Below are 48,322 nucleotides of genomic sequence, written 5' to 3'. Positions count from 1 at the left end.
GCGGCGGCCCAGCCCGCCCCCGACGGCGCCCGGCACGGCGTGCCCGCGCCCGGACGCTCCCCCGAACCCGCCGCCCCGGCACGGTCCCGGGCCGCCGCCGCAGCCGCGGCCCGGCACTCGCAGGCGGCCACCGCCCCGCTCCCCCGGCCCGAGGCCACACCGGTGACCCGCCCGCTGCGGGAGCGGCCGCACACCCCGCCCCCCGGCCGGCCCGGCACCCGCGACCGCGGGCACCCCCGGGACCGCCAGCACACCCCCGCCCCCGGCGGGCGGCCCGGCAACGCGCGGCAGCGGCTGTTGCGGCAACGGCTCGTGGTCTTCGTCACCGTGACGCTCGGCGTCGCACTGGCCATCGCGGCCGCCCAGGGGTGCGAGAACCGCAGCAAGCAGGGCCAGCGGCCGTCCGGCGGGTCCAGCGCCAGTGCGCCCGCCGCGGGCGGCGCGCAGGCCGTGCCGGGGACCTCGGTGGACGGGGCCGCCGCCGCAGCCCCCGGCACCCAACCTCCCGCCGCCCAGCCTCCGGCCACCCCGCCCGCCGCGGCTGCGGCCGCACACGGCGGCACGGGCGACAGCCCGTTGGCGCCCCCGTACGGATCGGGGCCGGTGGTGGACTGGCCCAACCGCAGCTACCCCGACGGGACCGGCGGGCCCGGCATCGCGCTCCGGGACGGCCGGTCGGTCGGGGCCGGCCCGCAGGTCGTGCTCAGCTCCGTGCTGCCCGCCCGGTACAAGGGCGCCCCGGCTGCGGTCGTCGTCCTTCGGCGGGCCGAGGGCTCGGTGCCGGTCGACCTCGTCCAGCTCTTCTCCTTCATCGGGGACACCCCGGTCGCCGCCACCTCCCGCACCTCGGCGGCCGACCCGCAGGCGACGGCCACCTGGCGGCTCGACGGCGGGACGGTCGTCCGCGAGGAGCGGGTCGCCGCGACCGGCGCGACCACCTCCACCCGCTACACCGTCCGTACCGACGGCACCCTGGACGAGTCCTGGCCCGGCGCCTCCGGCCCCGCCACCCAGCCCCCGGCCGCCGCCCCGGCTCCGCCCACCGCTGCGGCGGGCTGAGCACGGGAGGGCGCGGCACAGGAAGTCGGCCTGGCCGACTTCCTGCTTCCCGCTTTCTACGTGGGGGCTCCTCCGGCGTGAGAGGGGAGGCCGACGTCCCCGTCAGGCGGTGGGGGCGGTGACGGCGTAGAAGGAGACGGCGGCGGCGGCGCCGACGTTGAGGGAGTCGATGCCGTGGGCCATCGGGATGCGGACGGCGTGGTCGGCGGCGGCGAGGGCAGGTCCGGTCAGGCCGTCGCCTTCGGCCCCGAGCATCAGGGCCGCCTTGGGGAGGCGGTGCGGGGCGAGGCCGGCGAGGTCGACGGCGCCGTCGGCGGGGGTCAGGGCCAGCAGGGTGAACCCTGCGGTGCGGACGGTCTCCAGGGCGGCCGGCCAGGGGTCGAGCCGGGCATAGGGCACCGCGAAGACGGCGCCCATGGAGACCTTCACGGCGCGCCGGTACAGCGGGTCGGCGCAGTCGGGCGAGAGCAGGACGGCGTCCATGCCGAGGGCGGCGGCGCTGCGGAAGATCGCGCCGAGGTTGGTGTGGTCGACCAGGCCTTCCAGGACGGCGACCCGGCGGGCCCCGGCGAGCAGGTCCGCGGCCTGCGGCAGCGGCTTGCGTTCCATCGAGGCGAGCGCGCCGCGGTGGACGTGGTAGCCGGTGACGGCTTCGGCGAGCCCCGGCTCGACGACATGGACGGGGGCGTCCGCCTCGGTGATGACGTCGGCCATCACCTCCAGCCACTTGGAGGTCAGCAGCATCGACCGCATCCGGTAGCCGGCGGCGAGGGCGCGGCGGATGACCTTCTCCCCCTCCGCGATGAACAGGCCTTCGGCGGGTTCGCGCCGACGGCGCAGTTCGACGTCGGTGAGGCCGGTGTAGTCGCCGAGGCGGGGGTCGGCGGGGTCGGTGATGGTGCTGGGTTCGGACACCCTGCGATCTTGCCAAGGCGGGGCGGGGAAGGCCAAACGGCCCAAGCCGCGGGGCGGGCTGGCCTTGGCCCTGTGCCAGCCATGGTGCAAACATGGCCGTATGGCCCGTTTTCCGGGCCGATCCTGGGCTCCGTCGGCCTCTGGTGCTACTGGTTCCGCCGGCTCCTCCGGTGGGCGCCCAAACGGTCGGCTACAGCTGCCACGCGCGAAGCGGCCGTGGCCCGTACGGCACCGGTCGGTGGCCGGGCAGGTGTTCGCGCTGCAGGTCCTCGTCGTCCTGCTGCTGGTGGCGGCGGCCGCGGTGGCGCTGGTGGTGCAGTCGCGCACCGACGCCGACCACGAGGCCCGCAACCGGTCGGTGGCGGTCGCGCAGACCTTCGCCAACTCGCCGGGCATCGTCGACGCGCTGCGCTCCCCCGACCCGACCGCGGTCCTGCAGCCCAAGGCGGAGGCCGCGCGGATGTCGTCGGGCGTCGGCTTCATCGTCGTGCTGAACGACGACGGCATCCGCTACACCCACCCCGACCAGGCCCTGATCGGCCACAAGTTCGTCGGCACCTACCTGCCCGCGGTGCACGGGCAGGTGGTGACCGAGCGCGTCACCGACTCGCTCGGCCCGCTGGTCCAGGCGGTGGTCCCGGTGTACGCGCCGGACGGCTCGGTGGCCGGGCTGGTCTCGGCGGGCGTCACGGTGCGCAGCGTCAGCAGCGCGAGCGAGCGGCAGCTGCCGGTGGTGCTGGGCGCCGCCGCGGGCGCGGTCGGGCTGGCCACCCTCGGCACGGCGCTGATCAGCCGGCGGCTGCGGCGCCAGACCCACGGGCTGGGCCCGGCGGAGATGACCCGGATGTACGAGCACCACGCGGCCGTGCTGCACGCGGTGCGCGAGGGCGTCATGATCGTCGGCGCCGACGGTCGGCTGCTGCTCTGCAACGACGAGGCGCGGCGGCTGCTGGACCTGCCGCCGGACGCCGAGGGCCGGCCGGTGACCGAGCTGGGCCTGGAACCCGCGCCCGAGGAGCTGCTGACCGCCCAGCGCCCGGTGACGGACGAGGTGGTGCTGGCCGGGGAGCGGCTGCTGGCGGTGAACGTCCGGCTCACCGACCAGGTGGGCGGCCCGCCGGGCTGCGTCGCCACGCTGCGTGACTCCACCGAGCTGCTGGCGCTGTCCGGCCGGGCCGAGGGCGCGCAGCGGCGGCTGCGGCTGCTGTACGACGCCGGGGTGACGGTGGGCAGCTCGCTGGACGTGACGCGGACGGCGGAGGAGCTGGCGCAGGTCGCGGTGCCCCGGTTCGCGGACTTCGTCACGGTGGACCTGGCGGACCAGGTGCTGACGGGCGAGGAGCCGCCGCCGGGCACCTCGCTGGGGCGGATGCGCCGCGTCGCGCTCGCCGGGATCCGGGACGACGCCCCGTTCTACCCGGTGGACACGGTGCTGGACGTGGTGCCGGCCACCCCGCTGGCCGGGGCGCTGCACAGCGGGGAGTCGGGGCTGGAGCCCTGGCTGGCCCAGGCCCCGAGGTGGCGGGAGCAGGATCCGGAACGGTCGGCCCGGGTGCTGGCGTACGGGGTGCACTCGATGGTGCGGGTGCCGCTGCGGGCGCGCGGGGTGCTGCTGGGGGTGGCCCGGTTCTGGCGGGCGGACCGCTCGGAGGCGTTCGAGGCGGACGACCTGGTGCTGGCCGAGGAGCTGGTGGCGCACGCGGCAGTGTGCATCGACAACGCGCGCCGCTACACCCGGGAGCACGCGATGGCGGTGACGCTCCAGCACAGCCTGCTGCCACGCAACCTGCCGCCGCAGAGCGCGCTGGACGTCGCGCACCGCTACCTGCCGGCCCAGGCCGGGGTGGGCGGCGACTGGTTCGACGTGATCCCACTGCCGGGCGCGCGGGTGGCCCTGGTCGTCGGGGACGTGGTGGGGCACGGCCTGCACGCGGCGGCGACGATGGGCCGGCTGCGGACGGCGATCCACAACTTCTCGACGCTGGACCTGCCGCCGGACGAGCTGCTGGGGCACCTGGACGACCTGGTGAACCGGATCGACCAGGACGAGGCCGGGAGCGGCGAGGGCGCGGCCCTGACCGGGGCGACCTGCCTGTACGCGATCTACGACCCGGTGGCACGGCGGTGCACGCTGGCCAGCGCCGGGCATCCGCCGCCCGCCGTGGTGGGCCCGGACGGACGGGTGGTGTTCCCGGAGCTGGCGACCGGGCCGCCGCTGGGGCTGGCGGTGCTGCCGTTCGAGAACGTCGAGCTGGACCTCGCGGAGGGCAGCCGTCTGGTGCTGTACACCGACGGGCTGGTGGAGGACCGCGAGCGCGACATCGGTGAGGGGCTCGAACTGCTGCGGGCGGCGCTGACCGGGCCGCCGCGCACACCGGAGCAGACCTGCGCGGACGTGCTGGGGGCGATGCTGCCGGAGCGTCCGCTGGACGACATCGCGCTGCTGGTGGCACGGACCAGGGTGCTGGCGCCGGACCAGGTCGCGGAGTGGGAGGTGCCGCCCGAACCGGCGGCGGTGGGCGCCGTCCGGGCCGAGGTCGCGGAGCGGCTGGCGGCCTGGGGGCTGGACGAGGCGGCGTTCGTCACCGAGCTGATCCTGAGCGAACTGGTGACCAACGCCATCCGGTACGGCACCGGGCCGATCCGGGTGCGGCTGCTGCGGGACCGGGCGCTGATCTGCGAGGTGTCGGACGGCAGCAGCACCTCGCCGCACCTGCGGTACGCGGCGACCACCGACGAGGGCGGGCGCGGGCTGTTCCTGGTCGCGCAGTTCGCGGACCGCTGGGGGACGCGCTACACGGCGACGGGGAAGGTGATCTGGACGGAGCAGCCGTTGGAGTAGCCGCCCGGAGCGGCCGGCCGACGGGGGAAGTCGGGGAGGGAATCGGAGTGGGAAGTCGACGGGCCCGACTTCCCACTCCGGGCGCTCAGCGCTGGAAGGCGGCCGCCAGGACGTTGACCACGTCGCCGACCACGATCACGGTCGGCGGCTTGATCCCCTCGGCCTCGACGGTCGCGGCGACGGTGGCCAGGGTGGCGTCCACCCGGCGCTGGGCGGCGGTGGTGCCCTCCTGGACGATCGCGACCGGGGTGTCGCCCGGGCGGCCGTGCTCGACGAGCTTCGCGGCGATCGCGCCGATCTTGTCCACGGCCATCAGCAGCACCAGGGTGCCGCGCATCCTCGCGGCGGCCTCCCAGTTGGTGAGCGAGCGCTCGTCGTCCGGGCCGACGTGACCGGAGATCACGGTGAACTCGTGCGTCATGCCCCGGTGGGTGACCGGGACGCCGGCCGCCGCCGGGACGCTGATCGAGCTGGAGATGCCCGGGACGACAGTGACCGGCAGTCCGGCCTCGGCGCAGGCGAGCAGCTCCTCGCCGCCGCGCCCGAAGACGTACGGGTCGCCGCCCTTGAGCCGGACCACGAACTTGCCGGCCCTGGCGTGCTCGATCAGCGTCCGGTTGATCGCCTCCTGGGCCATGAACCGGCCGTAGGGGATCTTGGAAGCGTCGATCACCTCGACGTGCTCGGGCAGTTCGGCGAGCAGCTCGCGCGGGGCGAGGCGGTCGGCGACCACCACGTCGGCGTCGGCCAGCAGGCGGCGGCCGCGCACGGTGATCAGATCCGGGTCGCCCGGGCCGCCGCCGACCAGGGCGACACTCCCCTGGCCCGGCTGGCCCGAGGCGCCGCCGACGCCGTGCGCGCGGAACTGGCGGACGGCCAGCGAGCCGTCCCGCAGGCCGTCCACGATGGCGTCGCGCAGAGCCGCGGAGTGGCGCGGGTCACCGGTGAGGACCGCGACGGTGGCACCCGCGTCGCGGCCGCTGGCCGGGGTCCAGGCGGTGGCGGCGGCGGCGTCGTCGCTGCGGGCGCAGAACACCCGCTCGCGCTCGGCCTCGGCGCTGACGGCACCGTTGACCGCCGGGTCGTCGGTGGCGACCAGGGCGTACCAGGCGCCGGCCAGGTCGCCGTCCCGGTACGGGCGGGCGTGCCAGGTGAGCTCGCCCGCGTCGGCCATCGCCTGCACGGCCGGGGTGGTGGCCGGCGATATCAGGTGCAGCTCCGCACCGGTGGCGATCAGCGCGGGAAGCCGGCGCTGCGCGACCTGGCCGCCGCCGACCACGACCACGCGGCGGCCGGCGAGCAGCAGGCCGACCGGGTACGGGGTACGGCCTTCGGTGCTGGGGTGCGGGGTGGGCGCGGTCATCGGCGGTGCTCCTGATCGGGGGTGAGGGTCCGGGGTGCGGGTGCGGCGTGACGCCGCTCCGCGGACCGGCGCGCCCTCGGGCCGGTCCGCGGAGTGGTGACGGAGGACGTCAGCCCTTCTCGGTGACCCCGGCGGAGTCGAAGGTGGCTACATCGTGCATCGCCCGGGCCGCGCTCTGCACCAGCGGCAGGGCCAGCAGGGCACCGGTGCCCTCGCCGAGCCGCAGGTCCAGGTCGATCAGCGGACGCAGGCCCAGCTTCGCCAGCGCGGCCTGGTGGCCGGGCTCGGCGGAGCGGTGGCCGGCGATGCAGGCCGCCAGCACCTCGGGGGCGATCGCCTTGGCCGCCAGCGCGGCCGAACCCGCGATGACGCCGTCCAGGACCACCGGGGTGCGCAGCGAGGCCGCGCCCAGCAGGAAGCCGGCCAGGGCCGCGTGCTCCAGGCCGCCGACGGCGGCGAGGACGCCGATCGGGTCGGCCGGGTCGGGCCGGTGCAGGGCCAGCGCGGCCCGGATGACCTCGATCTTGCGGGCGTGCGTCTCGTCGTCGATGCCGGTGCCGCGGCCGGTGACCTCGGCCGGGTCGAGGCCGGTGAACACCGAGATCAGAGCGGCCGAGGCGGTGGTGTTGGCGATCCCCATGTCGCCGGTGACCAGCGCCTTGTTGCCGGCCGCGACGAGGTCGCGGGCGGTCTCGATGCCGACCTCGATGGCCTTGAGGGCCTCCTCGCGGGTCATCGCCGGACCCTGGGTCATGTCGGCGGTGCCGGGCTTGACCTTGCGCGGCAGCAGGCCGGTGGTGCGGCCCTGCTGGATGGCCTCCGGCAGTTCGGCGGCGACGCCGACGTCGACCACGCAGACCTCGGTGCCGATCTGCTTGGCGAAGGAGTTGATCACCGCTCCCCCGGCCAGGAAGTTGCCGACCATCTGGGCGGTCACCTCCTGCGGCCACGGGCTGACGCCCTGCGCGTGCACGCCGTGGTCACCCGCGAAGATCGCCACGCAGGCGGGCTCCGGGATCGGCGGCGGGCACTTGCGGGACAGGCCGCACAGCTGGGCGGAGATGATCTCCAGCATGCCGAGCGAGCCGGCCGGCTTCGTCATCCGCTTCTGCCGGTCCCAGGCCTCGCCGAGCGCCTTGGCGTCCAGCGGGCGGATGCCGCGCAGGGTCTCGGCGAGCAGGCTCTGCGGCTCCTCGCCGGGCAGCGCGCGGTTGCCGTACTGCTCCTCGTGGACCACCCAGGACAGCGGGCGCTTCTTGGCCCAGCCCTGCTGCTCCAGCTCGGGCTCGTCCGGGAAGGAGTCGACGAAGCCGACGCACAGGTAGGCGACGACCTCCAGGTGCTCGGGCAGGCCGAGCTCGCGGACCAGCTCCTCGTCGTCGAAGAAGCTCACCCAGCCGACGCCCAGGCCCTCGGCGCGGGCGGCCAGCCAGAGGTTCTCGACCGCCAGGGCGGCCGAGTACGGGGCCATCTGGGGCTGGGTGTGCCGGCCCAGCGTGTGCCGGCCGCCGCGGGTGCGGTCGGCGGTCACCACGATGTTGACCGGCGTCTCGAGGATGGCCTCGATCTTGATTTCCTTGAACTGCTTGGCCCGGCCCTTGGGCAGCGAGTCCGCGTACACCTCGCGCTGGCGCTCGGCCAGGGCGTGCATCCGCCGGCGGGTCTTGGCCGAGCGGATCACCACGAAGTCCCAGGGCTGGGAGTAGCCGACGCTGGGCGCGGTGTGGGCGGCCTCCAGGACGCGGATCAGCACCTCGTGCGGGATCGGGTCCGGGCGGAAGCCGTTGCGGATGTCGCGGCGCTCGCGGATCACCTGGTGGACGGCCTCGCGTTCGGCCTCGCCGAAGCCGGGCGCGGCCGGGCCGCGGGGCTCGGCCGGCTCTTCGGCCTGCTCCTCGGCCGGCGCTTCCTCGGCGGGCTGCTCCGCCAGGTCCTCCGTCGGCGCCTCCGCCGGCTCCTCCGTCGATGCCTCCGTCTGCGGCTCGACGGCCTGCTCGGCAGGCTCGGCCGGCTGCGGCTCGGCGGCGGGGGCCTCGGCTGCCACGGACGCGTCAGCGGCCTGGTCGGCGGCGGGGGCCTCCGGTGCGGCGGCCTCCTCGGCGACGGACTCGGCGGCCACGGGCTCGGCGGCCACGGGCTCGACGGTGGGGGCCTCGGCGGCGGGGGCCTGTTCGGCGGACTCTGCGGCCGGCTCGGTGACGGGCTGGGCCTGATCCTCCGGGGTGGCCGGGGCGGTCTCGGCGACCGGCTCGGCGGCGGTCTCGATGGTCTCCGCGGTTGCGGCAACGGGCTCGGTGGCGTCGGCAGCCTCGGTGACCGGGGTGGCGTCCGCGACCTGCTGCGGCGCGGTCTCCGCTGCGGCGGCCTCGGTCTCAGGCTCGACGACGGGCTCGACGACCGGCTCGACCGGGGCCTCGACGGCCTGGTCCACGACCGGCGCGGCCTCCTGCGGCTGCTCGCCCTCGGTGGGCTCGATAACGGGCTCGGCAGCGACCTCGACGGCAGCCTCGACGGGCTCGACGACGGCCTGGCCGGAGGGCATCTCGCCCGTGCCGGCGGCGGTCTCGGCGACCGCCTCGACGACCGTTTCGACGACGGGCTCGACGACCGCCTCCGGCGCGGGCGCCACGGCCTCGGCGGGCTCGCCGGTCTCGACCGCTCCAGCGGCCTCGACGGGCGGGGCGGCCTGGACCGGCTCCTCGGCCGCTATGGGAGCGGGCTGCTGCGGGGCGACCTCCTCGGCCACCGGGGCCTGCGCGGCCGCCGCGACCGGAGGCAGACCGGTGGGCGCGGCGAGGAATGCGGAGATGCGCCGCGGCGGGCCGGCCGGGGCGGGGGCCTCGGTCTGCTCCGCGGGCGCGGCCTGCGCGGCGGCCTCGACGCCAACCTCGGCGACGGGCTCGACGGCGATCTCGACCGGCGCCTCGGCGGGCGCCGTCACCACGGCCCCGGCGAGGGGCGTGCCGCTCGGGTCGACGACCGGCTGGCCGGACTCCGCCGGGACCGGCTCGGCCACGGCGGCCGGCGCCGCGTCCACCACGGCCTCGGCGACGACGACGGCCTCCGGCAGTTCGACGACCTCGATCACCTCGATCGCCCCGACCGTCTCGACGGCCAGCTGGGCCTCGACCGGGTACGAGGCCAGCGGCACCTGCTGGAACTCCTGGGCCTCCGTCGCGGGAACCACGGGCGCCACCGAAGGCGCGGGCGCTGCCGGAACGGCCTGGGGCGCGGCGGCCGGCGCCGGGGCGACGGCCTCGGCCATCGGCGGCCGGCCGACCACCGGGATGCCGTGCGCGGGCGTGCCGCCCTGCGACGGGCCGCGGTCGGCGAGCGAGCGCACCGGGACCTGGCCGGTCATCAGCGACGGGTCCGGGATCGGCGGGCCTGCGTGCAGCGGGCGGCGCGGCGGCTGAGCGGCCGTCATCGCCTCCGTGGCCTGCGGGTGCGCCGGGGCGGCGTGGAACGGCTGCTGCGCCTGCTCGGCGCCGAGCGCCGGCGGCTCCAGCGGCGGCCACGAAGGCTCGACCGGCGTGCCGTCCTGCTGCGGGGCGAGCGGCGTCTGCTCGGTCGGGAGGGGCGCCAGCGGCTCGCCCCAGGAGCCCTGCGGACCGGGCATCAGCAGGACGTCGTCCTCGTCGTCCTGGTCGAGGAAGTGGAAGGCCGGACGCGGGGCGCCCGGGTCGATTCCCCAGCCCTCACCGGGCACACCGGGAGCCGGTGCGCCGGAAGCCGACAGGCCGGGGGCCGGTACGGCGAAGCCGGACGCGCCCAGCGGCTGGCCCTGCGGCGGGATGACACCCGCGCCGGGGGGCATCGCACCACCGGCCGGGCCGTGGCCCGGCGCCGTCGGGTTCGGGATCACACCGCCGTCCGTCGCGACGCCCTGGAGGGGTGCAACGCCCGCGACGCCCTCCGGTCCGCCGAGCGTGTCCGGCCCGGCGTTCAGGTGCTCCGGCAGTCCCTCGCCCGGGACGTGGCCGCCATCGGTCATTGTCAAACGCTCCTTCCAGGCCGCTGCCGCGCCCTTGGCGACACGATCACCGACCGCAGCGCCCATCCGCACGGGCCGGGCCTGCACCGGCCCGTCCCTCAACCACACGCGGCCGCCGCGCCGAGGCGCTGCGGCCCAAGTCTTTCCGGCGCACTGCGGCACCCCGGCCTGCGCACCGCCCACACCGGGCGGCGCACCATCTGAAACAACGACAACCCGGAGCAACCGGCACGACCGCACCGGACCCTACGGCATTCTCCAGGTCCGGCACGCGGCCCGTCGAATTGCCCACACTCCGAGCAAAACCGGATTGCACCACGTCAAAAAGGCGACAAACCGACTGAATCGGGTGGGTCGCCGACCGCCGCAGCCGCCCAGGACGCCACACTACCGGCCCAGCACGGTCACCTCTCGAATCGGTGTCCGGATGCGACCTGGATCACCGCCCGGCCCCACCACGACCCCTCAGCAGCACAGCGCGGGAGCAGAATGCGCCCGGCGGATCAGGCCGAATCCACAGGACGCACCCCGGTCCTTCACGCGATCTGCTCACCCCAGAGCAGCAGCACGCCGGTTCCACCCGCCCCCAGAACCAGCCCGCCACCGGCGCCACCGGCGGCCGACAGCGGAGTGGACTGCAGCAGCACACCGTCCGCCCGGTAGCCGGCCTCGGTGATCGCCCGGTGGATCTGCTCCCCCTCCGCGAGGGTCCGGGGCACCGCGACGAACCGCTCAGGACGGCGGGCCAGCACCGCGCGCACCACGTCGAGGCCGCCGGACTCCACCACCGCCACGTCCGGCTCGGGCAGGCCGCCCAGCACCTCGGGGCCCTGCCCGTGCACGGTCTCCACCTCGACGCCGTACCGGCGCGCGTTCACCGCCAACCCGGCGCAGGCCGAGCGGGACGCCTCGACCGCGACCACGGCGGCGCCGAAGCGGGCCGCCTCCACCGCGAGAGCGCCGCTGCCCGCGCCGACCGACCAGACCAGGTCCCCCGGACGAGCACCCAGACGGGCCAGCACCAGGGCGCGCACGTGCGCGGGGAGCGCCTCCGATGCGCCGGGCTCGTCCCCCGCGCGCCCGGCGCCCGCGTAGGCGTCACCGGGGAGCGCCCAGCCGCGGTCCGCGCCGGGGAAGCCGACCGGGCGCCCTGCCAGCCAGCCGGCCTCCGTGTCGACCCCGCCGGCCTGGGGACCGCCGTGGCCGCCGATCACCAGCACCACGTTGGGGTCGCGCCACACGTGGTCGGCGATCCGGTCGGACGTGAGGACGGTGACGTCCTCGTCCGGGGTGCCGAGGGCCTCGCAGACCACGAAGGTCCGGTGCACCCCGCGCAGCATGAGGGCCAGTTCGCTCGGCCCCGCGCCGGGCGCGGTCAGCACCGCGACCTTGGGGTGGGCCCGGCAGATGTTGGCCGCGCGGCGCAGCCGTCCGCCGTGGGCGCTGACCACCTGGGCGTCCTCCCAGGGCATGCCGGCCCGGGCGAAGGCGGCGGCGACCGAGGAGACGGCGGGCAGGACTTCCAGTTCGAGGCCGTACTCGGGGCGGCGCAGCGCGCGCACGACGCCGAAGAAGCCCGGGTCGCCCTCGGCGACCACGACGGCGGCGCCGCGGTGCTCGGCGATCCGCCGGGCGGCCTGCCGGACGTTGCCGAGGGTGATCCGCTCGGCGGCCTCCGGCACCGGGAGGGCGTTCAGTTGGTAGGGGGCGCCGGCCACCAGGGTCGCTGCGGCGAGGGCCGCGCCGGCGGCCTCGGTCAGCGGCGTGCCGTCCCACCCGATGACCGTGATCCGGTCAGCCATCTGCGGCCGTTCTCCCTCGACTCGGTGCGCGGACCGGCCTGCGACCCGGGGTGTCCCTGTGGTGTCACCCGGTGTGCGACTCGGTGCGCCGACAAACCGCGCCGGTGTGCGGCGCCGGTGCAGAGGCTACCGGGTGTGATCCCCTCGGCGCCGACATCTCGTACACATGTCCGTGACGAGCCGCCGGCGGGTGAGCGGCACGAACGGCTCGGACGGTACAGGCGACTCGCGCGATCGGGGCGGCTCAGTCGCGCAGCACGTAGCGCTGGTCGCCGTGCCAGCCGCCCCGCTGCGGCTCGGGCTCGGGCGCGTCCAGGTCCTCCGGGAGCAGGCTCCACAGGATGAGGTCGCTGCGGCTCTCCACGACGACCTCGCCGGACCCGCCGGACTCGCCCCGGACTATCCAGGCGCTGCGCAGCACGCCCTCGCTGATGCCGCCGATCTTCTGGGCGACCTGCTGGGCCGCGGTGTTCCCGGCGGCGGTGCGCAGCTCCAGGCGCAGGAAGTCGCGGTCCTCGAACAGCCACTGGCTGACGCCGAGGACGGCCTCGGGCGCGTAGCCCTCGCCGCGGGCCCAGGAGGCGGTGACGTAGGAGATCTCGGTGCTGCGCAGGCGCCAGTCGGTGTTGCGCAGTTCGACCAGGCCGACCAGGCGCTGGGTGAGGTGCTCGGTGACGGCGAAGACGATGCCGCGGCCGGCGGCCCGGTGGGCGGGGGCGAGGGTGCGGGCGAGTTCGGTCGCGTACGCCTCGGTGAAGGGGTGCGGCAGATCGGTCCAGGCCAGGACGAGTTCGTCCGCCATCATCGTGGCCAGGCCGGGCGCGTCGTCCTCCGCAAGGGGCCGCAGCAGAAGCCGTTCGGTGCTGATGGCGGTCTCGGGGAAGCTCGCTGCCATGCCGTCTCTCCTCGCCGGGTCGTGAACACAACACCGTACGCCCCCGCCGTGCCCCGGGTGTCACGCGGTGCGCCGCCCGCACGACGGTACGTCAGAACGCCGCCGACCAGGGCGCCCCGGGTGCATCCTGCCCGACCGGGCCCCCGCCGAGGTGCGGCGGGGGCCCGGTCGGGGTCAGGGCGTGGATCGGACCGCGGCTCAGAAGGCCGGGATGACCGAGCCCTGGAAGGTGTCGTCGATGTACTTCTTGACCTCGTCGGAGTGCAGCAGCTCGGCCAGCTTCTTCACGCGCGGGTCGTTCTCCTTGCCCTTCTTCACGGCGAGGATGTTGGCGTACGGGTTGCCCTCGGCCTTCTCCAGCACCAGCGCGTCGGTGGCGGGCTTCAGGCCGGAGTCGAGCGCGTAGTTGCCGTTGATGACGGCGGCGTCGAGGTCGGCGATGGAGCGGGGCAGCTGGGCGGCCTCCAGCTCCTTCCACTTGAGGTTCTTCGGGTTGCCCGTCACGTCGGCCGGGGTGGCGGCGGTGGTGACGCCGTCCTTCAGCGTGATGAGCTTGTTGTCGGCGAGCAGCTTGAGCGCGCGGCCCTCGTTGGTGGCGTCGTTGGGCAGGCCGACGGTGGCGCCGTCCGGCAGGTCGGCGATCGACTTGACCTTCTTGGAGTAGACGCCGAGCGGCTCCAGGTGCACGGGCTCGACCGAGACGATGTCGGTGCCGTGCTTCTTGTTGAAGTCCTCCAGGTACGGGACGTGCTGGAAGTAGTTCGCGTCGGCCGAACCGTCCTGCACCGCCGTGTTGGGGGTCACGTAGTCGGTGACCTCCTTGATGTCGAGCTTGAGGCCCGCCTTGGCCGCGAGGTTGTCCTTGACGTACTTGAGGATCTGCCCGTGCGGGGTGGGGCTGGCGATGACCTTGAGCGGCGCGTTCGGGTCCGAGGAGGAGGACCCGGAGCTGCCGCACGCGGCCAGCGAGAGGGCGATGCCGGCGGTGGCGAGGATGCTGGTGAACTTCAGGGCGTTGCGCACGAAAAGTGCCTTTCTGCGTGATACGGGGAGCCGTGGTCCGGTGTCGGACCCGGGAGGTCTAGGGGGCGACGAGGTCCTCGTCGGGGGCGGCCGGTCCGGCCGGGGTGCGGCCCAGCAGGCGGGTCCGGCCGCCGGTGCCGCCGCGGTTGGCGAGGCGCCGGACGGCGAAGTCGCCGATCAGCTGGACGGCGGTGACGAGGATCACCAGCTCGGCCACGATGACCCACATGAAGGCGGTCTCGAAGCGCTGGTAGCCGTAGTTGACGGCGAGCGTGCCGAGGCCGCCGCCGCCGACCGTGCCGGCCATCGCGGAGTAGCTGATCAGCGTGATGATCGTGGTGGTCACCGAGGCGGCGATGCCGGGCAGCGCCTCCGGGAGCAGCGTCTTGCGGACGATCGTCCAGGTGCTGCCGCCCATCGCCTGGACGGCCTCGACCAGGCCGCGGTCGACCTCGCGGACGGAGGTCTCGACCAGGCGGGCGAAGAACGGGATGGCGCCGATGGTGAGCGGCACGGTCGCCGCCTGCCAGCCGATGGAGGTGCCGACCAGCCAGCGGGTGAAGGAGATCAGCGCGATCATCAGGATGATGAACGGCACCGAGCGGGCGATGTTCACCACGAAGGCGATCGACTTGTTGACGGCCCGGTTCGCCAGCAGCCCGCCCTTGTCGGTCAGCACCAGCAGGATGCCCAGCGGCAGGCCGAGCAGCACGGTGACGGCCGTGGAGACGCCGACCATCTGGAAGGTCTCCTGCGTGGCGGGCCCCATCAGGGCCCACATCTGGTCCCAGGTCATGCCACCGCTCCGTCCGCCGCGCCCAGTACGTCCACCTGTAGGCCCTGCTCGCGCAGGTAGCCGATCGGCACCACGTTGTCCTGGTGGCCGCCGGAGAGCTCGACCCGCATCCGGCCGACCATCCGGCCGGCGATGGTCTCCACCGCGGCGCCGAGGATGTTGATGTCGATCTGGTAGGTGCGGGCCAGCTGGGAGACGAAGGGCTGGGCCGAGGAGTCGCCCTGGAAGGTGATCTCCAGCACGGTCGAGCCGGGGTGGCCGGTGCCGAACTCGCTGAGCGGGAACAGCTCGCGGGCCAGCTCGGAGCCGGGCTCGGCCAGCAGGTCGGTCAGCCTGCCGGACTCGACCACCCGGCCACCGCGCATCAGGGCCGCGGAGTCGCAGACGGACTTGATGACGTCCATCTCGTGGGTGATCAGCAGGACGGTGAGGCCGAGCTGCTGGTTGAGGTCGCGCAGCAGCTTGAGGATCGAACGGGTGGTCTCCGGGTCGAGCGCCGAGGTGGCCTCGTCGGAGAGCAGCACCTTGGGGTCGCCGGCCAGGGCCCGGGCGATGCCGACGCGCTGCTTCTGGCCGCCGGAGAGCTGGTTGGGGTAGCTGCGGGCCTTGTCGCCGAGGCCGACCAGGTCGAGCAGTTCGGCGGCCTTGCGGCGGCGCTGGGTGCGGTCCAGTCCGATGATCTCCAGCGGAAGCTCGACGTTCTGCTGGACGGTCCGCGAGGAGAGCAGGTTGAAGTGCTGGAAGACCATGCCGATCCGGCGCCGCGCCTCCCGCAGTTCCCGGCCGGCCCGGTTCTCGCCGCCGGACAGCGCGGTCAGCTCGACCCCGTCCACCGTGACGGTGCCGGAGGTCGGACGCTCCAGCATGTTCACGCAGCGGATGAGGGTGGACTTGCCGGCGCCGCTGGTGCCGACGACTCCGTAGACCTCGCCAGGGCGGACGTGCAGGTCGACGCCGGCGAGGGCGCTCACCTCGCGGCCTCGGGAGCGGTAGACCTTCGTGAGGTCCGTGGTGGTGATCACAGCTGCTTCCGTGGGTCGGGGGCGGGCGGCGGGCGGCCGCCCGACCGGGGTGCGGTCGGCGACGTGCACGGCGCTTCGCCAGGGGGATCCGGACCTGCCACCTCTTGATCGTGGCCGCTGCGCGGCCGGGCCGCGCGACGGCGTGGCCCTTACGAGTCATCGGGCGCGAGTCACGGGCACGAGTCGTCGTGGACGACCACCCGCCCATGGGTGGGCAGGCGGGGAGAAGGGGTGTGGCAGGCTGGGCGCGCTCGCACGGACGGGAACGACGCCGGGTCTCGCTTCGGGGCGCGAGGTGGGGGCACCCTCAACCGGGTGCCGGGGGCGGTGGCCCTCAGCGGTGACACATTCGACGGCACATGGCGCGCTCACCTGCCGGCAGGGTGCCGGTGGGGGTCCATTTCGTCGTCGCAGTCATGTGAGCCAGTAAATCAGATGGGTCGATTTGGACCCAATTACTTGGATGTGATGTCCGCAATGCGGACACCCGACGCCGCCACCAGCGACGATACGGCTCGGCGCCGCCACCGGAGTGTCCGGATGGTGGCGGCGCCGTGCGGGCCGGAACGGGCGGAGGGCTCAGGCGGTCGCGGCGAGCGACACCACGGCGGGCTTCTCCAGGTGCACCAGGCTGAGCCGGTCGGTGACCGGCTCGACCGCGGACTGCCGGTAGCCCAGGCGGGTGTACAGCCGCAGGTTGCCGAGGCTGCGGTGGCCGGTGAACAGGCGGTAGGAGGTCACCGGACGGCCGTCCTCGGCGAGGCGGCGCTCCAGCGCGTCCAGCAGCCGGCCGCCCAGGCCGTGCCGCTGCATCCTCGGGTGGACGACCAGGCGCCCTATCCGGCCGACGCCCTCGGCGTCGACGTGACCACGGACGGTGCCGACCACCTCGTCGCCCAGCCGGGCGACCAGGACGTACTGCCCGGACAGTTCGGCGCGCAGGCTCTCCAGGCTCTGCGTCAGGGGCTCGATCGCCCAGTCGCCGTACAGCTCCGCCTCGGGCTGGTAGCCGAGGTACTGGAGCTTGAGGATCTGCTCCGCGTCCTCGGCGTCCGCCGCCGAGATGATCACGCTCATGCCCATGTGCTGGGGCCTCCCCATCGTCGTGCCCGGCGCGCAAACGTGAGGGTGACGCACCGGATGCCCTGCCGGAGATGTCCCGGCCGGGGATCTGCCCTGACCGGGGGTGGCGCACGAACGTACCAGCCGCGCGGCCCGGAAGTGCCCGGGTCGACGGCGACGCGCTCACGCTCAGTATCCGAGCGATCGCGGCACCGTCAAGAGCTACGTTCGCCAGCGCTCTACCCGCGTGTCAGCTGCTCTCAACCTTCGGGGCGTTCGACGTGGCGAGGGTCACGCGGGGGTGGGGCAGGTGGTGGGGCGACTGGTGGGCGCCGCGCGCGGGGCGTGGCCGGGGGCGGCGACGGCTCGACGTGGCGAGGGTCACGCGGGGGGCGGAGGTCGGTGGCGGCGGCCGATGGCGGCGGCCGGGCGTGCGGAACGTCACCCGGGCGGAGCCGCCTCCGGGGTGATCCGCATGCGGAGCGTCACCAGCGGCTCACGGGTACCGCTCGGCATGGAGGAGGATCCGCAGGCAGGCGAGGCAGCGGGAGCGGGTCGGCCCGATCGAGCCGCGCGGCATGCCGAGGCGTTCGGAGAGCTCCCGGTAGGTCGGCGGCGGATCCTCGGCGAGGGCGGCGACCAGCTCGGGGCAGCGGCCCGGCAGGCCGGCCACGGTCTCGCGGACCACGCGGCGGCGGCGTTCGGCGAGGAAGACGTCCTCGGCGGAGGGGACGGGCGGAAGGGTAGTGCACACACCGTGCATGACGGGCCGGGGCGGGCCGGGTTACGCCCGACCGGGGGTGCGGACGCCGGAGGGGCGCGACGGTCGGACCGTCGCGCCCCTCCCCCGCAGACCGGCGGTCAGCCCTGGATCCACTCCTGCTGCCGCGCCAGGTCCGCCTTCACCTCGGCGAGCTGGACCGCCACCGCCGACGGCGCGGTGCCGCCGCGCCCGTTGCGCGAGGCGATGGCGCCGTGCACGCTGAGCACCGACCGGACCTCGGGCGTCAGGTGCACCGAGATCGCCGCGAACTGCTCGTCCGTCAGGTCGGACAGCTCGATGCCCTCGGCCTCGCAGACCTTGACGCAGGCGCCGGCCACCTCGTGCGCGACCCGGAACGGCACGCCCTGCCTGACCAGCCACTCGGCGATGTCGGTGGCGAGCGAGAAGCCGGCCGGGGCCAGCTCCTCCAGCCGCTCCCGGTGCACGGTGAGGGTGGCCATCATCCCGGTGAACGCGGGCAGCAGCACCTCCAGCGTGTCGCAGGAGTCGAACACCGGCTCCTTGTCCTCCTGGAGGTCCCGGTTGTAGGCGAGCGGCAGGGCCTTGAGGGTGGCCAGCAGGCCGGTCAGGTTGCCGATCAGCCGGCCGGACTTGCCCCGGGCGAGCTCGGCGATGTCCGGGTTCTTCTTCTGCGGCATGATCGAGGAACCGGTGGAGAAGGCGTCGTGCAGCGTGATGAAGCCGAACTCCTTGGTGTTCCAGATGATCACCTCCTCCGCGATCCGGGAGAGGTTGATGCCGATCATCGCGGTCACGAACGCGAACTCGGCGACGAAGTCGCGCGAGGCCGTGCCGTCGATGGAGTTGCCGACCGAGCCGCCCTCGAAGCCGAGGTCGGCGGCGACGGCCTGCGGGTCGAGGCCGAGCGAGGAGCCGGCCAGCGCCCCGGAGCCGTACGGGGAGACGGCGGTGCGGACGTCCCACTGGCGCAGCCGCTCGGCGTCCCGGCCGAGGGCCTGCACGTGCGCGAGGACGTGGTGGGCGAAGAGGACGGGCTGGGCGTGCTGGAGGTGGGTGCGGCCCGGCATCGCGGTGTCCGGGTGCGCCTCGGCGAGGCCGACCAGGGCGTGCTGGAGGTCGAGCACCAGGGCGCCGATGGTCTTCGCGTGGTCCCGCAGGTACATCCGGAACAGGGTGGCGATCTGGTCGTTGCGCGAGCGCCCGGCCCGCAGCTTGCCGCCGAGGTCGGCGCCGAGGCGCTCCAGCAGGCCGCGCTCCAGGGCGGTGTGCACGTCCTCGTCGGCGACGGTCCCGGTGAAGGTGCCCGCCTGGACGTCGGCGAGCAGCTGGTCGAGGCCGGCCAGCATCGCGGCGAGCTCGTCGTCGGAGAGCAGGCCGGCCTTGTGCAGGACCCGGGCGTGGGCCTTGGAGCCGGCGATGTCGTACGGCGCGAGGCGCCAGTCGAAGTGGACCGAGGCGGAGAGCCTGGCCAGCGCCTCGGACGGGCCGTCGGCGAAGCGCGCGCCCCAGAGGCGGACGTCGGCGGTCTGGTCGGCGTGCTGGTCGGCGGACATCGCGTGGGCTCCTGACGGGGAAGGGGGGTGGGGACGGGAGGGGATCAGGCGAGGTCGCGGCGGGCGGCGAGCTTCGAGGACATCCCGAAGATCTCGATGAAGCCCTTGGACATCGACTGGTCGAAGGTGTCACCGGTGTCGTAGGTGGCGAGGTTGAAGTCGTACAGCGACTGGTCGGACTTGCGGCCGTTGACCACGGCCCGGCCGCCGTGCAGGACCATCCGGATCTCGCCGGTGACGTGCTGGTTGGCCTCGTTCACGAAGCCGTCCAGCGCGCGCTTGAGCGGGGAGAACCAGAGGCCGTCGTAGACGAGTTCGGCCCAGCGCTGCTCCACCTGCCGCTTGTAGCGGGCGAGTTCGCGCTCGACGGTGACGTTCTCCAGGGCCTGGTGGGCGGTGATCAGGGCGATCGCGCCGGGGGCCTCGTAGATCTCCCGGGACTTGATGCCGACCAGCCGGTCCTCGACCATGTCCAGCCGGCCGATGCCCTGGGCGCCGGCCCGCTCGTTCAGCTCCTCGATGGCCTGGAGGACGGTCACCTTGCGGCCGTCGATCGCCACCGGGACGCCGGCGTCGAAGGTGATGACCACCTCGTCGGCCTCGCGCGGGGCGGCCGGGTCCTGGGTGTAGTCGTAGACGTCCTCGATCGGGGCGTTCCAGATGTCCTCCAGGAAGCCGGTCTCGACGGCCCGGCCGAAGACGTTCTGGTCGATCGAGTACGGGGACTTCTTGGTGGTGGCGATCGGCAGGCCCTTGGCCTCGGCGAAGGCGATCGCCTTGTCCCGGGTCATCGCGTAGTCGCGCACCGGGGCGATGCACTTCAGGCCGGGGGCCAGGGAGTTGATGCCGACCTCGAACCGGACCTGGTCGTTGCCCTTGCCGGTGCAGCCGTGCGCGACGGTGGTGGCGCCGTGCTTGCGGGCAGCGGCGGCCAGGTGCTTGACGATGACCGGCCGGGACAGCGCGGAGACCAGCGGGTACTGGCCCTGGTAGAGCGCGTTGGCCTTGATCGCCGGGAGGCAGTACTCGTCGGCGAACTCGTCGCGGGCGTCCGCGACCTCGGCCTCGACGGCGCCGCAGTCCAGCGCGCGCTGACGGATCGCCTCCAGGTCCTCGCCGCCCTGGCCGACGTCGACGGCGACGGCGATGACCTCGGCGCCCGTCTCCTCGGCGATCCAGCCGATGCAGACGGAGGTGTCCAGTCCGCCCGAGTAGGCGAGTACGACGCGCTCGGCCACGGCTTTCTCCTTACAGCTCTACGTACAGGGTTTCCGTACAGGTTTACGGCGACAGGCATAAGTATGCACTACTCCGTATGAAACACAAAACCCCGGCCGGGGAAGTTCTCCACCGGTCGGGGTTTCGTGTCGTGGCGCGTCGTTGTGCGTCGTGACGCGTCGGGGTCTCGCGTCGTGGCGCGCTACTGCGCCTTCGCCTGGGCGAGTTGCATGAGGTGGTCGGCGAGCGCCTGGCCGCCCGCCGGGTCCCGGCTGATCAGCAGGACGGTGTCGTCGCCGGCGATGGTGCCGATGATCTCGAACACCTCCGCCTGGTCGATCGCCGAGGCGAGGAACTGCGCGGCCCCCGGAGGGGTGCGCAGCACCACCAGGTTGCCGGAGGCCGTCGCGGAGACCATCAGCTCGCCGGCCAGCCGGGCCATCCGGCCCTCGCTGGCCGACTCGCCCATGGGCGCGCGCGGCGTGCGGTCGCCGCCCTCCGCCGGGACGGCGTAGATCAGCGCGCCGTCCCGGTTGCGGATCTTGACCGCGCCCAGCTCGTCCAGGTCCCGGGAGAGGGTCGCCTGGGTGACCACGAGTCCGTCGTCGGCGAGCAGCTTGGCGAGCTGGCTCTGCGAGCGCACGGGCTGGCGGGTGAGCAGGTCCACGATCCGCCGGTGCCGCGCGGTGCGGGTCTGCGGCACCTGCGGCGACGGGCCTGCGGCGGACGGGCCGGAGTGGGAAACGGTCATGTGGTTATTCTCCCGGACAACGGTCAGCTCGCATCGGCCGGGGCGCCCTCGCGCACCGCCCGCAGGACGCCCGGCAGAGCGGCGAGGAAGGCGTCCGCCTCCTGCTCGGTCAGCACCAGCGGCGGGGCCAGCCGGACGGCGTCCGGGACGGCCGCGTTGACCAGGAAGCCCGCCTCCTGCGCGGCGGCCTGCACCCGCACCGACACCGGCTCGGTGAGCACGATGCCGAGCAGCAGCCCGGCGCCGCGCACGTGTGAGACCAGCGGGTCGCCGATCGCCTCGACGCCCTGGCGCAGCCGCTCGCCGAGCTTGCGGACGTGCTCCAGCAGGCCCTCGGACTCGATGGTGTCCAGGACCGCGAGCCCGGCCGCCGCGGCCACCGGGTTCCCGCCGAAGGTGGTGCCGTGCTGGCCCGGGGTGAGCAGTTCGGCGGCCTCGCCGAAGGCCAGCACCGCGCCCATCGGCAGCCCGCCGCCGAGCGCCTTGGCGAGGGTGACGACGTCCGGCTCGACGCCCTCGACGGCCTGGTGGGCGTACCAGTACCCGGTGCGGCCGACGCCGGTCTGGATCTCGTCCAGGATCAGCAGGGTGCCCGTCGCCCGGGTGATCTCGCGGGCCGCCCTCAGGTAGCCCTCGGGCAGCGGGATGGCGCCGTTCTCGCCCTGGATCGGCTCCAGGAAGACCGCCGCGGTCTCGGTGGTGACGGCCGCGCGCAGCGCCTCGACGTCGCCGAACGGGACGTGCGTGACGTCGCCGGGCAGCGGGCGGAACGGCTCCTGCTTGGCCGGCTGGCCGGTGAGCGCGAGGGCGCCCATCGTCCGGCCGTGGAAGGCGCCCTGGAGGGCGACCAGGTGGGTGCGGCCGGTCCGGCGGCTGATCTTGAACGCGGCCTCGTTGGCCTCGGCGCCGGAGTTGCAGAAGAACACCCGGCCGCCCTCCCGGCCGTCCAGCCGCAGCAGCCGCTCGGCGAGGGCGATGGTCGGCTCGGCCATGAAGAGGTTGGAGACGTGGCCCAGGGTGGCGATCTGCCGGCTGACCGCCTCGACGACCGCCGGGTGGGCGGTGCCGAGGGCGTTGACGGCGATGCCGCCGAGCAGGTCGGTGTACTCCTTGCCGTCGGCGTCCCAGAGCTTGGCGCCCGCACCGCGCACCAGCGCGATCCGCGGGGTGCCGTAGTTGTCGGTGAAGGCGTGCTGCCACCGGCCGGTCAGTTGCTCGTTCGCGGTCATGCCAGTCCCCCGGTCACGGTCTGTTCGTCGTCCGGCACGACCATCGTGCCGATGCCCTCGTCGGTGAAGATCTCCAGCAGCAGGCTGTGCTGCACCCGGCCGTCCAGGACGCGGGCGGTGCCCACCCCGGAGCGGACGGCGCGCAGGCAGCCCTCCATCTTGGGGAGCATGCCGCTGGCCAGGCTCGGCAGCAGCTCCTCCAGCTCGCTCGCGGCGAGTTGGCTGATCACGTCGTCGGAGTTCGGCCAGTCCGCGTAGAGGCCCTCGACGTCGGTCAGGACCACCAGCATCTCGGCGCCCAGCGAGACCGCCAGGGCGGCCGCGGCGGTGTCGGCGTTGATGTTGTAGACGTGGCCGTCGGCGCCGCGCGCGATCGAGGAGATGACCGGGATCCGGCCGTCGGCGATCAGCGCCTTCACCGCGCCGGCCTCGATGTTGACGATGTCGCCGACCAGGCCGATGTCGACCTGCTCGCCGTCCACCACCGCGTACCGCTTGACCGCCGTCATGGTGTGCGCGTCCTCGCCGGTCATGCCGACGGCGAACGGGCCGTGCTCGTTGAGCAGGCCGACCAGTTCGCGCTGCACCTGGCCGGCCAGCACCATCCGGACCACGTCCATGGTCTCGGGGGTGGTGACCCGCAGGCCGTTGGTGAAGCTGGACTCCAGGCCGAGCCGCTCCAGCTGGGCGCTGATCTGCGGGCCGCCGCCGTGCACCACGACGGGGTGCAGGCCGGCGTAGCGCAGGAAGACGACGTCCTGGGCGAAGGCCGACTTGAGGCTCTCGTCCACCATGGCGTTGCCGCCGAACTTGATCACGACGGTCTTGCCGTGGAAGCGCTCCAGCCACGGCAGCGCCTCGATCAGCGTCATCGCCTTGGGCAACGCGGTGTTGTTGCGGGCCTGTTCGCCCTTGGGTGCGATCTTCACGGGTGTCCCTCGTCCGAACGGGTGTCGCGCATCGGGTGTCGCGGATCAGGTGTCGCGCATCGGTGGCGCGCGTCACCTGTCGGGCATCAGGTCGAGTAGGCGCTGTTCTCGTGGACGTAGTCGGCGGTGAGGTCGTTGGTCCACAACGAGGCGCTCGCCGTACCGGCGTTGAGGTTCGCGGTGATGACGACCTCGCGGCCGGCCATGTCCACCAGGGTGCGGTCCTCGCCGACGCTGCCGTCCTTGCAGACCCAGACGCCGTTGATGGCCACGTCCAGCCGGTCCGGCTCGAAGGCGGCGTCGGTGGTGCCGATCGCGGCCAGCACCCGGCCCCAGTTGGGGTCCTCGCCGTGGATGGCGCACTTGAGCAGGTTGTTGCGGCTGATCGTCCGGGCGACGTCGACGGCCTCCTGCTCGGTGGCGGCGCCGGTGACGTCGATCCGGATGTCCTTGCTGGCGCCCTCGGCGTCGGCGATCAGCTGGCGGGCCAGGTCGGCGCTGACGGTGCGGACCGCCTCGGCGAACTCGGCCTCGTCCGGGACGACGCCGGAGGCGGCCGAGGCCAGCAGCAGCACGGTGTCGTTGGTGGACATGCAGCCGTCGGAGTCGATCCGGTCGAAGGTGGTGCGGGTGGCGCCGCGCAGCGCGGTGTCCAGGGCGGCGGAGTCCAGGTCGGCGTCGGTGGTGATCACGACCAGCATGGTGGCCAGGCTCGGGGCGAGCATGCCCGCGCCCTTGGCCATGCCGCCGACCGTCCAGCCCGCCGGGCTGGTGACCTGGGCGGTCTTGTGCACGGTGTCGGTGGTCTTGATGGCGATCGCGGCGGCCTCGCCGCCGGTCGCGCTCAGCTCCCGGGCGGCCAGCGCGACGCCGGGCAGCAGGACGTCCATCGGGAGGCGCTCGCCGATCAGGCCGGTGGAGGCGACGGCGACCTCGCCGGCGTTGAGCTCCAGCTCCTCGGCGACCTTCTCCGCGGTGGTGTGGGTGTCCTGGAAGCCGAGCGGGCCGGTGCAGGCGTTGGCGCCGCCGGAGTTGAGGACCACTGCGGACACCTGGCCGCCCTTGAGGACCTGCTCGGACCAGACGACCGGCGCGGCCTTGACCCGGTTGGCGGTGAAGACGCCGGCGGCGGCGAGCGCGGGGCCGTCGTTGACCACCAGGGCGAGGTCCGGGGTGCCGGAGGCCTTGATGCCGGCGGTCACACCGGCGGCCCGGAAGCCCTTGGCGGCCGTCACGCCCACGTTCGTACTGTTGCTCACGGTGCGACTCCGTTCACGGGAAGGCCCAGCTCCTCGGGCAGGCCCAGGGCGATGTTCATGCTCTGCACCGCGCCGCCCGCGGTGCCCTTCACGAGGTTGTCGATCGCGCTGATCGCGATGATCCGCCCGGCGGTGGCGTCCAGCGCGACCTGGACGAGGGCGGTGTTGGCGCCGTAGACGCTGCTGGTCTGCGGCCACTGCCCCTCGGGCAGCAGGTGGACGAACGGCTCGTCCGCGAACGCCTCGGTGTAGGCGGCGCGCAGGCTCTCGGCGGTCACGCCGGGCCGCGCCTTGGCGGAGCAGGTGGCGAGGATGCCGCGCGGCATCGGGACGAGGGTCGGCGTGAAGGAGACGGTGACGGGCTCGCCCGCGACCGGGGTGAGGTTCTGCACCATCTCCGGGGTGTGCCGGTGCACGCCGCCGACGCCGTACGGGCTGACGTTGCCCATGACCTCGCTGCCCAGCAGGTGGGTCTTGGCGGCCTTGCCCGCACCGGAGGTGCCGGAGGCGGCGACCACGACGGCCTCCGGCTCGGCGAGCCCGGCCGCGTATGCCGGGAACAGCGCCAGGGACACGGCCGTCGGGTAGCAGCCGGGCACGGCGATCCGGTTGCTGCCCTTCAACGCGGCCCGGTGGCCGGGGAGTTCGGGCAGGCCGTAGGGCCAGGTGCCGGCGTGCGCGGAGCCGTAGAACTGCTCCCAGTCGGTGGCGGCGCGGAGCCGGAAGTCGGCGCCGCAGTCGACCACCAGGACGTTGTCGCCGAGCGCCTCGGCGACGGCGGCGGACTGGCCGTGCGGCAGCGCCAGGAAGACCACGTCGTGGCCGGCCAGCACCTCGGGGGTGGTGGGTTCGAGGACGCGGTCGGCGAGCGGGATCAGGTGCGGCTGGAGCGCGCCCAGCCGGGTGCCCGCGTTCGAGCCGCCGGTCAGCGCCCCGATCTCCACCTCCGGGTGGCCGAGCAGCAGGCGCAGCACCTCGCCGCCCGCGTATCCGCTCGCGCCGGCGACGGCGACTCGCAATGCCATGGCGTTCCTCCTTTGTTGTGGCATGAATATACGCAGCACGGAACATTCATGCAAGGAGCTGCGGTCAGGACCCCGAAGAACGCCCGAAAACCGCCCTGCGTCCGCCCGGCCGGGCCGCCACCGGCCCACGACCGACCCTCCCCCGACCGGGCGGACGCCGGACTACCGCTTGACCGCGCGCAGCACCACGAACTTGGGGTTGCCCGCCACCAGCTGGCAGTTCCCGAAGAGACGCCGCAGCTTGACGTGGTAACCGAGATGGCGGTTGCCGACCACCCACAGCTCCCCGCCCGGCCGCAGCGCCCGCCGGGAACCGGTGAACATCCGCCAGGCGGTGGCGTCCGTGGTGGCCTGGTGCGAGTGGAACGGCGGATTGTTCAGGACGAGGTCCACCGAGCCCGCGGGCGCCACCTCCGGCGCCAGCGCGTCGGCCGTCAGGAACTCCGCCCGGGCGTCCGGGCCCAGATTGGCGCGGAAGGTCTCCTCCGCCGAGGCCACCGCCTGATGGGACTCGTCGACGAACACCAGCTCCGCACCCGGCCCGGCCAGCGCGGCGGCCGTGCCGACCACGCCGTTGCCGCAGCCCAGGTCGACCACCCGGGCCCCGGGCGCCGGGGTCGGCAGGTGGCCGAGGAAGAAGCGGGTGCCGATGTCGAGGCGCTCGGCGCAGAACGTGCCGGCGTGGTTGACCACCGTGCGCCCGGACACCGCTCCGACGTCCGGCGGCAGCGCGTAGCGGTGCGGCCACGGGCTGGGGCCGGGATCCAGCGCCGGATCCGGGGTGCAGAAGATCAACCGGGCCTTGCGGGCGGCGAGCGAGGTGCGGGTCGGGCCGAGGATCCGCTCGAAGAGCTGGAGCGTGGAGGTGTGGATCTCGGCGACCATGCCGGCGCCGACCACCACCGTGCCCGGGTGGACGGCGGGGGCCAGCCGGTGCAGCTGGTCCTCCAGCAGGGCCAGGCTCTTGGGCACGCGCACCAGCAGGACGTCGATCCGCTCCGGCGGGGCGTCCCGGGTGGTCAGCAGCCGGGCCGGGTCGACGGTGGCGCCGACCCGCGCCAGGTTGGCCAGGGTGGCCTGCCGGCCGAGGTGGGAGTCGACGATCTGCACCGGCTCGTGGGCGGCCAGCGCGGTGGTCAACGCGCCCCAGCGGTCGCCCAGGACGACGATCCGGCGGCCGGCCAGGTCGGTCACGGTGCCGGCGGCGCTGTCCGCCTCGCCCGCGAGGTGGCGCAGCAGGTACTCGTCGGCCGCGTCCCAGGCCCGCAGCCGCTCACGCGGGTCCTCGGGGAAGCGGGTGAGGTCGAAGGCGCCCCACGGCGTGCTGAACAGGGTCGCCGCGGCGGGCGTGATCTCGGGATTCATCGTGTTCTCAGGCTATCCGACGGCCCGACGGGGAACCGTTTCGACGGATACTGGAAGAGCCCGGCCGAGAGGGGTGAGGGCGATGGACTGGAAGCTCGAAGTCGTGGTGGTCCCGGTGTCGGACGTGGACCGCGCGAAGCTGTTCTACGAGGAGCTGGTCGGCTTCACGGTCGACCACGACACCCGGTTGCGCGACGGGGTCCGGGTCGTCCAGCTGACTCCCCCGGGCTCCACGTGCTCCATCGTGGTGGGCACCGGGGTCATCGGGGCGCCGCCCGGATCCGTGAAGGGACTGCAGCTGGTGGTACCGAACATCGACAAGGCGCACGCCGAACTCGCGGCCCGCGGCGTCGAGGTCAGCCCGGTCCAGCACTTCGAGGCGGGCAGCCGGGTGGACGGGCACGGCGAGGCGTGGAACTCCTTCGTGTTCTTCAACGACCCGGACGGCAACGGCTGGGCGGTCCAGGAGGCTCCGCAGGCGGCCCGGATGGTGCCGGAGGCGGCGTAGCAGGCGCCGCGGGCTCAGGCTCGGGCTCGGGCTCAGGCTCGGGCTCGGGCGGCTTGGGTAGGCTCCAGGGATGGCTGAACACGAGGGAAGCGTGCGGGTGGACAGCTGGATCTGGTCGGTCCGGCTCACCAAGACGCGGGCGCTGGCCGCCGCCGCCTGCCGGGCCGGACACGTGCGGGTGAACGGCGAGCGGGTCAAGCCGGCCCAGGCGCTGCGCCCCGGGGACGAGGTGCGGGTCCGCGAGGAGGGCTACGAGCGGGTCGTCGTGGTGCAGAAGCTCATCCGCAAGCGGGTCGGCGCGACGGTGGCGGCGGACTGCCTGATCGACAACAGCCCGCCGCGGCCGCCGCGCGAACTCGTCGCGACGGCCGGCGAGCGGGACCGGGGCGCCGGTCGCCCGACCAAGCGGGAACGGCGCGACCTCGACCAGCTGCGCGGGCACTGATCCCGCCGGCGCGCGGTGTCGGCGCGTCCCGTCAGCGCGCGGTGTCGGCGAGCACCTTGGCGAGGAACGCGTCCAGGTTGCCCACCGTCCGGTCGATCTGCCGCTCCAGCGGCAGCGACTCGTCGGGCCTGGTCACCAGGGCGGACTTCTTCAGCCCGCGCACGTACAGCGAGCAGGCGAGGTCGGCGCAGATGTACGTGCCGACGGTGTTGCCCTCCCGCCCGGCCGCCCCGGCCCGGCGGGCGGCGAGCAGCGCGACGCCGGAGCCCGCGTGCGCGGTGATGCACAGCGAGCAGACGTTGGTCTTGGTGAGGCTGCGGCGGATCGTCGGCACCCGCAGCGTCACGCCGACCGGCTCGCCGCCGTACGACGCCACCAGGTAGGCCCGGTCGGGCGCGCCCTGGTCCCGCCAGCCGAGGAAGTCCAGCTTCTCCCAGGGCAGTTCCGCCAGGCCCCGGGGGAGGTTGAGCCGACTGGCCTCGCCCTTGGAGCAGTTGACGAAGGACGCGCGGATCTCGTTCTCGTTCAGGGGTTCCATGCCGCGGAAGCTAACACCGGCCCGCCCGCGCTGTCGTGCCAATTTCTCCCGGTACGCACCGGGGAGGGTGACGGGCTGTCAGTGGCCGAGCCTAGGGTGTTCGCGAGGCCGGTCCCGGCGTAGGAGGGAGGCGCCGGGGCCGCCTCGTGAACCGGGGCTACTGCTTGAACGCGACGCCCGCGTAGGCGGAGACGTCCTGCCAGCCTTCGGGGAGTTCGGTGGTGGGGACGTGGCCGGGGGTGGGGCGCCAGAGCGGGAGTTGGACCAGGCCGGGGCCGGCGAACTCGAAGTCGCCGAAGAAGGGTTCGACGCCGGCGCGCGGGCGCAGCACCAGGGGGGCGCTGGCGCTGCGGTAGATGCGGGTGCCTTCGGCGGCGCTCTCCCGGGAGGCGAAGTCGGGGCTGCCGTGGGAGAGGATCAGCGCGCTGCCGGGGGCGAGCGCGTCGCGCAGGGTGCGGACGATCTGCTGGGCGCCGTCCTCGTCGCGGATGAAGTGCAGCACGGCGACGAGCATCAGCGCGACCGGCCGGGACAGGTCCACGGCGGCGAGCAGGCCCGGGTGGTCGAGGATGGCGGCCGGGTCGCGCAGGTCGGCCTCGATGACCGAGGTGTGTCCGGCGGGGTGGCCGGCCAGCAGGGCGCGGGCGTGGGTGGCGACGATCGGGTCGTTGTCGACGTACACCACCCGGGCGTCCGGGGCGACCCGCTGGGCGACCTCGCTGGTGGAACCGACGGCCGGGATGCCGGTGCCGATGTCGACGAACTGGCGGATGCCCCGGCCGGCGGCGAACTCCACCGCGTCGCCGAGGAACTGCCGGTTGGTGCGGGCCAGCAGCGGCAGCGCGGGGTAGGCGGCTATGGCGGCCTGGGCGGCCTTGCGGTCGGCCTCGAAGTTGTCCTTGCCGCCCAGGTAGTAGTCGTACATCCGGGCGGTGTGCGGGATGCCGGTGTCGAGCTCGCTCGGCGGCTGCCAGTCGTCCGCTCTGGCCCAGTCCCAGTCGGTGCCGGTGGCCTCGCCGACGGCTGCGCTGTCCTCGTGCATCCTGTTCCGCCCCCCTCTGCCGTGCTCACTGCCGGAAATGGCACCGCCGCGGCGGTCGGCGGGCCCGCCCGGTACGACGGGGGTGACCCGCGTCCGGCCCGGCCACCCTCCCGTGGCGTGCGGTGCGCCGTGATCGTATCCGACGACACGCCGGTGAAACAGCGGGAGTTCAGGTTTACGCAACACCCGGGCAGTGGAGTGTGTGCACGTCAATGGCGGTACCGGGACGCTCCTCGGATCGCCGTGGGTGGCCGCCGTCCCTATGCTGACTGCCGATGACTGCCGACCGCCGCACCGTACTGCGCACCGCCGTCCAGCTGGCCGCCCTGACCGCCGCCAGCGGGTTCCTCAGCGCGTGTGCCTCCGGCACCCCGCGCCGGGCCGACGCCGGGGGGCTCGCCGTGCACCCGGGCACCCTCGACCCGCAGCACACCACCGACCCGGCCTGGAACGGCGGCGAGGGCCCGGCCTCCCCCGTACCGTCCGCCCCACCGGAGCCGCAGCCCACCGGGGCCGACCCGACCGCCGGTACCGACCCGGCCACCGGCGCGGAGCCGGCCGCCGGGGCCGCGACGCCGCCCACACCCCCGCCCACGCCTCCGACGCCGCCGGTGCTGCCGCCGCTCGCCGCCGGCACCCCGGTCGAGGTGGTGAACGGGCCGCGCACCAGCAAGTTCGTGGCGCTGACCTGCCACGGCAGCGGCGATCCGAAGCAGGCCACCGCGCTGCTGGAGGCCGCCGAGCAGCGCGGCATCAAGCTGACCGTGATGGTCGTCGGCAGCTGGCTCGACCAGCAGCCGCAGATGGCCCGCCGGATCCTGGACGCCGGCCACGAGCTGGGCAACCACACCCAGAACCACCTCGACCTGTCGACGATGACGGCCGCCCAGGTGCACGACGAGATCGCCCAGTGCGCCGAACGGCTGCAGCGGCTCACCGGCTCGATCGGCCGCTGGTTCCGCCCGTCCGCCGCGCAGTACGCCACCCGGACGGTGCGCGAGCAGGCGAAGGCGGTCGGCTACGAGCACGTGCTGTCCTTCGACGTCGACCCGCGCGACTACAACGACCCGTCGGCCGCCGAGTTGCAACGCCGGGTGCTGAAGTCGGTGCGCGGCGGGTCGGTGGTCGCCCTGCACATGGGCCACCAGTGCACGGTGGACGCGCTGCCGGGCATCCTGGACGGCCTCGCCAAGGCGGGGCTGAAGCCGGTGACCGCCAGTCAGCTGTGCGCCTGACCGCTCTTCGGACCAGGAAAGACCGCGCCGGCCGAGGGGCCCGTTCAGCCCATCGGGTCGTCCGCCTTGTACGGGCGCATCCGCAGCGTCCGGGCGTCCGCCGCGCGGATCTCCGCGGCCCGGTTGACCAGTTCCTCCAGGTCGTCCCGCCCGGCGTGGATGAACCGGCCGTGCAGGCCGTCGAAGCGGCCGCGGGCGGCGTCCACGGTGACCGCGACCATGTACGGGATGGAGCCCCAGGTCTGCGTGTCCTTGAACATCGGCATGGCGGCGGTCATGTCGGTTTCGACCGCGCCGGGGCTGATGTCGAGGATGACGATGCCGTGGCGGGCCAGCGAGTCCGCCATGTTGTCGGAGAGCTGGAGCAGCGCGCCCTTGGAGGTGGCGTACGCGGTGTAGTGGCCGTCCGGGCGCAGGGCGAAGCCGGAGTTGAGGTTGACCACCCGGCCGCGCCGCCGGGACACCATGCCCGGCAGGACGCAGCGCAGCAGGTTGTAGGGGCCGCGCAGGTTGGTCTCGATCACCTGCCACCACTGGTTGGCGTCGGTCTCCCAGAGCGGCACCTCGGCGCGGTCGACCAGGCCGGCGTTGTTGATCAGCAGGTCGATCGGGCCGAGGTCGCGTTCGACGACCCGGACGGCCTCGCGGACGGCGCCGGCGCGGGTGACGTCGGCGGTGACGGCGACGCCGCGGGAGCCGCGCCGGGCGCACTCCTTGAGGGTGTCGGTCAGCGTCCCGTGGGTGCGGCCGACCAGGCCGACGGCCATGCCCTCGGCGGCCAGGCCAATGGCGATCTCCCGGCCGATTCCCCGGCCCGCGCCGGTGATCAGGGCGACCTGTCCTGTGAGCGATCCCGTCGGCACCGTGTGCTCCCTTCCCGTCCCCGGCCCCCGTCCGCGGCATTCTTCCGGCCGCCGCACGGGCGCGGCCCCGGGCGCACGGGCTGCGGGCCCGGCCTCACCCGTTCGGACGACTGCTCGCACTGGCACCCGGCCGGGGAGGGGGTGACCTACTGGCCGGTACGGAGTAGTAACGTCGTCGGGACGGTGACCGGTGCACCCATTCCGGCACACCGGCCCGTTGACCAGCAGCTCGCTGGGTCACCAGTCGCTGGGCGATCCCCAGCACCACCGAAGGGCAACTGAGTGAGTGACATCGCGCGCGTCGGAGTGATCGGCTGCGGCCTGATGGGGTCGGGCATCGCGGAGGTCTTCGCCCGGGCCGGGCTGGACGTCCTGGTGGCGGAGGCCAGCGGCGAGGCGCTGGAGTTCGGCCGTACCCGGCTGACCAACTCCCTGGACACGGCGGTCAAGCGCGGCAAGCTGAGCCCGGAGGATCGGGACGCGGCGCTGGCCCGACTGGCCTTCACCGTGGACCTGGCCGACTTCGCCGACCGCGACCTGGTGGTCGAGGCGGTCGCCGAGCGCGAGGACATCAAGGTCAAGATCTTCCAGACCCTGGACCAGGTGGTCGAGCGCCGTGACGCGATCCTGGCCTCCAACACCTCGTCGATCCCGATCGTGAAGCTGGCCGCCGCCACCTCCCGCCCCGAGCAGGTGATCGGCCTGCACTTCTTCAACCCGGCGCCGGTGCAGAAGCTGGTCGAGGTCATCCCGACGCTGACCACCTCGGCGGTGACCACCGAGCGGGTCGAGGCCTTCGCCTCCCAGGAGCTCGGCAAGGAGCCGATCCGCGCCCGCGACCGGGCCGGCTTCGTGGTCAACGCGCTGCTGGTGCCCTACCTGCTGTCCGCGGTGCGGATGTTCGAGTCGGGCGTGGCCACGGCCTCCGACATCGACAAGGGCATGGAGGCCGGCTGCGCCCACCCGATGGGCCCGCTGCGGCTGTGCGACCTGATCGGTCTGGACACCATCGTCTCGATCGCCGAGTCGATGTACGACGAGTACAAGGAGCCGCTGTACGCGGCTCCCCCGCTGCTGTCCCGGATGGTCGACGCGGGCTTGCTGGGCCGCAAGTCCGGCCGCGGCTTCTACGACTACACCGCGAGCGCCTGAGCACCGGCCGGTGGACGGCGGCGGGGCCCGGGAGCGAGGTGCTGCTCCCGGGCCCCGCTCGGCGTTGCGTCAGCTGTTGATGGCGTAACTGTCGCCGTAGACCTTCCACTTGAGCGGCGGGTTGAGGTCGAAGTTCTTCGCGTTGAGGAAGACCGACTGCTCGGTGTCGACCCGGCTGGTGTCGGAGTGGGCCTGCTCCTTCTTCATGACCACCTTGCGGGCGTCCAGGAAGGCCTTGAGGTAGGTGGCCTCGTCGCCGCCCTGGGCGGGGGTCTTGGCCTTCTTCAGGGCGGCGGCGCGGATGCCGCCGAAGCTGTCCGAGCTGTTGCCGGGGCCGTGCATGACGATGGCGTCGTAGTAGGCGAACTGGCCGAGCGCGCGCAGGCCGTCGGACTTGGCCTGGTTGACGGCGGGGTTGAAGTACACCCGGTCGCGCTCGTCGTTCTGGGCCTGCAGGAAGACCGTGTCCTTGGCGGCGGCGGCCCAGTCGTTGACGAAGGGGGTGCCGAGGCCGGCGTGCGAGGCGCTGCCGTTGACCTTCTTCAGGGCCGGCAGGTACTTGGCGAGGACGTTGCCCGGCTTGAGGTCGGTGTAGTGCTGGACGAGGTCCAGCATGTCGCCGGTGCCGGAGCAGAAGCCGATGATGCCGGCGGTGTAGCCGCGCCCGTCGCCGATGTCCTCGATGTACTTGTACTGGGCCTTCCAGTCCAGCGAGGAGTTCTCCGCGCTGGACACCAGCTGCATCGCGATGTCCTTCTTGTGCGGGTCGTCCAGCCCGACTCCCTTGAGCTGGACGGACGTCGCGGACGTCGGCGCGGCGGTGGCGGCGCCGGCGGCCGCGACCGTGAGGGGCGCGGCCACCAGGGCGGCGGCGAGGGCGATGCGGAGGGCACGGTTGTGCTGGGGACGCATACGATGCTCCGTTTCCTCGGGGGGTTAGGAAACTTTCCTAACGAGAATTAAGAGCCCTCCTTCCCCGTCCCCGCAAGGGTTTTGACAAAGTCTCTTCAAGGCTCTTCAAAGACGCAGGTCAGACCGCCCGCCTGCGCACCCACCAGACCGCCGCCGCGCACAGCAGCACCGCCAGGGCCGCCATCCAGCCGAGCTCGATGAACTGGAACGACCAGTAGCGACTGCCCGGTTGGTAGATCTCGTGCGCCGAGTAGCCGCCCTCGCTCACCAGCTTCTGGGCGCCGTAGTAGTCGTTCCCCGCGTCGTAGAGCCGCCCGATGCTCATCCGGTTCCCGGCCGGGTCGGTGATCCACGTGCTCCCCTCCCAGCGGTGGTCGACCGAGGCCTGCGCCAGCGTGTGCAAGGTGTCCTGGAGCGGGGCGCGGTAGTCGAACCGCAGGGACTGGGCGACCAGCGTGGACACGACCGAGGCCGCCACCCCGATCCCCACCGCCACCACCGTCCGCCGCAGCACCGCGCCCGCGAGCGCGGACAGCGCGAAGACCAGCAGGACCCGGCCGACCAGGGCGGGCGCGGCGGCCGTGAACAGCAGCGGCGTGAAGCGGCCCGACTGCCTCGCCATCGGCTCCAGCCACCAGTTGGTCACCACGCCCGCCAGCACCGTCGCGACGGCCAGCACGCCGCCCACGACGGCCAGGACGCCCACCGTCCACCTGGTCCGTCCGACCCCCTGGGTCCAGGCGAAGCGGACCGTGCCGTGCTCGAACTCCCGTGCCAGCAAAGGGCCGCCGGCGAAGGCGCCGAGGGCGCCGCCGAGGAAGTAGACGATGTTCGCGCCGACCATCAGCTCGGTGCCGTACTCGCGCAGGAACCCCTTCCAGTGCTCGTTGCAGGCACGCGTCGCCATGTCGCAGTCACCCGCGCCGGACCGGTCGAACCCGGCGTGCAGGAAGTACCCGGTGACGGCCAGCAGCAGGACGAGCCCGGCCAGGACGCCCAGCAGCACCCGCAGCGCGGGCCGGTGCCGCAGCCACGCCGCCCGCACCACCCCGGCCCGGGGCAGCGCGGCGGGAACGGCGGTGACGGCACTCATGACAGCATCGCTTTCTCGGACGTACGGACGGACGCGCGGACGGCCCCGCGCGGGCCGGGTAGGGCGGAGGCGGTCGGCTCGCGCAGGTAGGCGAGCACCAACTCCTCCAGGCCGACGCGCTGTTGGCGCCAGCCGGCAGGGACCGGGGCGTCCACGCCGCCGGTCCGCACCAGCAGGTGCGACTGCGCCCCGGCCCTGCGGTCGCGGACCACCGGCAGCCGGGCGGCGACCTCGTCCGCCCCGGCGGTCGGGCCGGTCAGCATCCGGTGGCCGGCCACCAGGTCGTCCGCCTCGCCCGCCACCTGGACCCGGCCGCCACCGAGCACCACCAGGTGGTCGCAGCTCTGCTCCAGCTCGTTGACGGCGTGCGAGGAGAACACCACGGACAGGCCGTCCTCGGCCACCGCGGTCAGCAGCACCGCCATGAAGTCGTGCCGGGCCAGCGGGTCCAGAGCGGCCAACGGCTCGTCCAGCAGCAGCAGTTCGGGGCGCTTGGCGAGCGCCAGGGCGAGCGACACCTGGGCCTGCTGGCCGCCGGAGAGGCGGCCGTACCTGCGGTCCAGCGGGATGCCGAGGCCCTCCAGGTGGGCGTGCGCCCGGGCGTCGTCCCAGCGGCGGTTCAGGTACCGGCCCATCCGGAGCAGGTCGCGCACGGGCACTCCGGGGTAGAGCGCGGCGTTCTGGGCGACGAACCCGATCCGGTCCAACGCCGCCGGTGAGCCCGGGAGTTGGTCACCGAGAACGGTCATGGCGCCCTCGCTCGGCCGGGTCAGCCCGGCGGCCAGGCCCAGCAGTGTGGTCTTGCCGGCGCCGTTCGGCCCGACCAGCGCCACCACGCGCCCGGCGGGGACGGCCAGATGGCAGTCCCGCAGCGCCCAGGAACGGCGGTAGCGCTTGCCGATCCCGCCGCAGTCGATCACGGTGTCCGCCGTCATGACGCCACCTCTCCGTTCCGCAGGTCGCGCAGCGTGTCCTCGAACACCGCGACCATCCCTTCCTCGTCCAGCCCGGTGGCCCGCGCCGCGCACATCCAGTCCAGCAATCCCCGTCGCAGCGCGGCCCGTTCGCGCAACGGCACCACCCCGGCGGGCAGTCCGCGCACGAAGGTGCCCTGGCCGCGCCGGCCGACGGCCAGGCCGCGGTGCTCCAGCTCGCGGTACGCCTTGAGCACGGTGTTGGGGTTGATCGCCAGCCCCGCCACCACCTCGCGCACCCGGGGAAGCCGGTCCCCCTCCGTCAACCAGCCCATCCGCAGCGCCTGTTCGACCTGCTGCACGAGTTGCAGATAGGTCGGGACACCGGAGGCCGGGTCCAGGCGGAACTCGATCGGAGGGGGCGGGTCGGCGCCTTTATCTAGTTCCATAGTTAATGAGTTAAGTGGACATGGTGACGTTCCGTCAAGCCAAGGAAAGGTGAGGAAAGGTGAGGGAAGGTGAGGGAAGGCGAGGGAAGGCGAGGGAAGGCAGGAAAAGTCGAAGAACGGCAAAGGGCCCCGCCCGGACCGAGGTCCGAACGGGGCCCTGGGGCCTGACGGGATCAGGCGCCGCGCAGCACCGCACCGGTGCGGGCGACGGCCTCGGCGACGGCCGCCTCGCGGGCGGCGGTCGCCTCGTCGGCGGTCAGCGTGCGGTCCGCGGCGCGGAAGCGCAGCGCGTACGCCAGCGACTTGCGGCCCTCGCCGACCTGCTCGCCGGTGAAGACGTCGAACAGCCGGATGGCCTCCAGCAGTTCGCCCGCGCCGGAGCGCAGCGCGGCCTCCACGTCGGCGGCCGGAACGGCGGCGTCGACGATCAGTGCGACGTCCTGGGTGGCCACCGGGAAGCCGGAGACCGCAGGGCCGTTGACCTTCTCGGCGCCGTCCGCGGTGAGCAGGTCGACGTCGATCTCCATCGCGCTGGTACGGGCCGGCAGGCCGAGCGCCTTGACGACGCGCGGGTGCAGCTCACCGGCGTGGCCGACCACCCGGTCGGTGCCGGTGACGACCAGCTCGGCGCAGCGGCCCGGGTGCCACGGCGCCCGCTGCCCCTGCCGCACGGTCAGCTCGACGCCGGCCGCGCGGGCCACCGTACGGGCCGCCTGGACGGCGTCCGCCCAGGACGCCCCGGCGCCCTGGCCCCACCAGCCGGACGGCAGCCGCTCGCCCGCGAGGGCGACGGCGACCCGGCGCGGCTGGTCCGGCAGCGCGGCGTCCAGCGCGGCCAGCTCCTCCGTGCTGGGCCGGCGGTCGACGGCCGGGCGCGGGGCCACGGACAGCTCGTCCTTGGGCAGGAAGACGGTGCCGGTCTCGTAGATCGCCAGGTCGGTGTTGCCGCGGCCGACGTTGCGCCGCAGCGAGCCGAGCAGGCCCGGCAGCAGCGTGGTGCGCAGCGCCGGCTCCTCGTCGTTGAGCGGGTTGACCAGCTTGACGGTGCGCCGGCGCCGGTCGTCCGGCTCCAGGCCGAGCGCCTCGAAGGCACTCTCGCCGAGGAACGGGTAGTTGTTGACCTCGACGTAGCCGGCCCCGGCCAGCGCGACGCCGATCCGGCGGTGGCCGCGCTGGGCCTCGGTCAGGCCCTTGCCCGGGGGCACGTTGGGCATCCGGGCGGGGACGTTGTCGTAGCCCTCCAGCCGGATGACCTCCTCCGCGAGGTCGTACGGGTCGGTGAGGTCGGGGCGCCAGGTCGGCGGGGTGACCTCCAGGACGTCGGCGCCGGCGACCGAGCAGCCGATCTCCTGCAGGCGCCGGGTCACGGTCTCGCGGCCGTACGCGGTGCCGGCGACCCGGTCGGGCAGGTCGGCGGAGATGGTGATGGTGCGCACCGGGTGCGGGGCGGCGATGTCGGTGACCCCGGCCTCGGCGGTGCCGCCGGCGATCAGGACCAGCAGGTCGACGGCGCGCTGGGCGGCGGCGCGGGCGGCCTCCGGGTCGACGCCGCGCTCGAAGCGCTTGGACGCCTCGGAGGGCAGCTTGTGCCGCTTGGCGGCGCGGGCGATGGCGACCGGCTCGAAGTGCGCCGCCTCGATGATCACCTCGGTGGTGCCCGGGCCGGCGGCCGGGTCGAGGATCTCGGTGGAGGCGCCGCCCATGACACCGGCCAGGCCGATCGGGCCGCTGTTGTCGCAGATCAGCAGGTCCTCGGCGGAGAGCTTGCGCTGCACGCCGTCGAGGGTGGTCAGGCTCTCGCCCTGCTCCGCCCGGCGGACCGTGATCGGGCCGCTCACGCGCTGCTTGTCGTAGGCGTGCAGCGGCTGGCCGACCTCCAGCATCACGTAGTTGGTGATGTCGACGGTCAGCGAGATCGGGCGGATGCCGGCCTTCTGGAGGCGGCGCTGCAGCCAGATCGGGGACTTGGCGGTCGGGTCGATGCCGACGACCGTGCGGGCCACGAAGCGGTCGCAGCCAGCCGGGTCGTTGACCTTGACCAGGTAGCCGAAGGAGTTGGCCGGCGGCACGTCGAGCAGCGCCGGGTCGGCCAGCGGCAGCCCGTACGCGGCGGCGGCCTCGCGGGCGACGCCGCGCAGGGACAGGCAGTAGCCGCGGTCCGGGGTGACGGCGATGTCCAGCACCTCGTCGACCAGCTGGAGCAGCTCGATCGCGTCGGTGCCGGGCTCGAACTCCGGCGGGAGCACGATGATGCCGTCGTGGTCGTCGCCCATGCCGAGCTCGCGGGCCGAGCAGATCATGCCGGCCGAGGTGCGGCCGTAGGTCTGGCGGGCCGCGATCGGGAAGGGACCGGGCAGCACGGCGCCCGGGAGCACCACGACGACCTTGTCGCCGACGGCGAAGTTGGTGGCGCCGCAGACGATCTCCTGCGGCTCGCCGGTGCCGTTGGCGTCGCCGACGTTGACGAGGCAGTGCCGGATCGGCTTCTTGAAGCCGGTCAGCTGCTCGATGGAGAGCACCTCGCCGACCACCAGCGGGCCCTTGAGGTCGCCGCCGAGCTGCTCGACGGTCTCGACCTCCAGGCCGGCCCTGACCAGGCGCTCCGCCACGTCACGGCCGGTCTCGCCGGCCGGCAGGTCGACGTACTCGCGCAGCCAGGAAAGCGGGACGCGCATCAGATCTCCATCCCGAACGGGAGAGTGAAGCGCACGTCACCCTCGACCATGTCGCGCATGTCGGCGACGTTGTGACGATTCATCAGGATCCGCTCCAGGCCCAGGCCGAAGGCGAACCCGCTGTAGCGGTTGGGGTCGACGCCGCAGGAGACCAGCACGCGCGGGTTGACCACGCCGCAGCCGCCGAGCTCGATCCAGCCCTCGGAGGAGCAGGTCCGGCAGGGGCGGTCCGGGTTGCCGACGCTCTCGCCGCGGCACACGAAGCACTGCAGGTCGATCTCGGCGCTCGGCTCGGTGAACGGGAAGTACGAGGGGCGCCAGCGCAGCTCCAGGCCGCCGCCGATCAGCTTCTCGACCAGCACCTCGATGGTGCCCTTGAGGTCGGCGAAGGTGATGCCCTCGTCCACCGCGAGGCCCTCGACCTGGCGGAACACCGGGGTGTGCGTGGCGTCCAGCTCGTCGGTGCGGTAGACGCGGCCGGGGCAGACCACGTAGACCGGGGGCTCGCGGTCGAGCAGGGTGCGGGCCTGGACCGGGGAGGTCTGGGTGCGCATCACCACGCCGGAGTCGGCGGAGCCGTCCGGGGCCTGCACGAAGAAGGTGTCCTGCATCGAGCGGGCCGGGTGGTCCGGGCCCAGGTTGAGGGCGTCGAAGTTCAGCCACTCGGCCTCGGCCTCGGGGCCCTCGGCGACCTGGTAGCCCATCGCGACGAAGGTGTCCTCGATGCGCTCGGCCAGGGTGGTCAGCGGGTGCCGGGCGCCGCGCGGGGCGCGGTCGTACGGCAGCGTGACGTCCACCGCCTCCTCGACCAGCACGCGGGCGTCGCGCTCCGCCTCCAGCTCGGCCTGCCGCTTGGCGAGGGCCTTGTTGACGGCGCCGCGGGCCTGGCCGATCAGCTTGCCGGCGGCGGCCTTGGCGTGCGGGGGCAGGGCGCCGATCTCGCGGTTGGCGAGGGAGAGCGCGGAACGGTCGCCGGTGTGGGCGACCTTGGCCTCCTTCAGCTCGTCGAGCGTGCTGGCGGCGGCGAAGGCGGCGACGGCCTCGTCCCGCGCCTGCTCCACCACCTCGGGCTTGAGGGCCTCGACCTCGACCGGGTCGTACGACTTGTTGGGTGCCGACATCTCTATCTTCCCGTGCTCCTGCTCGTCCGTGCTCAGGTAAGGGTGGCTGCCTCTGCGGTACGCCCGGTGTGGCCGGGGCACGGGCAGCCGTTCTCCGTACGACGGGGAAGAGGGATGTCCGCGGCTCAGCCGCACAGGGCGTACCACAACGCCAAAGGTCGAGTGTAGTCGCAGCGCGTAGCGCGGCTGCCTGGAAGCCCGTCCAGCGGGACCCCGGAGCATGCGTTCATGCTCCTTCAGAGCTCCTTCAGAGCATGCTCTGCTTGTCGTTCATCTCTTTCAGAGAATGCTCTGCTTGTCGTTCATGCTCCTTCAGAGCATGCTCTGCTTGTCGTTCATGCTCCTTCAGAGCATGCTCTGCTTGTCGTTCATGCTCCTTCAGAGCATGAAGTCCGGAACGCTGGCGGGCAGGACAAATCGGAACCGGGCGCCGCCGCAGGGGGCCCGGTCGACCCGGATCGAGCCGCCGTGGGCCTCCACGATGCCCTTGACGATGTACAGGCCCAGGCCGGTGCCGCCGCGCTTGGAACCGCGCCAGAAGCGGGTGAAGACGCGCGGCATCGACTCCTCGGGGATGCCGCTTCCTTCGTCGCTCACGGTGACCGCGGTTCCTTCCACGATGCGGGGAGGGGTGCCCGAGCGCTCCCAGAGGGGCGCCTCGACGACCTCCTTGGCCGGTGCCACCTCGATCGTGACAGTTCCCTCGCCGTGGCGCACCGCGTTTTCCAGCAGGTTGGCCAGCACCTGGTCGACCTTGTCCGGGTCGGCCCACAGGACGGTCAGCGACTCGCTGATCCGGACGTCGAAGCGCTCCTCGGGGATGCCGGTGGCGACCTTGCGCTCGACGTGCCGGCGCACCGCGGCGGCCAGGTCGACCACCTGCTTGCGCAGCTCCAGCCGGCCGGCGTCGATCCGGGAGATGTCCAGCAGCTCGGCGATCAGCCGGGTGACCCGGTCGGCGTCGGCGTCCACCGTCTCCAGCATCAGCCGCTTCTGCCCGTCGGTGAACCGCTCCCACTTGGCCAGCAGCGTCGCCGTGAAGCCCTTGACGCTGGTGAGCGGCGAGCGCAGCTCGTGGGCGACGGTGGCGATCAGCTCGGCGTGGCTGCGCTCGGTGCGGCGCCGGGCCTCGGTGCCGCGCAGCGCGACCACCACCCGCTGCGGCGGCCCCAGCGGCACGTCCCGGACGTACCGGGCGGAGACCAGCACCTCGCGGCCGCCGGGCAGCAGCAGGTTGCGCTCCGGCTGGCCGGTGCGGGTGGCCAGGCCGCCGTACGGGTCGGTCAGCTGCCACCAGCGGCGGCCGTCCAGGTCCTCCAGCGGGAGGACGTCCTCCAGCCCGCTACCGAGCGCGGCCTCCGGGGGCAGGCCGGTGAGCCGGGCCGCGGCCCGGTTGAAGCAGACCACCCGGCCCAGCGCATCGGCGACCACCAGGCCGTCCGGTAGGTCGTCCGGGTCTAGCTCTGGCCCGCTGCCGACCATGGGTGTCCTCCCCGATTACCCACCGTGCCGTTCCCCCCACAGAGGCAGACCCTAGCGCCTCGCAGCCCCCTGTAGTAGGCCCTCGGCCGGTGGCGGCTGGAGCGTGCGGGTCAGGCGTTCGAGCGGCAGCCGCCGGGCGAGCGCTGCGCCCGGGCCGAGGCGTACAGGCAGACGGCCGCGGCGGTGGCCAGGTTGAGGCTCTCGGCGTGCCCGTGGATCGGGACGCGCACGACCTCGTCGGCCAGCGCGCGGGTCTCCTCCGGGAGCCCCCAGGCCTCGTTGCCGAACACCCACGCGCCGGGCGCGCCCAGGGTGCCCTCGTCGAGCTCCTGGTCCAGGTCGCGCTCCCCCGCGCCGTCCGCGGCGAGCACCCGGACCCCGGCCGCGCGCAGCTGCGCGACCGCCTCCTCGACCGGCACGCCGACCGCCACCGGCAGGTGGAACAGGCTGCCGACGGAGGCCCGGACGGCCTTCGGGTTGTACAGGTCCACCGAGGCGTCGGTGAGCACCACGGCGTCCGCGCCGGCCGCGTCGGCGGTGCGCAGCACGGTGCCGGCGTTGCCGGGGTCGCGGACGTGGGCGAGGACCGCGACGAGCTTGGGGCGGGCCTTGAGCACCTCGGCGAACGGCGTGTCGATGAAGCGGCAGAGCGCCACAATGCCCTGCGGGGTCACCGTGTCGCAGATGTCGGCGATCACCTCGTCGGTGGCGGTCAGCACCGGCAGCCCCTCGGCCAGCGTCGCCTCGACGAGGGCGGCGTGCCGCTCGGCGGCCTCCGGGGTCACGTACACCTCGACCACGGCGTGCTCGGCCGAGTCCGGCAGCTGGCCGAAGGCGACGGCCTCCCGGACGGCCTGCGGGCCCTCGACCAGGAAGCGGCGTTCCTTGGTGCGCTGGTTCCGCTTGGCGAGCCGGCGGGCGGCGACGACGCGCGGCGAGCGCAGGGAGGTGAGCAGGGGGGTGTCGGTGCTCGGCATGGTCTCGTTCTCTGTGGCGGGCGGCGCTGAAGATCCGGGGAAACGCAGAACCGGACCCGCAGGGAGCCTGCGGGTCCGGTCAGAGCTCAACTGATCTCGGAAGATCAGGCGGCGTCGGCGGCAGCCTTGGGGGCGTTCACGTCGGCCGGCAGCGCCTTCTGGGCGACCTCGACCAGCGACGCGAACGCGCCCGGGTCGTTGACGGCCAGGTCGGCCAGCATCTTGCGGTCGATCTCGACGCTGGCGGCCTTCAGGCCCTGCACGAAGCGGTTGTAGGTGATGCCGTTGGCACGGGCCGCAGCGTTGATGCGCTGGATCCACAGCTGACGGAAGTCGCCCTTGCGCTTCTTGCGGTCGTTGAAGTTGTAGACCAGCGAGTGGGTGACCTGCTCCTTGGCCTTGCGGTACAGGCGCGAGCGCTGGCCACGGTAGCCGCTGGCGCGCTCCAGGATGACCCGGCGCTTCTTGTGGGCGTTGACTGCCCGCTTGACGCGTGCCACTTGATTACTCCTTGGGTTGGACCACGGACTACTTCACGTGGTCCGTCATTCGAATGGGTCGGGAAGGATCAGCTGCCCCGCTCACGGCTCGCGCCGGGCGGGAGGGCGATCACTTGCCGAGAAGCTTCTTGATCTTCTTGGCGTCAGCGGGGGCCAGCTCGACGGTCCCGGCCAGCTTGCGGGTCAGCGTCGAGGGCTTGTGCTCCAGGAGGTGGCGGCGGCCGGCGCGCTCGCGGAGCACCTTGCCAGAGCCACTGATCTTGAAGCGCTTGCTGGCGCCACTGTGCGTCTTCTGCTTCGGCATTTCGCCGTATCTCCTCGTCGGTCCCGTCCGCGCCCGCGCGGCCTGCGCCACGCGGGCGTGAACTGGATGGATCTGTGTGACCGGGCGGGGCGCCCCGTCACCTTGGGGCCGGTCTCCCGGGCCGCCCTGGCCGGTGAAGGCTCAGGCGCCCTGGGAGGCGGCCGGCTGCTCGACCGGAGCGTCGGCCTCGACGGCCGGCGCCTCGGCCGGGGCGTCCTGTGCCTCGGCCGCCTCGGTCGCCTCGTCGTCGGCGACCTCGTCATCGGCGACCTCGTCGTCGACCAGCAGGTCGTCGTCCAGCAGGTCGTCGTCCGCAGCGGCGTCGGAGCCGGGGGTACGGCCCTGACGCTCGGCCTTGCGGGCGTCGGCGAGGGCGCGGGCCTCGGCCATCGCCTCGGTCTTCTTCTTGTGCGGGCCAAGAACCATGATCATGTTTCGGCCGTCCTGCTTCGGCGACGACTCGATGAAGCCCAGGTCCTGGACGTCGTCGGCGAGCCGCTGCAGCAGGCGGAAGCCCAGCTCGGGGCGGGACTGCTCACGACCACGGAACATGATCGTGATCTTGACCTTGTCGCCCTGCTTGAGGAACCGGACGACGTGACCCTTCTTGGTGTCATAGTCGTGCGGGTCGATCTTCGGCCGGAGCTTCATCTCCTTGATGACCGTGTGCGCCTGGTTCTTGCGCGCCTCACGGGCCTTCATGGCCGACTCGTACTTGAACTTGCCGTAGTCCATGAGCTTGCACACCGGCGGCCGGGCGGTCGCCGCGACCTCGACCAGGTCAAGGTCGTACTCCTGCGCGAGCTCCAGCGCCTTGGCAAGCGGCACGATGCCGACCTGCTCGCCGCTGGGACCGACGAGTCGCACCTCCGGGACGCGAATCCGGTCGTTGATGCGGGGCTCGGTGCTGATGGGGCCTCCTCGGTTGCACCTTCTGCGATGCGGCCGTCGGACGGCGGACGCACGTAGTGGACTCGACCACTGGGCGGGGCTTCATTCGTGCTGCGCTGCCCGGCACCTGTTCGGCACCGTGTGCACCGCGACACGAAAAAAGCCCCGCTCGGTACAAGCGGGGCTCCACACAATCCGGGGGCAACACCCTGGTGAGGAGCGCTGCTGCGACTCGGCGCCGTGGCGCCCGTCGCGGACCGGGACCCGTCGACCCTGAGGTCGACCAGGTGGGAGACTTTCGCGGTTGCCCTCTCGGGCCTCCTGGGTGGAGCCTCCTCTTGCTGGCCAGGTGCCCATACGGGATCCCGGCCGGTCAGTCTCGAAGCATACAGCGCTGCGGAGTCGAACGCTATTCCGCCCCACCTCACCACCTTTGTCCGCCTCCGGAAGGGCCCTTGTACGCTCCAGGGGTACTGACACCGGCACGACGGAACGAGCCCCCCTTGAGCAGCGAGCCCACCAAGACCCCCGGCGCGGACGACGACGCGATCGGCTTCGACGACCTCACCCGGGACATCGCCGAGGTCCCGGCCGTCGAGGTGATCACCACCGTCGCGGTGCACCTGATGAGCGCCGCCGCGGTCAAGTGCGGCCTGGCCGAGGGCGGGGAGAAGGACAAGGACCTCGACGAGGCCCGCAAGCTGATCACCGCGCTGGCCGGGCTCGTCACCGCCGGCGCCCCGGAGATCAGCAACTTCCACGCGGCGCCGCTGCGGGACGGCCTGCGCTCGCTGCAGCTGGCCTTCCGCGAGGCCTCCATCGTCCCGGACGCGCCGGGCACGGGCCCGGGCGAGAAGTTCACCGGGCCGGTCTACTCCTGACCCGGACGCGACTCGGGGGCGGTGCGTCACGCGACGCACCGCCCCCGACGCACTTCCTACGGCTCCCTACCGCTTCCTAGCGCTCCCTACCGCCGGTAGAGCGGCTCCCCCGGCAGCTCCGCGCTCGCCGGCAGCACCGCGAGGTCCAGCCCGCGGTCCAGCCGCACCCGCAGCACCGGGTCGGCGGCCACCGCCCGCCCGACCCGCTGCACGGCCGCCTGCAGCCCGTCCTGGTCCAGCGCCGGGTCGAACACCACCGCGAGCACCCCGTCCGCGCCCTCCGCGGCCGCCAGCAGCCCGGTGAGCACCTGCGGCTCGGCCGCCAGCAGCCCGCGGACCGCCTCGCGCACCTCCGGGTCCCGGGCCGGCGGCAGGAACGGGCGGTTCTCCGCGAGCGCCCGCAGCCGGGCACCGCTCAGCTGGAACGGCACCGGCCCGGCCGGGTCGACCAGCAGGGTGTCGGCGCGCTCGGAGAAGGCGACCATCGCGGCCTGCGGGGCCGCCGTCGGCGCCGGGCGGGCGTCGGCACGCCAGCGGGCGAGCGAGTCGAGCGAGGTGAAGGCCGGCAGCGCGCGGCGCCCGTCCGGGGCCTCCAGCACCGGGACGGCCATGTCGCTGGTCTTCTCGTGCTTGTGCCCGTGCGCGTCCACCTCGACCTCGCCGAGGATCGCGACGATCGGGACCATCAGCCGGGTGGGGGTCAGCGCCGCCAGCACCTCCGGCTCGGCCGCGCGGTCCTGCGACCAGCGGGCGAGGGCCTCGGCGAGCGCCGGGTCGGCGGTGCCGTCGTCGTCGGAGAAGCCGGGGTTCGGGATGCCCTTGCCGACGAACGCCGGGTTGGAGAAGTCTTTGCGGTCCACCCGCCCGACCCTATGCCACCGCGCACGAGCCGCCCCATTTCCCTGCACGCGGGGCCTACCCACCGGTAGTGCGGTGTGGCACCCTGCGCCCATGGTGATCCTCGACGCACCCGCGACCGCCCCCACCCCGGTCTCCGACCGCCTCCGGTACGACCGGGCCACCGCGCACCTGGACGGGCCGGTGGCCGTCGTCGACCTCGCCGCCTTCGACGCCAACGCCGCCGACCTGGTGCGCCGGGCCGCCGGCAAGCCGGTCCGGGTGGCCAGCAAGTCGGTGCGCTGCCGGGCGCTGCTGGACCGCGCGCTGGCCGTGGACGGCTTCGCCGGGGTGATGAGCTACACCCTCGACGAGTCGCTCTGGCTGGCCCGCACCGGCGTGCGCGACGTCCTGCTCGCCTACCCCTCCGCCGACCGGTCCGGGTACACCGAGCTGACCGCCGATCCGGCGCTCGCCAACGAGGTCACCGTCGTCCTCGACGACCCCGCCCAGCTGGACCTGATCGACAAGGCCCGCGGCGGCGACGCCGAGGTGCGGGTCTGCCTGGAGCTGGACACCGCGCTGCACCTGCTCGGCGGGCGGGTCCGGGTGGGCGCCCGGCGCTCCCCGCTGCGCACCCCCGAGGACCTCGGCGCCTTCGCCGAACTCGTCCAGCACCGCCGGGGCTTCCGGGTGGTCGGCCTGATGGCCTACGAGGGGCACGTCGCCGGGGTGGGCGACCAGGTGCCCGGCCGGCCGCTGCGTTCGCAGCTGATCCGGCTGATGCAGGCCAGGGCCAGGACCGAACTGGCCGAGCGGCGGGCGGCCGTGGTCCGGCGGCTGCGGCGGGTGGCCGAGCTGGAGTTCGTCAACGGCGGCGGTACCGGCAGCGTGGAGTCCACCGTGGCCGAGCGCGCGGTCACCGAGGTCGCGGCGGGCTCCGGGCTCTACCTGCCCCGACTGTTCGACAACTACCGCTCGTTCCAAGGCCGTCCGGCCGCGCTGTTCGGCCAGCCGGTGGTGCGCCGCCCCGGCGTCGGCGTGGTGACGGTGCTCGGCGGCGGCTACCCCGCCTCCGGCGCGGCCGGCCCGGACCGCTCGCCGGTGCCGTACCTGCCGCAGGGGCTGCGCTACGACCCGATGGAGGGCGCCGGGGAGGTGCAGACCCCGCTGCTCGGCGCGGCCGCGGACGACCTGCTGATCGGCGACCGGGTCTGGTTCCGGCACGCCAAGGCGGGCGAACTGTGCGAGCGCTTCACCGAACTGCACCTGATCGAGGGCGACCGGATCGTCCGGACCGTCCCGACGTACCGGGGCGAGGGGAAGGCGTTCCTGTGACCGGCCTGCGGCCGACGGCGGCCTGACCGCCCGAACGGCCGTCCGACGACCTTTCCGGAGCCTTAAGCGGGCCCGATGGAACGCCTAACCCGGCCGTTCCGTCGGGCCTTTGCCCTGTTCGGGGGCCTACAGTCCGTCAGGAAGCGTGGCACGCACGACTATTGCCAGCTGGTCCAGACCAATCATACGCTCTGGCCAGGGGTCCGCGGTCCGGGCCGGCGGCCCCCGAACGGGCAGGCGTGTCCGCTCCCCCCACACCCGCCCGGAACGACGGTCAAGGAGTCCCCACCCCATGTCCATCAAGCGAAGTGCCCTGTCCGTCGGCGCGGTCGGCGTCGCGGCCCTCGCGGTGGCCGTTTCCACCGCAGGCACCGCCAGCGCCCACGGCACCATGACCAACCCGGTCAGCCGGGTCGCCGCCTGCTACGCCGAGGGCCCCGAGCACCCGGTGTCCCAGATCTGCAAGGACCTCGTCGCCGCGAGCGGCACCCAGCCGCTGTACGACTGGAACGAGGTCAACATCGCCAACGCGGCCGGCAACCACCAGGCCCTGATCCCGGACGGCAAGCTCTGCTCGGCCAACCGCGACAAGTACCAGGCCCTGGACTGGCCGCGCACCGACTGGCCGGCCACCGCGGTCAAGGCGGGCGCCTTCACCTTCCAGTTCCGCACCACCGCGCCCCACGTGGGCACCCAGACCGTCTACATCACCAAGCCGGGCTACGACCCCACCAAGCCGCTGAAGTGGTCGGACCTCGACCCGACGCCGGTCGCCCAGGTACAGGTCGACCGCACCGCCACCAACGGCTTCTACACCTACGCCGGCACCCTGCCGCAGCGCACCGGCCGCCAGCTGCTGTACACGGTCTGGCAGCGCAGCGACAGCCCGGAGGCGTTCTACAGCTGCTCCGACGTCGACTTCGGCGCGGCCACCGCGGCCGGCGCCCCGGCCGTCTCGGCGCTCGCCGCGCAGGCCCCGGCCGCGCCCAGCGACGCGCAGATCGCGGCCGACGCACCCAAGTCCACGGTCGCCCACCACGGCCACGGCGGCGACCCCAACTCCCCGGCCGGCGCCGTGATCCCGACCGCCGCCGCGGCCGTCGGCACGTCGGCCACCGGCCCGCTGCTGCTGGCCGGCGCCGCCGCGATCAGCGTGGGCTGGGCCGGCATGGTGCTCCGGCGCCGTCGCGTCGAGGCTGTTCGACGCGACTCCTGACGCCGGACGCGGGGCCGGGGCGGCCAAACCCCCGTCCGGCCCGGTTCCGCGGCTCCACCCCGTCCGGAACGAACGGCGGCGGCCCACCCGGAGAGTGCTCTC

Annotated in this window: 41 protein-coding genes and 1 pseudogene; 9 read left to right on the top strand and 33 right to left on the bottom strand. The window is 73.6% G+C overall.

All coding sequences use genetic code 11. The annotated features are described in order from the left end of the window. Positions 1 to 1,059, top strand: a pseudogene (locus ACFWPI_RS32825) (hypothetical protein); the annotation flags it as partial. Positions 1,060 to 1,161: 102 nt separating this feature from the next. Here the strand turns inward: ACFWPI_RS32825 and ACFWPI_RS32820 are convergent. Then, on the bottom strand, positions 1,162 to 1,974 hold the full coding sequence (locus tag ACFWPI_RS32820) for a TrmH family RNA methyltransferase (RefSeq protein WP_380379917.1): 813 nt from the start codon (positions 1,972 to 1,974) through the stop codon (positions 1,162 to 1,164). 238 nt (positions 1,975 to 2,212) lie between these two features. Between ACFWPI_RS32820 and ACFWPI_RS32815 the strand changes: the two genes are divergently transcribed. Then, positions 2,213 to 4,816 carry a SpoIIE family protein phosphatase gene (locus tag ACFWPI_RS32815; RefSeq protein WP_380379920.1) on the top strand — a complete coding sequence of 868 codons (2,604 nt, stop codon included), beginning with the start codon at positions 2,213 to 2,215 and terminating at the stop codon, positions 4,814 to 4,816. A gap of 85 nt (positions 4,817 to 4,901) precedes the next feature. On the opposite strand, the gene cobA is transcribed toward ACFWPI_RS32815, so the two are convergent. The 17 genes from cobA to ACFWPI_RS32730 form a co-directional block, all read right to left on the bottom strand. After that, entirely contained in the window at positions 4,902 to 6,179 is a 1,278-nt protein-coding gene (gene cobA / locus ACFWPI_RS32810) for a uroporphyrinogen-III C-methyltransferase (RefSeq protein WP_380379923.1), read from the bottom strand. A 109-nt stretch (positions 6,180 to 6,288) separates the two neighbouring features. Further along, positions 6,289 to 10,173, bottom strand: coding sequence for a nicotinate-nucleotide--dimethylbenzimidazole phosphoribosyltransferase (gene cobT, locus ACFWPI_RS32805; protein ID WP_380379926.1), 3,885 nt, complete (start codon positions 10,171 to 10,173; stop codon positions 6,289 to 6,291). 536 nt (positions 10,174 to 10,709) lie between these two features. Next, positions 10,710 to 11,975 (bottom strand): precorrin-6y C5,15-methyltransferase (decarboxylating) subunit CbiE, encoded by a 1,266-nt coding sequence (gene cbiE / locus ACFWPI_RS32800; protein WP_380379929.1) that lies wholly within the window; start codon positions 11,973 to 11,975, stop codon positions 10,710 to 10,712. 244 nt (positions 11,976 to 12,219) lie between these two features. Then, the gene (locus ACFWPI_RS32795) at positions 12,220 to 12,870 is read right to left on the bottom strand and encodes a GNAT family N-acetyltransferase (RefSeq protein ID WP_380379932.1); all 651 of its coding nucleotides are present in this window, start codon (positions 12,868 to 12,870) and stop codon (positions 12,220 to 12,222) included. A 198-nt stretch (positions 12,871 to 13,068) separates the two neighbouring features. After that, positions 13,069 to 13,893, bottom strand: a complete 825-nt coding sequence (locus tag ACFWPI_RS32790) for a MetQ/NlpA family ABC transporter substrate-binding protein (RefSeq protein WP_063346836.1) — start codon at positions 13,891 to 13,893, stop codon at positions 13,069 to 13,071. Between the two features lie 58 nt (positions 13,894 to 13,951). Then, the gene (locus tag ACFWPI_RS32785) at positions 13,952 to 14,689 is read right to left on the bottom strand and encodes a methionine ABC transporter permease (protein WP_363372851.1); all 738 of its coding nucleotides are present in this window, start codon (positions 14,687 to 14,689) and stop codon (positions 13,952 to 13,954) included. Beyond that, complete coding sequence (locus ACFWPI_RS32780; RefSeq protein ID WP_063346838.1) at positions 14,686 to 15,711, bottom strand: methionine ABC transporter ATP-binding protein; 1,026 nt, start codon at positions 15,709 to 15,711, stop codon at positions 14,686 to 14,688. Before ACFWPI_RS32780 ends, ACFWPI_RS32785 begins: the two co-directional genes overlap by 4 nt. A gap of 579 nt (positions 15,712 to 16,290) precedes the next feature. Then, a complete protein-coding gene (locus tag ACFWPI_RS32775) occupies positions 16,291 to 16,794 on the bottom strand; it encodes a GNAT family N-acetyltransferase (RefSeq protein WP_063346839.1) in 504 nt (167 codons plus the stop codon). A 475-nt stretch (positions 16,795 to 17,269) separates the two neighbouring features. Next, on the bottom strand, positions 17,270 to 17,527 hold the full coding sequence (locus tag ACFWPI_RS32770; protein ID WP_159398377.1) for a hypothetical protein: 258 nt from the start codon (positions 17,525 to 17,527) through the stop codon (positions 17,270 to 17,272). 107 nt (positions 17,528 to 17,634) lie between these two features. Next, positions 17,635 to 19,071, bottom strand: coding sequence for an argininosuccinate lyase (gene argH, locus ACFWPI_RS32765; RefSeq protein WP_363372855.1), 1,437 nt, complete (start codon positions 19,069 to 19,071; stop codon positions 17,635 to 17,637). Positions 19,072 to 19,115: 44 nt separating this feature from the next. Next, positions 19,116 to 20,309 (bottom strand): argininosuccinate synthase, encoded by a 1,194-nt coding sequence (locus ACFWPI_RS32760; RefSeq protein WP_380378653.1) that lies wholly within the window; start codon positions 20,307 to 20,309, stop codon positions 19,116 to 19,118. Between the two features lie 182 nt (positions 20,310 to 20,491). Continuing rightward, a complete protein-coding gene (locus ACFWPI_RS32755; protein WP_063346843.1) occupies positions 20,492 to 21,040 on the bottom strand; it encodes an arginine repressor in 549 nt (182 codons plus the stop codon). A gap of 23 nt (positions 21,041 to 21,063) precedes the next feature. After that, positions 21,064 to 22,269, bottom strand: a complete 1,206-nt coding sequence (locus ACFWPI_RS32750; RefSeq protein ID WP_380378650.1) for an acetylornithine transaminase — start codon at positions 22,267 to 22,269, stop codon at positions 21,064 to 21,066. After that, positions 22,266 to 23,141: an acetylglutamate kinase gene (gene argB / locus ACFWPI_RS32745; protein ID WP_063350977.1), complete on the bottom strand. Its 876-nt coding sequence runs from the start codon at positions 23,139 to 23,141 to the stop codon at positions 22,266 to 22,268. Before argB ends, ACFWPI_RS32750 begins: the two co-directional genes overlap by 4 nt. A 143-nt stretch (positions 23,142 to 23,284) precedes the next feature. Further along, a complete protein-coding gene (gene argJ / locus ACFWPI_RS32740) occupies positions 23,285 to 24,439 on the bottom strand; it encodes a bifunctional glutamate N-acetyltransferase/amino-acid acetyltransferase ArgJ (RefSeq protein ID WP_380378655.1) in 1,155 nt (384 codons plus the stop codon). Between the two features lie 14 nt (positions 24,440 to 24,453). Then, positions 24,454 to 25,482, bottom strand: a complete 1,029-nt coding sequence (argC, locus tag ACFWPI_RS32735) for an N-acetyl-gamma-glutamyl-phosphate reductase (protein WP_063346845.1) — start codon at positions 25,480 to 25,482, stop codon at positions 24,454 to 24,456. 162 nt (positions 25,483 to 25,644) lie between these two features. Next, complete coding sequence (locus ACFWPI_RS32730; RefSeq protein ID WP_380378649.1) at positions 25,645 to 26,847, bottom strand: methyltransferase; 1,203 nt, start codon at positions 26,845 to 26,847, stop codon at positions 25,645 to 25,647. 82 nt (positions 26,848 to 26,929) lie between these two features. Here ACFWPI_RS32730 and ACFWPI_RS32725 point away from each other — a divergent pair, with 82 nt between their 5' ends. Together ACFWPI_RS32725 and ACFWPI_RS32720 are read left to right on the top strand one after the other, a co-directional pair. Next, positions 26,930 to 27,355, top strand: a complete 426-nt coding sequence (locus tag ACFWPI_RS32725) for a VOC family protein (RefSeq protein ID WP_063346847.1) — start codon at positions 26,930 to 26,932, stop codon at positions 27,353 to 27,355. 70 nt (positions 27,356 to 27,425) lie between these two features. Continuing rightward, positions 27,426 to 27,800 carry an RNA-binding S4 domain-containing protein gene (locus tag ACFWPI_RS32720; protein ID WP_063346848.1) on the top strand — a complete coding sequence of 125 codons (375 nt, stop codon included), beginning with the start codon at positions 27,426 to 27,428 and terminating at the stop codon, positions 27,798 to 27,800. Positions 27,801 to 27,831: 31 nt separating this feature from the next. Here the strand turns inward: ACFWPI_RS32720 and ACFWPI_RS32715 are convergent, their stop codons facing one another. Next, positions 27,832 to 28,338, bottom strand: a complete 507-nt coding sequence (locus ACFWPI_RS32715) for an FBP domain-containing protein (protein WP_380378647.1) — start codon at positions 28,336 to 28,338, stop codon at positions 27,832 to 27,834. Positions 28,339 to 28,495: 157 nt separating this feature from the next. Then, a complete protein-coding gene (locus tag ACFWPI_RS32710) occupies positions 28,496 to 29,380 on the bottom strand; it encodes an SAM-dependent methyltransferase (RefSeq protein WP_380378646.1) in 885 nt (294 codons plus the stop codon). 275 nt (positions 29,381 to 29,655) lie between these two features. Between ACFWPI_RS32710 and ACFWPI_RS32705 the strand changes: the two genes are divergently transcribed. Continuing rightward, on the top strand, positions 29,656 to 30,615 hold the full coding sequence (locus tag ACFWPI_RS32705; RefSeq protein WP_079135471.1) for a polysaccharide deacetylase family protein: 960 nt from the start codon (positions 29,656 to 29,658) through the stop codon (positions 30,613 to 30,615). Between the two features lie 44 nt (positions 30,616 to 30,659). Here the strand turns inward: ACFWPI_RS32705 and ACFWPI_RS32700 are convergent, their stop codons facing one another. Then, positions 30,660 to 31,478 carry an SDR family NAD(P)-dependent oxidoreductase gene (locus ACFWPI_RS32700; RefSeq protein WP_063346850.1) on the bottom strand — a complete coding sequence of 273 codons (819 nt, stop codon included), beginning with the start codon at positions 31,476 to 31,478 and terminating at the stop codon, positions 30,660 to 30,662. 282 nt (positions 31,479 to 31,760) lie between these two features. Here ACFWPI_RS32700 and ACFWPI_RS32695 point away from each other — a divergent pair, with 282 nt between their 5' ends. Then, positions 31,761 to 32,630 carry a 3-hydroxybutyryl-CoA dehydrogenase gene (locus ACFWPI_RS32695; protein WP_380378644.1) on the top strand — a complete coding sequence of 290 codons (870 nt, stop codon included), beginning with the start codon at positions 31,761 to 31,763 and terminating at the stop codon, positions 32,628 to 32,630. A gap of 69 nt (positions 32,631 to 32,699) precedes the next feature. On the opposite strand, the gene ACFWPI_RS32690 is transcribed toward ACFWPI_RS32695, so the two are convergent. The 11 genes from ACFWPI_RS32690 to infC all read right to left on the bottom strand — a co-directional run bounded on the left by ACFWPI_RS32690 (position 32,700) and on the right by infC (position 43,969). Next, positions 32,700 to 33,542, bottom strand: coding sequence for a chitosanase (locus tag ACFWPI_RS32690; protein ID WP_380378643.1), 843 nt, complete (start codon positions 33,540 to 33,542; stop codon positions 32,700 to 32,702). A 118-nt stretch (positions 33,543 to 33,660) separates the two neighbouring features. Further along, complete coding sequence (locus ACFWPI_RS32685) at positions 33,661 to 34,635, bottom strand: ABC transporter permease subunit (RefSeq protein WP_380378641.1); 975 nt, start codon at positions 34,633 to 34,635, stop codon at positions 33,661 to 33,663. Continuing rightward, positions 34,632 to 35,570 carry an ATP-binding cassette domain-containing protein gene (locus tag ACFWPI_RS32680; protein WP_380378640.1) on the bottom strand — a complete coding sequence of 313 codons (939 nt, stop codon included), beginning with the start codon at positions 35,568 to 35,570 and terminating at the stop codon, positions 34,632 to 34,634. The genes ACFWPI_RS32685 and ACFWPI_RS32680 overlap by 4 nt, the downstream gene beginning before the upstream one ends. Next, complete coding sequence (locus tag ACFWPI_RS32675) at positions 35,567 to 35,998, bottom strand: GntR family transcriptional regulator (protein WP_380378638.1); 432 nt, start codon at positions 35,996 to 35,998, stop codon at positions 35,567 to 35,569. The genes ACFWPI_RS32680 and ACFWPI_RS32675 overlap by 4 nt, the downstream gene beginning before the upstream one ends. A gap of 173 nt (positions 35,999 to 36,171) precedes the next feature. Beyond that, positions 36,172 to 38,673, bottom strand: a complete 2,502-nt coding sequence (gene pheT, locus ACFWPI_RS32670; protein WP_380378636.1) for a phenylalanine--tRNA ligase subunit beta — start codon at positions 38,671 to 38,673, stop codon at positions 36,172 to 36,174. Continuing rightward, a complete protein-coding gene (pheS, locus tag ACFWPI_RS32665) occupies positions 38,673 to 39,794 on the bottom strand; it encodes a phenylalanine--tRNA ligase subunit alpha (protein WP_380378635.1) in 1,122 nt (373 codons plus the stop codon). The genes pheT and pheS overlap by 1 nt, the downstream gene beginning before the upstream one ends. Before the next feature lie 378 nt (positions 39,795 to 40,172). Continuing rightward, positions 40,173 to 41,276 (bottom strand): ATP-binding protein, encoded by a 1,104-nt coding sequence (locus ACFWPI_RS32660; RefSeq protein WP_380378634.1) that lies wholly within the window; start codon positions 41,274 to 41,276, stop codon positions 40,173 to 40,175. Between the two features lie 110 nt (positions 41,277 to 41,386). Further along, entirely contained in the window at positions 41,387 to 42,253 is an 867-nt protein-coding gene (locus ACFWPI_RS32655; RefSeq protein WP_380346224.1) for a TrmH family RNA methyltransferase, read from the bottom strand. A 104-nt stretch (positions 42,254 to 42,357) separates the two neighbouring features. Then, on the bottom strand, positions 42,358 to 42,753 hold the full coding sequence (gene rplT, locus ACFWPI_RS32650) for a 50S ribosomal protein L20 (RefSeq protein ID WP_030055649.1): 396 nt from the start codon (positions 42,751 to 42,753) through the stop codon (positions 42,358 to 42,360). A gap of 109 nt (positions 42,754 to 42,862) precedes the next feature. Next, entirely contained in the window at positions 42,863 to 43,057 is a 195-nt protein-coding gene (gene rpmI / locus ACFWPI_RS32645) for a 50S ribosomal protein L35 (protein ID WP_030055648.1), read from the bottom strand. Positions 43,058 to 43,198: 141 nt separating this feature from the next. Beyond that, positions 43,199 to 43,969, bottom strand: a complete 771-nt coding sequence (infC, locus tag ACFWPI_RS32640) for a translation initiation factor IF-3 (protein ID WP_380346233.1) — start codon at positions 43,967 to 43,969, stop codon at positions 43,199 to 43,201. 482 nt (positions 43,970 to 44,451) lie between these two features. Here infC and ACFWPI_RS32635 point away from each other — a divergent pair, with 482 nt between their 5' ends. Further along, on the top strand, positions 44,452 to 44,829 hold the full coding sequence (locus tag ACFWPI_RS32635; protein WP_063346861.1) for a DUF1844 domain-containing protein: 378 nt from the start codon (positions 44,452 to 44,454) through the stop codon (positions 44,827 to 44,829). A gap of 86 nt (positions 44,830 to 44,915) precedes the next feature. Here ACFWPI_RS32635 and ACFWPI_RS32630 read toward each other — a convergent pair whose 3' ends face one another. Next, positions 44,916 to 45,689, bottom strand: a complete 774-nt coding sequence (locus ACFWPI_RS32630; protein ID WP_380378631.1) for an SseB family protein — start codon at positions 45,687 to 45,689, stop codon at positions 44,916 to 44,918. A 91-nt stretch (positions 45,690 to 45,780) separates the two neighbouring features. Between ACFWPI_RS32630 and ACFWPI_RS32625 the strand changes: the two genes are divergently transcribed. Next, the gene (locus tag ACFWPI_RS32625; protein ID WP_380378629.1) at positions 45,781 to 47,004 is read left to right on the top strand and encodes an alanine racemase; all 1,224 of its coding nucleotides are present in this window, start codon (positions 45,781 to 45,783) and stop codon (positions 47,002 to 47,004) included. 292 nt (positions 47,005 to 47,296) lie between these two features. Continuing rightward, on the top strand, positions 47,297 to 48,220 hold the full coding sequence (locus tag ACFWPI_RS32620; RefSeq protein ID WP_380378627.1) for a lytic polysaccharide monooxygenase: 924 nt from the start codon (positions 47,297 to 47,299) through the stop codon (positions 48,218 to 48,220). Positions 48,221 to 48,322 lie beyond the last annotated feature (102 nt).

The organism is Kitasatospora sp. NPDC058492, assembly GCF_042720685.1.
Classification (GTDB): Bacteria; Actinomycetota; Actinomycetes; order Streptomycetales; family Streptomycetaceae; genus Kitasatospora.
The sequence above is the reverse complement of the archived record's forward strand: the minus strand, read 5'-3'. Positions and strand labels throughout refer to the sequence as shown.

Excerpts from the sequence above, each read along its gene's own strand:
- cobA (WP_380379923.1), bottom strand. The coding sequence starts at position 6,179 with ATGACCGCGCCCACCCCGCACCCCAGCACCGAAGGCCGTACCCCGTAC.
- cobT (WP_380379926.1), bottom strand. The coding sequence starts at position 10,173 with ATGACCGATGGCGGCCACGTCCCGGGCGAGGGACTGCCGGAGCACCTG.
- cbiE (WP_380379929.1), bottom strand. The coding sequence starts at position 11,975 with ATGGCTGACCGGATCACGGTCATCGGGTGGGACGGCACGCCGCTGACC.
- ACFWPI_RS32795 (WP_380379932.1), bottom strand. The coding sequence starts at position 12,870 with ATGGCAGCGAGCTTCCCCGAGACCGCCATCAGCACCGAACGGCTTCTG.
- ACFWPI_RS32785 (WP_363372851.1), bottom strand. The coding sequence starts at position 14,689 with ATGACCTGGGACCAGATGTGGGCCCTGATGGGGCCCGCCACGCAGGAG.
- ACFWPI_RS32775 (WP_063346839.1), bottom strand. The coding sequence starts at position 16,794 with ATGGGCATGAGCGTGATCATCTCGGCGGCGGACGCCGAGGACGCGGAG.
- argH (WP_363372855.1), bottom strand. The coding sequence starts at position 19,071 with ATGTCCGCCGACCAGCACGCCGACCAGACCGCCGACGTCCGCCTCTGG.
- ACFWPI_RS32755 (WP_063346843.1), bottom strand. The coding sequence starts at position 21,040 with ATGACCGTTTCCCACTCCGGCCCGTCCGCCGCAGGCCCGTCGCCGCAG.
- ACFWPI_RS32750 (WP_380378650.1), bottom strand. The coding sequence starts at position 22,269 with ATGACCGCGAACGAGCAACTGACCGGCCGGTGGCAGCACGCCTTCACC.
- argB (WP_063350977.1), bottom strand. The coding sequence starts at position 23,141 with ATGACGCTGATCGAGGCGCTGCCGTGGCTGGAGCGCTTCCACGGCAAG.
- argC (WP_063346845.1), bottom strand. The coding sequence starts at position 25,482 with ATGGCATTGCGAGTCGCCGTCGCCGGCGCGAGCGGATACGCGGGCGGC.
- ACFWPI_RS32730 (WP_380378649.1), bottom strand. The coding sequence starts at position 26,847 with ATGAATCCCGAGATCACGCCCGCCGCGGCGACCCTGTTCAGCACGCCG.
- ACFWPI_RS32725 (WP_063346847.1), top strand. The coding sequence starts at position 26,930 with ATGGACTGGAAGCTCGAAGTCGTGGTGGTCCCGGTGTCGGACGTGGAC.
- ACFWPI_RS32720 (WP_063346848.1), top strand. The coding sequence starts at position 27,426 with ATGGCTGAACACGAGGGAAGCGTGCGGGTGGACAGCTGGATCTGGTCG.
- ACFWPI_RS32715 (WP_380378647.1), bottom strand. The coding sequence starts at position 28,338 with ATGGAACCCCTGAACGAGAACGAGATCCGCGCGTCCTTCGTCAACTGC.
- ACFWPI_RS32710 (WP_380378646.1), bottom strand. The coding sequence starts at position 29,380 with ATGCACGAGGACAGCGCAGCCGTCGGCGAGGCCACCGGCACCGACTGG.
- ACFWPI_RS32705 (WP_079135471.1), top strand. The coding sequence starts at position 29,656 with ATGACTGCCGACCGCCGCACCGTACTGCGCACCGCCGTCCAGCTGGCC.
- ACFWPI_RS32690 (WP_380378643.1), bottom strand. The coding sequence starts at position 33,542 with ATGCGTCCCCAGCACAACCGTGCCCTCCGCATCGCCCTCGCCGCCGCC.
- ACFWPI_RS32685 (WP_380378641.1), bottom strand. The coding sequence starts at position 34,635 with ATGAGTGCCGTCACCGCCGTTCCCGCCGCGCTGCCCCGGGCCGGGGTG.
- ACFWPI_RS32680 (WP_380378640.1), bottom strand. The coding sequence starts at position 35,570 with ATGACGGCGGACACCGTGATCGACTGCGGCGGGATCGGCAAGCGCTAC.
- ACFWPI_RS32675 (WP_380378638.1), bottom strand. The coding sequence starts at position 35,998 with ATGGAACTAGATAAAGGCGCCGACCCGCCCCCTCCGATCGAGTTCCGC.
- pheT (WP_380378636.1), bottom strand. The coding sequence starts at position 38,673 with ATGCGCGTCCCGCTTTCCTGGCTGCGCGAGTACGTCGACCTGCCGGCC.
- pheS (WP_380378635.1), bottom strand. The coding sequence starts at position 39,794 with ATGTCGGCACCCAACAAGTCGTACGACCCGGTCGAGGTCGAGGCCCTC.
- ACFWPI_RS32660 (WP_380378634.1), bottom strand. The coding sequence starts at position 41,276 with ATGGTCGGCAGCGGGCCAGAGCTAGACCCGGACGACCTACCGGACGGC.
- ACFWPI_RS32655 (WP_380346224.1), bottom strand. The coding sequence starts at position 42,253 with ATGCCGAGCACCGACACCCCCCTGCTCACCTCCCTGCGCTCGCCGCGC.
- rpmI (WP_030055648.1), bottom strand. The coding sequence starts at position 43,057 with ATGCCGAAGCAGAAGACGCACAGTGGCGCCAGCAAGCGCTTCAAGATC.
- ACFWPI_RS32625 (WP_380378629.1), top strand. The coding sequence starts at position 45,781 with ATGGTGATCCTCGACGCACCCGCGACCGCCCCCACCCCGGTCTCCGAC.
- ACFWPI_RS32620 (WP_380378627.1), top strand. The coding sequence starts at position 47,297 with ATGTCCATCAAGCGAAGTGCCCTGTCCGTCGGCGCGGTCGGCGTCGCG.